This window comes from Psychrobacter sp. I-STPA6b (assembly GCF_020662265.1).
GTDB lineage: Bacteria > Pseudomonadota > Gammaproteobacteria > Pseudomonadales > Moraxellaceae > Psychrobacter.
The window spans coordinates 57,672-115,342 of sequence record NZ_VEWM01000069.1 but is presented as its reverse complement, the minus strand read 5'-3'; the positions used below and the strand labels follow the sequence as shown (position 1 = coordinate 115,342).

37 protein-coding genes (2 of these 37 cut by a window edge) are annotated in these 57,671 nt (G+C 39.6%); 16 read left to right on the top strand and 21 right to left on the bottom strand.

Annotated features, from left to right (window positions below):
- The 3 genes from FHK88_RS07750 to FHK88_RS07740 form a co-directional block, all read left to right on the top strand.
- Positions 1 to 342: the final stretch of an endonuclease/exonuclease/phosphatase family protein gene (locus tag FHK88_RS07750; protein WP_319800162.1), read on the top strand. 675 nt of this gene lie to the left of the window's left edge; the window shows 342 of its 1,017 coding nt (coding positions 676-1,017); its start codon lies beyond the left edge, outside the window; it ends in the stop codon at positions 340 to 342.
- Between the two features lie 93 nt (positions 343 to 435).
- Positions 436 to 1,242, top strand: coding sequence for a HesA/MoeB/ThiF family protein (locus tag FHK88_RS07745; protein WP_227430172.1), 807 nt, complete (start codon positions 436 to 438; stop codon positions 1,240 to 1,242).
- 122 nt (positions 1,243 to 1,364) lie between these two features.
- The gene (locus FHK88_RS07740) at positions 1,365 to 2,681 is read left to right on the top strand and encodes an ABC1 kinase family protein (protein ID WP_227430171.1); all 1,317 of its coding nucleotides are present in this window, start codon (positions 1,365 to 1,367) and stop codon (positions 2,679 to 2,681) included.
- Positions 2,682 to 2,761: 80 nt separating this feature from the next.
- Here the strand turns inward: FHK88_RS07740 and alr are convergent, their stop codons facing one another.
- Both alr and dnaB read right to left on the bottom strand, forming a co-directional pair.
- On the bottom strand, positions 2,762 to 3,925 hold the full coding sequence (gene alr, locus FHK88_RS07735) for an alanine racemase (RefSeq protein ID WP_227430170.1): 1,164 nt from the start codon (positions 3,923 to 3,925) through the stop codon (positions 2,762 to 2,764).
- A gap of 61 nt (positions 3,926 to 3,986) precedes the next feature.
- Entirely contained in the window at positions 3,987 to 5,423 is a 1,437-nt protein-coding gene (dnaB, locus tag FHK88_RS07730; RefSeq protein ID WP_227430169.1) for a replicative DNA helicase, read from the bottom strand.
- Positions 5,424 to 5,568: 145 nt separating this feature from the next.
- Between dnaB and pdxA the strand changes: the two genes are divergently transcribed.
- From pdxA to FHK88_RS07715, 3 genes are all read left to right on the top strand, one after another.
- Positions 5,569 to 6,660 (top strand): 4-hydroxythreonine-4-phosphate dehydrogenase PdxA, encoded by a 1,092-nt coding sequence (pdxA, locus tag FHK88_RS07725; RefSeq protein ID WP_227430168.1) that lies wholly within the window; start codon positions 5,569 to 5,571, stop codon positions 6,658 to 6,660.
- A 453-nt stretch (positions 6,661 to 7,113) separates the two neighbouring features.
- Complete coding sequence (gene rsmA / locus FHK88_RS07720; protein WP_227430167.1) at positions 7,114 to 7,938, top strand: 16S rRNA (adenine(1518)-N(6)/adenine(1519)-N(6))-dimethyltransferase RsmA; 825 nt, start codon at positions 7,114 to 7,116, stop codon at positions 7,936 to 7,938.
- A gap of 223 nt (positions 7,939 to 8,161) precedes the next feature.
- Positions 8,162 to 8,992, top strand: coding sequence for a symmetrical bis(5'-nucleosyl)-tetraphosphatase (locus FHK88_RS07715; RefSeq protein WP_227430166.1), 831 nt, complete (start codon positions 8,162 to 8,164; stop codon positions 8,990 to 8,992).
- A 236-nt stretch (positions 8,993 to 9,228) separates the two neighbouring features.
- Here FHK88_RS07715 and FHK88_RS07710 read toward each other — a convergent pair whose 3' ends face one another.
- The 7 genes from FHK88_RS07710 to ahcY all read right to left on the bottom strand — a co-directional run bounded on the left by FHK88_RS07710 (position 9,229) and on the right by ahcY (position 21,322).
- A complete protein-coding gene (locus FHK88_RS07710; protein ID WP_227430165.1) occupies positions 9,229 to 11,568 on the bottom strand; it encodes a site-specific recombinase in 2,340 nt (779 codons plus the stop codon).
- Between the two features lie 243 nt (positions 11,569 to 11,811).
- Positions 11,812 to 13,596 carry an acyl-CoA dehydrogenase C-terminal domain-containing protein gene (locus FHK88_RS07705; RefSeq protein WP_227430164.1) on the bottom strand — a complete coding sequence of 595 codons (1,785 nt, stop codon included), beginning with the start codon at positions 13,594 to 13,596 and terminating at the stop codon, positions 11,812 to 11,814.
- A gap of 62 nt (positions 13,597 to 13,658) precedes the next feature.
- On the bottom strand, positions 13,659 to 15,455 hold the full coding sequence (locus tag FHK88_RS07700; protein WP_227430163.1) for an acyl-CoA dehydrogenase C-terminal domain-containing protein: 1,797 nt from the start codon (positions 15,453 to 15,455) through the stop codon (positions 13,659 to 13,661).
- A gap of 535 nt (positions 15,456 to 15,990) precedes the next feature.
- A complete protein-coding gene (locus FHK88_RS07695) occupies positions 15,991 to 17,673 on the bottom strand; it encodes a bifunctional diguanylate cyclase/phosphodiesterase (protein ID WP_227430162.1) in 1,683 nt (560 codons plus the stop codon).
- Positions 17,674 to 17,860: 187 nt separating this feature from the next.
- On the bottom strand, positions 17,861 to 18,775 hold the full coding sequence (locus FHK88_RS07690) for a 16S rRNA (uracil(1498)-N(3))-methyltransferase (RefSeq protein WP_227430161.1): 915 nt from the start codon (positions 18,773 to 18,775) through the stop codon (positions 17,861 to 17,863).
- A gap of 256 nt (positions 18,776 to 19,031) precedes the next feature.
- Entirely contained in the window at positions 19,032 to 19,880 is an 849-nt protein-coding gene (gene metF / locus FHK88_RS07685; protein WP_227430160.1) for a methylenetetrahydrofolate reductase [NAD(P)H], read from the bottom strand.
- 17 nt (positions 19,881 to 19,897) lie between these two features.
- Positions 19,898 to 21,322: an adenosylhomocysteinase gene (gene ahcY, locus FHK88_RS07680; RefSeq protein WP_227430180.1), complete on the bottom strand. Its 1,425-nt coding sequence runs from the start codon at positions 21,320 to 21,322 to the stop codon at positions 19,898 to 19,900.
- 886 nt (positions 21,323 to 22,208) lie between these two features.
- Between ahcY and FHK88_RS07675 the strand changes: the two genes are divergently transcribed.
- On the top strand, positions 22,209 to 23,033 hold the full coding sequence (locus FHK88_RS07675; protein ID WP_227430159.1) for a hypothetical protein: 825 nt from the start codon (positions 22,209 to 22,211) through the stop codon (positions 23,031 to 23,033).
- A gap of 100 nt (positions 23,034 to 23,133) precedes the next feature.
- Here FHK88_RS07675 and FHK88_RS07670 read toward each other — a convergent pair whose 3' ends face one another.
- The 3 genes from FHK88_RS07670 to FHK88_RS14515 form a co-directional block, all read right to left on the bottom strand.
- Entirely contained in the window at positions 23,134 to 23,823 is a 690-nt protein-coding gene (locus FHK88_RS07670; RefSeq protein ID WP_227430158.1) for a 4'-phosphopantetheinyl transferase family protein, read from the bottom strand.
- A 242-nt stretch (positions 23,824 to 24,065) separates the two neighbouring features.
- A complete protein-coding gene (gene pal, locus FHK88_RS07665) occupies positions 24,066 to 24,584 on the bottom strand; it encodes a peptidoglycan-associated lipoprotein Pal (RefSeq protein WP_227430157.1) in 519 nt (172 codons plus the stop codon).
- Between the two features lie 402 nt (positions 24,585 to 24,986).
- Positions 24,987 to 25,811 (bottom strand): DUF6231 family protein, encoded by an 825-nt coding sequence (locus FHK88_RS14515; protein ID WP_413680466.1) that lies wholly within the window; start codon positions 25,809 to 25,811, stop codon positions 24,987 to 24,989.
- A 134-nt stretch (positions 25,812 to 25,945) separates the two neighbouring features.
- Here FHK88_RS14515 and pepN point away from each other — a divergent pair, with 134 nt between their 5' ends.
- The gene (gene pepN / locus FHK88_RS07655) at positions 25,946 to 28,615 is read left to right on the top strand and encodes an aminopeptidase N (protein ID WP_227430156.1); all 2,670 of its coding nucleotides are present in this window, start codon (positions 25,946 to 25,948) and stop codon (positions 28,613 to 28,615) included.
- 109 nt (positions 28,616 to 28,724) lie between these two features.
- Here the strand turns inward: pepN and FHK88_RS07650 are convergent, their stop codons facing one another.
- Positions 28,725 to 29,810: a 3-deoxy-7-phosphoheptulonate synthase gene (locus FHK88_RS07650; protein WP_227430155.1), complete on the bottom strand. Its 1,086-nt coding sequence runs from the start codon at positions 29,808 to 29,810 to the stop codon at positions 28,725 to 28,727.
- Positions 29,811 to 30,424: 614 nt separating this feature from the next.
- Here FHK88_RS07650 and lpxB point away from each other — a divergent pair.
- Positions 30,425 to 31,678 (top strand): lipid-A-disaccharide synthase, encoded by a 1,254-nt coding sequence (gene lpxB / locus FHK88_RS07645; protein ID WP_227430154.1) that lies wholly within the window; start codon positions 30,425 to 30,427, stop codon positions 31,676 to 31,678.
- 99 nt (positions 31,679 to 31,777) lie between these two features.
- Entirely contained in the window at positions 31,778 to 32,692 is a 915-nt protein-coding gene (locus tag FHK88_RS07640) for a ribonuclease HII (RefSeq protein WP_227430153.1), read from the top strand.
- Between the two features lie 55 nt (positions 32,693 to 32,747).
- Here the strand turns inward: FHK88_RS07640 and FHK88_RS07635 are convergent, their stop codons facing one another.
- From FHK88_RS07635 to FHK88_RS07605, 7 genes are all read right to left on the bottom strand, one after another.
- Positions 32,748 to 32,861: a DUF2474 domain-containing protein gene (locus FHK88_RS07635; RefSeq protein WP_227430152.1), complete on the bottom strand. Its 114-nt coding sequence runs from the start codon at positions 32,859 to 32,861 to the stop codon at positions 32,748 to 32,750.
- A gap of 123 nt (positions 32,862 to 32,984) precedes the next feature.
- On the bottom strand, positions 32,985 to 34,001 hold the full coding sequence (cydB, locus tag FHK88_RS07630; RefSeq protein WP_227430151.1) for a cytochrome d ubiquinol oxidase subunit II: 1,017 nt from the start codon (positions 33,999 to 34,001) through the stop codon (positions 32,985 to 32,987).
- Positions 34,001 to 35,473, bottom strand: a complete 1,473-nt coding sequence (locus FHK88_RS07625) for a cytochrome ubiquinol oxidase subunit I (RefSeq protein ID WP_227430150.1) — start codon at positions 35,471 to 35,473, stop codon at positions 34,001 to 34,003. The genes cydB and FHK88_RS07625 overlap by 1 nt, the downstream gene beginning before the upstream one ends.
- A 573-nt stretch (positions 35,474 to 36,046) precedes the next feature.
- Positions 36,047 to 38,506, bottom strand: coding sequence for an esterase/lipase family protein (locus FHK88_RS07620; RefSeq protein ID WP_227430149.1), 2,460 nt, complete (start codon positions 38,504 to 38,506; stop codon positions 36,047 to 36,049).
- A gap of 280 nt (positions 38,507 to 38,786) precedes the next feature.
- Positions 38,787 to 39,818, bottom strand: a complete 1,032-nt coding sequence (locus tag FHK88_RS07615) for a tetratricopeptide repeat protein (RefSeq protein ID WP_227430148.1) — start codon at positions 39,816 to 39,818, stop codon at positions 38,787 to 38,789.
- Positions 39,819 to 40,073: 255 nt separating this feature from the next.
- A complete protein-coding gene (coq7, locus tag FHK88_RS07610) occupies positions 40,074 to 40,718 on the bottom strand; it encodes a 2-polyprenyl-3-methyl-6-methoxy-1,4-benzoquinone monooxygenase (protein WP_227430147.1) in 645 nt (214 codons plus the stop codon).
- Positions 40,719 to 40,904: 186 nt separating this feature from the next.
- Positions 40,905 to 42,224, bottom strand: a complete 1,320-nt coding sequence (locus tag FHK88_RS07605; protein ID WP_227430146.1) for an MFS transporter — start codon at positions 42,222 to 42,224, stop codon at positions 40,905 to 40,907.
- Between the two features lie 417 nt (positions 42,225 to 42,641).
- Here FHK88_RS07605 and FHK88_RS07600 point away from each other — a divergent pair, with 417 nt between their 5' ends.
- Positions 42,642 to 45,983 carry a BamA/TamA family outer membrane protein gene (locus tag FHK88_RS07600; RefSeq protein ID WP_227430145.1) on the top strand — a complete coding sequence of 1,114 codons (3,342 nt, stop codon included), beginning with the start codon at positions 42,642 to 42,644 and terminating at the stop codon, positions 45,981 to 45,983.
- A gap of 152 nt (positions 45,984 to 46,135) precedes the next feature.
- A complete protein-coding gene (locus FHK88_RS07595) occupies positions 46,136 to 51,190 on the top strand; it encodes a translocation/assembly module TamB domain-containing protein (protein ID WP_227430144.1) in 5,055 nt (1,684 codons plus the stop codon).
- Positions 51,191 to 52,157: 967 nt separating this feature from the next.
- Here FHK88_RS07595 and hemP read toward each other — a convergent pair.
- A complete protein-coding gene (gene hemP, locus FHK88_RS07590; RefSeq protein WP_227430143.1) occupies positions 52,158 to 52,322 on the bottom strand; it encodes a hemin uptake protein HemP in 165 nt (54 codons plus the stop codon).
- Between the two features lie 260 nt (positions 52,323 to 52,582).
- On the opposite strand from hemP, the gene FHK88_RS07585 reads away from it, so the two are divergent.
- The 4 genes from FHK88_RS07585 to cgtA form a co-directional block, all read left to right on the top strand.
- On the top strand, positions 52,583 to 53,797 hold the full coding sequence (locus tag FHK88_RS07585) for an NUDIX domain-containing protein (RefSeq protein ID WP_227430142.1): 1,215 nt from the start codon (positions 52,583 to 52,585) through the stop codon (positions 53,795 to 53,797).
- Positions 53,798 to 54,044: 247 nt separating this feature from the next.
- Entirely contained in the window at positions 54,045 to 54,440 is a 396-nt protein-coding gene (locus tag FHK88_RS07580; RefSeq protein ID WP_227430141.1) for a hypothetical protein, read from the top strand.
- A gap of 198 nt (positions 54,441 to 54,638) precedes the next feature.
- On the top strand, positions 54,639 to 56,075 hold the full coding sequence (locus tag FHK88_RS07575; RefSeq protein ID WP_227430140.1) for a glyceraldehyde-3-phosphate dehydrogenase: 1,437 nt from the start codon (positions 54,639 to 54,641) through the stop codon (positions 56,073 to 56,075).
- 474 nt (positions 56,076 to 56,549) lie between these two features.
- Positions 56,550 to 57,671, top strand: the 5' portion of a protein-coding gene (gene cgtA, locus FHK88_RS07570) for an Obg family GTPase CgtA (RefSeq protein ID WP_227430139.1). It continues 87 nt past the right edge of the window; only the first 1,122 of its 1,209 coding nucleotides appear in the window; the start codon lies at positions 56,550 to 56,552; its stop codon lies beyond the right edge, outside the window.

The following is a 57,671-nucleotide window of genomic DNA, read 5'->3' as shown; positions in this document are numbered from 1 at the left end:
TTAGGTGATATGAATGATGTCACAGACAGTGTAACAACCCAGCTTATGGCTGAGAGTAGTGAAGTGATTTATGATAAAAGCATGCGTGATGTGGCGTTGTTTGATGCAGCACGTGTGCAGACCAGCTATGGCTGGACCAAAGATGTGGCATATACGCATTTATATCAAGGCATGCCAGAGGTGATTGATCAGCTATTTGTTTCTGAAGAGTTTTTACGAGACAGTAAGTTTTCACTTGGTGAGGTTTTACGGGTTGATTATTTTAATGACCATCTAAAATGGGACTATAACCAGCGTGTGACAGATCATGGTATCGTACGGGCAAAACTCAAGCTGTTGTAAATGAGACAATGCTGGCAGGTTATCAGGCTGTTCAGTGATAAAGCTATGAGGTTATAAGACAGTTAAGTTATAAAAAGAAAAGTGAGTAAAACGATGAATGAGTCAACGCTGAATGATGCTGAGTTATTGCGTTATTCACGGCAGATATTGTTAGATGGTTGGGATATTGAGGCACAGTTAGCATTAAAAAATAGCCGTATTTTAATTGTAGGTGCTGGTGGGCTGGGCTGTCCTGTGTCTGAAACGCTGGCAAGAGCTGGTGTGGGCTGGATTCATTTGCTTGATCATGACCAGATTGAGGAAAGTAATCTTCAGCGCCAGAGTTTATTTGTCAGTACAGATGTTGGTAAATATAAGGCACAAGTTGCCAGTCGGCAGTTGCGTGCAATCAATGAGCTGATTACTGTGACGCATGTGGTAGCTCGATTAGAAGAGCATAATGCGCAAAATATTCTGTCTTTACCAACGGGGGATTTTCCTGATTTGATACTCGATTGTAGTGATAATTTTGCTACTCGGGATTTGCTCAATCGGCTAAGTGTTCGTTTTGGTATTCCGCTATTATCAGCTTCTGCAATTGCGATGACAGGACAGTTAGCATTGTTTGAGCCACAACGGCAGACAGGGTGCTATCATTGTGTCTTTGGTGAGGTTGTGGATGAAATGGAAAAAGCTGAGTCAGATGCTCAAAACAGTCAAAATACTCAAAACTGTGCAAACTCAGGTGTTTTAGCCAGTACAACGGCAGTGATAGGTAATTTGCAAGCCAATGTTGCTTTGCAGTATTTAGGCTGTAAAATCAATCCTTTAGCCAGTCAGTTATTAGTATGGAATGGTAAAACCATGCGTCAGCGTTTACTTGGCTACCAAAAAGACAGTGCTTGTCCTGTTTGTTGCTAATTAAATCTGTTAGGCATCACTCCGTCTTTAATTAACTTTTAAATCACCTTTTATTTATTTGTTATTGGTTAGCCATGTATCATGGCTGACTTTTCATATTAACTTTATGAGACTTTCCTTCTATGCGTCCCAATCTGTTAAAACAAGGGTTTAATGTTCTAAATCGTGTACGCCAGACAGCGAGTGTGGCAGGCTTGTCTGCGCTTCGAGTGGCAAAAGGTGAGAAGCCTGATGCAACTTTACTTCGAGAGACTTTTGAGCAGTTGGGGGCAACGTATATTAAGATAGGACAGTTTATCGCCAGTACACCCTCATTGTTTCCACGAGAGTATGTGCTGGCATTTCAGGACTGTTTGGATCAAACCACACCTTTACCTTATCCCTATATTGAGCAGGTGTTAACACAAGAACTGGTAAAAGATGGACAGAGTTTGGAGACGCTGTTTCAGTATATTGACCCAATACCGTTGGCATCTGCTTCCATTGCCCAAGTACATGGAGCATTGTTACATGATGGTACAGAAGTTGTGCTAAAGGTACAAAAACCCAATGTTGAGACAGTGATGCAGACTGACTTGGGGGTGTTGCATACAATGACCAAAGCGCTGGAGCTGTTGATGCCATCAATGAAGTTTGCCAGTATTGCCCCAATTATTGATGAGATACGTCAGCGTATGCTGGCAGAAACAGATTTTATTGCTGAGGCAAGTAATATTCAGGATTTCCAGCAATTTTTACAATTTACACAAAATCAAAAAGTGGTTGCACCAACGGTATATCAAGAATTAACTACAAAGCGAGTGTTAACCATGAGTCGCTTGCATGGGATATCAATGATAGATGAGCAAGCCATGCGCCAATATTGTGATGACCCTGCAACGGTAATGGCAGATACTTTAAATACATGGTTTGCCAGTTTGATGCTATCAAATAGTTTCCATGCGGATTTACATGCAGGTAATCTGATGTTATTAAAAGATGGTCGCATTGGGTTTATTGATTTTGGTATTGTTGGTAAGTTAGCACCAGAGAGCTGGCAGGCTTGTATGGGTATGATGCAGGCGTTACAAGAGAGCGACTATCAGGCGATGGCTCATCATATGGTGGATATGGGTATGACTTATGAGCGCGCACAAGTTGATGTTAGTCGACTTGCACTTGACCTTGAGCGCATGATTGTTGGCTTGATGGCAGATGATAAAGCTTTGACCAGTGGCAAGCCATTTAATAGTAAAGAGCAGGCAGATGAGTTAAATAAAATGATGCTAGAAATCGTTGAGATAGGTAAGCGTCATGGTATTCATTTTCCAAGAGATTTTGCCTTGCTAACAAAACAGATGCTATATTTTGACCGCTTTATGCGCACACTGGCTCCAGATATGGATATGTTTAGTGATGCTCGAATACAGGTTTTACCATCTTCTGTAGCAGATAAATAAATAAATAGATAGCATAGCAGAGCTGTTTAGTAATGCTCTGCTATGTCAAAAAAATCTCACAACAAATTATAAAAAAACCTCTATATACGGATGCGTGTTGGGCGATTGCTTAGTCGGCATAGCAATTCATAACCAATGGTATCCGCCCAACTTGCGACATCATCGACATGAGGCACGATATGCTTTCCATGAGCATTCGTCTCATTTAGTTTTGTATCAGTATGCCCCCATAAAATAACTGAATCTCCAACTTGTGGATGAGGGACAGCACTGAGGTCAATGGCTATCATATCCATGGCAACTCGGCCAATAATGGGACAATGATACGTGTTACCATCTTGCTGTAGGGCGACCCAACCAGCCTCACTGATAACTCTGGGATAACCATCACCATAACCCACACTGATAATGCCTTTTTTTATTGGGTGTGGCGCAATAAAGCGACTACCATAACCAACAGGTGTTTGTGATGGGATATTATCAATTGCCATCAGCTCTGTACTAAAGCGCATGACTGCTTGTAATCCTAATTGTTGAGCTGATGTGCCAGTAATGGGTGAACTACCATAAAGCATGATGCCCGGACGCACCCAGTCATAATGATATTCTGGAAAATGCATAATACCCGCAGAGTTACATAGTGAGCCTTGGATATTTGCATTGATGTGTTGTTTTAGATGGCGTAGAAGCTGGTCAAAAGTGTTATATTGTTGAGCATTAAGTGGGTGGTCAACCTCATCTGCATTAGCAAAGTGGCTAGTTAGGATAATGTGATAACCAGCACAAGATAACTGCTGGGCGATGTCTGGAATCTGCTCTGGTGAAAATCCCAAACGATTCATGCCTGTATTTACTTTAAGCCAGATGGTTTGTTGCAGTTGAGGTGAGCTTTGTGACGCCTCTTGTAATGCGCTTTGCAATGCCCAGTCAAGTTGCGCTTGATGATGAATGACACAAGAGATATTCAGTTGTTGAGTTTGTTGCCATTCTGCTTGGCTAAACGCACCTTCAATCATAATAATTGGTTTTTCCCAGCCAGCTTCTCGAATCTGCAATGCCTCGGCAAAGGTTGCCACACCCAGTGCATTGGCTGTTGTGAGTGCAGGTAGGCAGGCTAATACACCATGACCATAAGCATTGGCTTTGACCATTGCCAATACTTTGGAGTGGGGAGCTTGTTTTTGGACATAGGCCAGATTGTGTACTAGGGCAGATGTATTGATGGTGATATTGGCAGTGCGCATAGATGGTTACTCAATGGTTACTCAGTTGCTTGCTAAGTTGGTTAATTAGTTATTTAAAAAGTTACTCATCATTCTCAAAGCTATTGGCATGATAAAATTCAGGTGTGAGATTGGTAAAGCGGGTGTATTGTCCTTCAAAGGCAAGACGAACGGTACCAATTGGACCATTACGCTGTTTACCAATGATAATCTCTGCAATGCCTTTTGCATCTGAGTTTTCATTATAGACTTCATCGCGATAGATAAATGTAATCAAGTCAGCATCCTGCTCAATAGCGCCTGATTCACGTAAGTCTGACATAATGGGGCGTTTATTGGGGCGGTTTTCCAAACTACGGTTGAGCTGGGAGAGAGCGACGACAGGACAATTGAGCTCACGGGCAAGTGCTTTAAGACTGCGCGAGATTTCTGAGATTTCACCAACTCGGTTGCCATCTAAGCTAGGTACTTTCATAAGTTGTAAATAGTCGACAATAATCATACCGATTTTGCCATCATGATTTTTGGCAATACGGCGACAACGTGAGCGCATCTCGGAGGGTGGTAGGGCAGTGCTGTCATCAATATATAGATATTTTTCTTGTAGGTGCGAGATGGCGCTCATTAGCTTCGCCCACTCATCTTCGTTCATTTGCCCAGAGCGTAGATGGGTTTGATGAATCATGCCCCATGAAGACAGCAAACGCATGACGATAGATTCGGCTGGCATCTCCATCGAAAATACGATAACTGGTAAGTTTTCATTAAATAGCACACCTTCGGCAAGGTTCATAGCAAAGGTTGTTTTCCCCATTGAAGGACGGGCAGCGACGATAATCAAATCACCTGCTTGTAACCCTTGAGTTTTATTATTTAACTCAGTAAAAGGTGTTTGCAGTCCAATCATACCGTCTGGGTTTGACTTGAGCGTTTGAATCTGTTCAATCACACTGGTGATGACCGAGCTGACATCTGTTGGTCCTCTCTGTTGTGCGCGTTTGTTATGTTGCTCATTGATGGCAAATATTTTGGATTCCACTTGGTCTAGGATATCGCTAATGCTTTGTCCCTTTGGGTTAAATGCCAAGCTGAGCATTTCATTGCCAGTAGTAATAAGCTGGCGTAAGGTGGACAGTTCACGTACCCGCTGTGCATAGGCAGTCAGGTTAAAGAGTGTTCCCGGACTTTGACTGAGTATGTCTGCCAGATAACCATCACCCCCAGCAGATTTTAATAGGTTTTGCTGCTCTAACCAGTCGTGTACCATGACTGTATCATAAGGCTCATTAATCATAGCAAGGTGAGTAATGGCCGCAAAGATATGCTGGTGACGCTGTGCATAAAAATCATCTTTGGTCACGATGTCAGCGATTTTGTCATAGGATTCTTCAATGCTCATCAGTGATGCTAACAAGGCTTTTTCGATGTCGATATTATGTGGTGGCTGTTGCTCTAGTAGTGCGTTTTTTTCTTTGGTTGGCTCTACTGTGTCGTTTGCGGTATTGGTGGAATCTGCCATAAAATAAAACCCAATGATAAGCCAGTTATAAGATAAAATGGATTAAAATTCTATCACATTCCATGTGTGTATTTTTGCATCGTTGTATGAATATTTGGAGAGGGTCTGTTGATAGAAAAACTTTGCTTTTTTTGGGTGATTTGTGATGAAAAATAATGATAGACCTTTAGTGATTACCACAGGTGAACCTGCGGGTATTGGTATGGATATTGTGCTACAGCTTGCCAGTACAGCGCAGTTACAACAGTGTAAGCGTCCTATTTGTGTATTGGCAGATAAAGATGCGTTATATCAGCGTGCGCAAATGTTATATGAACAAGGGGCTTTGCCACAGATACCGACATGGCAAATGCTAGAGCTAGATAGTAGTCTCAATACTGACATGATAAATGCTGATATTAATAAGGCTATCTGCACGCAATCAAATGCAAAAAATGCTGCTTTTTATTTATTGCATGTACCTTGTGCAGTTGCTGTGCAAGCAGGTCAACTAGCAGTGGCTAATGCTGATATGGTTGCTAAGCAACTACAAATAGCACATACGCTGGCATCACAAAAAATGGTCGCTGGGATTGTCACTGCACCTCTACAAAAATCTGTTTTGATTGATGCCAATATACGTTTGAAAGATGGCACGATGTTTACAGGACATACAGAATATTTTATGCAACAAAGTGGCTGTGACAAAGTGGTGATGATGCTGGCGAATGATGCCATGCGTGTGGCATTGGTGACAACACATTTACCATTACGTCAGGTGGCTGATGCCATTACAACAACGAATGTCCAGCAAACGGTCAGTATCGTTTTGGCAGATTTACAGCAAAAGTTTGCTATTGATAGACCACGGATATTGGTCTGTGGACTGAATCCACATGCAGGTGAAGGAGGACATTTGGGGCAGGAAGAAATAGAAATTATCAATCCTGTATTGACACAGTTTCAGAAGCAAGGTGTTGATATTTCATTAGCCATGCCAGCAGATACTTTGTTTACCTCGCGTCATTTACAGCATTGTGATGCAGTCATCGCCATGTATCATGACCAAGGTCTACCTGTGTTAAAGTCACATGGTTTTGGTGATACGGTCAATTTAACTTTGGGATTGCCCTATATTAGGACGTCTGTTGATCATGGTACGGCTTTAGACTTGGCTGGAACAGGGCAGGCGAGTGCAAGTAGCTTGTGGCAGGCAATTAAAACAGCCGATGAGATGGCAACAAGAAGTCAGCAATAAGGAATTATCTATAGAGAAATTGAGAGATTTTGAAATTTCCTGAACTTTCATATAAGAGTAAAATACATTTGTAACACTAATAAATATTAGTTTGATTGGGTAAATGTTCAATAGACCCTATTATGTTACAATAATTGACCTATTTTTCAGCCAGTTAGCTGGGGGCTGTTGAACATTCATCTTTATAGGAAAAGTTTAGCCAATTTTCAGATGAAAATAAAAATAGCGGTATCCCTTGTAGATACTGGCTTGATGAGGTGAAAGTTCAATAAACTCCAATAATATAGTCTGCCTAATATAAAGTTACCACGATGTTAACCTCATTCGATGTACTACTTGTACTATCTTCATTTGGTTGCTTTGTGGTGAAATTATATTAGATGAACGATATATTTTATTGTTAATAAGGCTATTAATTAAATATTAACTACTTATCACAAGATACCATCATTTATGAAACCAATTCGGCACCAGCCCCGCAAGCGCTTTGGGCAAAATTTTTTGCATGATGCTCAGATTATTCGTCAGATTGTTGAGAGTATTCGTCTAGACCGTTCCGATAACTTGGTTGAGATAGGACCAGGGATGGGGGCATTGACGGAGCCTCTTTTAGCAGAAGTAGATGCGATGAGTGTGGTCGAGCTTGACCGAGATTTGGCAGGTAGTTTACGGTTACGTATTGGTGCAAATAGCCATCCAAATTTTCATATCATAGAGGCAAATGCACTAAACTTTGATTTTAGGACATTGTATAGTGAGGAAAAAGGTAAACTGCGGATTGTGGGTAATTTACCTTATAACATCTCAACACCATTGCTGTTTCACTTACTGACTACCGCAGATGTGATTGCCGATATGCACTTTATGCTACAAAAAGAGGTGGTAGAGCGTATTACTGCAGAGGTTGGTAGTAAGATATATGGTCGCTTATCAGTGATTATGCAATATTACTGTGAGACAGAGTATTTGTTGACTGTGCCAAAAGGTGCATTTAATCCCCCTCCAAAAGTGACCAGCGCTGTTTTCCGTCTTGTGCCATATGTGGATAAACCAATTGTTGCTGATGATGAGCAACTATTTGCTATCGTTGTACGTGAGACATTTAATCATCGCCGTAAGACTTTACGGGCGATTTTTAAGAAATCGGCATTGTTACCAACGCTAGAAGAAGCAGACTTTGAAGCCATAGGTATTGATAGTAATGCCCGTCCTGAGACATTAGATGTGGCAGAGTTTGTGGCGTTAAGTAATTATATTTATCAGCATCACTCAATATAAAATGAAGAGTTATCAAAGCTTGGGTGTGTTATAACAGCAACAAACAGTAAGTAATGATTTTGAGCTTTTTGAGTGATGGTCATTTGCTTTAATAAGAACAGTTATTATTATGGTAAATATATTGATTTATATTTCATATTATATAAATAGCCATATACATAGTAATATACAAAAATAGTGAACACATATATTAAAAATACACAGTATATTCACTTGAGGGTTTATGAGTTATCGAGCACAGTATGTTATTGGCGATTTACAAGGGTGTTACGAGTCCTATCAAGCTTTATTAAAGAAGCTAAAATTTGACCCAAAGCAAGATAGATTATGGTTTGCAGGCGACTTGGTAGCACGTGGTGAGGACTCATTATCAACACTGCGCCATGTAAAAGCATTGTGTGAGAAAGGAGCGGCTGCAACCGTTTTGGGTAATCATGATCTTAATCTGATTGCTGTTTGGCGTGGTGTTGTACCTGCTAAAAAGAAAGATAAAACGTCAGATATTTTTTCTGCACCTGACTGTGATGAGTTATTAAATTGGTTGCGCAAACAGCCTCTTTTGACTTTTCCTGATAAACGTACTGTATTGGTGCATGCGGGTATTCCACCGCACTGGCGTATACGAGATGCCAGACGTTATGCAAAAGAAGTTGAAGTTCAGCTAAGTGGTAGTATGCGCCAGCTTGACCGCCTATTACCTAATTTATATAGTAAGTCTGCTGATGATTGGCATGATGACTTACATGGCTATACACGTTTAAGAGCGATTACAAATTACTTTACCCGTATGCGTTTATGCAAAAAAGATGGCACATTGGAGTTCTCTTTTAAGTCCAGTCTATCTGATAAGATGCCAGATGACTTTCGACCTTGGTTTGAGTGGCAAGTTCCGCGCAAACGCAAAATTTTATTTGGACACTGGGCTGCTTTAAAAGCAGAAGTGGATTTGCCTTATGCACGGGCATTAGATGGTGGCTGTGTGTGGGGAAATGAGTTGGTGGCTTATCGTTTATCAGATGGTAAGATTATCCGTTGTGATTCACATTGTGGTTAGTGTATTTATCTTTTAGTTAAGATGCACTAAAACTCTACTTTTGTTAATTCGTTAATTTAAATAACTGTTACGGTGTTAGGCTCGTTTGTTGTAGAACTGTACTACCTGTACTAACCTGCCTTGTACCAGTTTATAACTTCGCTGACTATAGCTTTAAAAGCTTAATAAGAAAAGGCTGGTATTTATCAATACATATGATAAGTACCAGCCCTTTTTTGATGCGGTTGAGGTTTCTACTAATCAGGCAGTTGGGGTGGCTTTTTAGGCTTAGGTAGTTGTCCCGTGCTACTCTCTTTGTCTGCCTGTACCGAAGCATTGTTTTTATGCTTAGTGCTATCATCAAGTCCATCGTCTAAGACGACCTGCTTTTGTGCTTGTTGAGGCTGTATGGCATCGGCATCTATAGGCTTTTTTGAGCCTTCTTTTGCTTGTGCTTTCTCTTCATCTAAGACGTTGACATCTGATAGGCGTCGTACCACATATTTACTGTCAATCTGCTGTCGTTTTTGTGCAATATTACTATCATCATAGATAATCTGCCCGTGACTGTCTATTTTAGCATATTGCATTGGTTCGGCTCGTGGTACTAAAAAATCTAAAGGATGGCGACGCAAATGTGCAAATAGCTGTTTTGCTAAGCGACGCCATTCAAAGAAGCGTACATTTTTAGAGCGCAATGCCACAATGAGTGCTAAAGCAAAACTTACTAAAAGGTTGACCACACCAATTAGAGCTACCCCAATCAGTGAAATCAGCACCAATGACCAGCTAAAGTCATCGGCAGGTAAGTTAAAGATGCCATGTGCAAAGTTTGCGGAGGCAAAGGCGATATGGCGAATATCTAGTGGCAAACCAAGGATATAGCCCACAGTTGCGGTACTACCTAAAAACACCCCAAATAGGAAGTTACCCATAATCGCACCAAGATTGTCCTCAACGAAGTTGCCTAACTTGTTAACCCAGCGTGTTGGCATGATTTTTAGTAGTAATGGATAGCGTTGAATACGCAGTCCGATTTTGTTATAGACTGCCAGATTATCATAATAACCAGCAATCAATCCTGATAAGAATAAAAACACACCAGCAATGGCGGCATGAGGCAGTGCCAAAGAGCGGATGGGGTTGAGGTCATCAAGCAAATGATGGGCTTCTTTGGCATCAATCATTGGTGCGCCATAGTATTGTAACCATGCCAAAGAAATCAAAAATGCCATCGGCATGGCTATCATGACATTACCCATAATGGCAACAAACTGTGTGCGTAATATATCAACGATAAGCTCAGCAAGTTTGGTCAGTTGATGGGTTTTTTTGCCTTTATTTTCAGAAATGGTAGAGGCAATGGCAGCCGCAGTCATTGCAGGTTGCTTGGTTGCCACCGTACCATGAATAATATGGATAAAGACAAAGCCCAAACCATAAATCATACTATTGACAAATGCCCGACCAATGGGTGCAAGTACTAAGTTATAAGCCAGTATCTTTGCAGTTGCCATAAAGGCAATGATAAAGCCCCCTATGGATGCTTTTTTAAACATACTGCGGTAGCCCGCTTTATCAGTACTAATATAATGCTCACCCACACGACTGGCATTTTCAGTGACTTTTTTGGATAGTAGTTTGGTATTGTTATCAATCAAATAGCTAAAGCTATAGCGCTGTTTAGAGTTTTGAATGGTTGCTTCGATTAGCTCGATGATGGCTTTATCTCGGTCAGCATGGTTGTCTGAGACCAGCTCCGTCAGAATACGGATACGATGCAAGCTCTGCTCTAAGCGCAGCATCATATTGGTTAATCGAATAGAAATCCCTGTTTTATAGATGCGTTTACGAATGGTAGTCAGTACATCTTCACATTGATCCAGCATGACTAATAAAGGTGCTGGGTCAATGTCTACTTCAGGGATAATATCAGTGTGTGTATCAAGCTGGTGACTGTTGCGGTAGCGATTGACAAATAAAACCGCTTCTTGGTTTTGTGCCACAAAGCAGGCAGAGTAGTTTAGCATTTGTGGGTAAGCAGTCATTAGGTCTGGATGTAGTCCAATACCTGATATGCGATATGACAATATAATGATTGCATTTAAGATATTGTTTTTTGTGGTAGCTACCAAATCAAGGTCTTTGCCTTGAGTATCAATCAGGCTGACTAAGGTATCCCATTTTTGCGATTCAATAGTCTCTAGCCAGCGTAGGTCATTTTTTTGGTCAAATAGATAGCCGATAAGCTCCACAACAGAGTCTGGCTCAGGTAGTAGTGGTAAAAAGCGATGACCAATCAGCCGTGATAGGCTATAGAAAAAACCATGGTCAGATAAGATACCTGTATCTGTATATAAAGTAACCTGACGATATTGACTTAAAAGCTGTAACACAAAGCTGGCAAGACCTTGCCCATATTCAGGGTGTTGTTGCAGTATGTCAATGAGCTGCTGGATGTTGTAGTTTGCCTTCTCAGGATGATTGGGTGATGTGCGTAATAAGTCAATCAAACGCTTGAGCATTTGGACATCAGGAACATCACTAACTGCAGCAATCTGCTGTAATAGGAGTGCTAACTTTCTAGATTCTGACACGTGATATCCTCAAAATAAATGGCACAAAAATATAAAGGAAATAAAAAAGCAGATTTTACGGTGATTACTCTGTTAATGGGTAGCTTTTTTGCGCTGATGCGTATTATTTTATGTGTATATTTGTTTCATTCTATGATTGATTAATATACAAAAAAGGCAACTTATCAATAAGTTACCTTTTAAGTTTTTAGAAATGAGCCTCATTTATTCATATCGTGGACAAACAAAATGAGGGAATGGTTTTTAACTAATGGCCGTTTCAAAATAGGCTAAGTCAAAGTCCATCATTGGGTCGCTACCTGCCAATACCATATCAGCATGCGCACGGATACGAGGTAGAATACGACCAATAAAGAAAGTTGCTAATTTTAGCTTATTGGCATAAAACTCACCTTCTTTATCATAAGATGCTTCGACCATCATTGCAAACATATAGGCAAAGCATAAATAGCCACAAGCGTGTAGATAGTCGACAGCACAGCCATTGATTTCATTTTTACGCTCACCAATGTTGCTTAAAACGGTATTGGTTAAGTGTTCGATGGTATCGGCTGCCTCTAAAGTTGCCTGCTTAATGCCATGCTCAGCTTTCATATTTTGTACAAAGTCACGAATCTCAGCTAAGAAATTCTGCATGTATTTGCCACCATTACGGGCGATTTTACGTCCGAGTAGGTCAAGCGCCTGAATCCCATTTGCACCTTCGTAAATCTGAGAGATACGGGTATCACGAACGATTTGCTCCATACCCCACTCACGAATGTAGCCATGTCCTCCAAAGACTTGCTGACAGTCAATGGTCGCTTCTAATGCTTTATCTGTTAAAAAAGCTTTGGCAATTGGGGTAAGTAGTGCCACACGAGCCGCTGCTGCTTGAGCAGCATCAGGATTGGTGCTGTATTTTGATTCATCTAACTGTTTGGCAACATACATGGCAAAGCAACGTGATGCTTCAGCATTAGACTTAGCATTTAGTAGCATACGGCGTACGTCTGCATGATGAATGATGCTATCTGCTGGTTTTTCAGGGCTTTGAACTTGAGTATCACTGCGTCCTTGAAGGCGCTCATTTGCATACGCAGCCGCGTTTTGGTAGGCAAGCTCAGTGCCTCCTAAGCCTTGTAGACCCATGGTGACGCGCTCATAGTTCATCATGATGAACATAGAAGCAAGTCCTGTATTTTCTGCACCAACCATCCAGCCTTTGGCATTATCAAAGTTCATAACACAGGTTGCAGAGGCTTTGATACCCATTTTATGCTCGATTGAGCCAGCAGATAGAGAGTTGCGTTCACCCAAGCTGCCATCTTCATTGACCAAAAACTTAGGCACAACAAATAAAGAGATACCTTTTGAGCCTTCAGGTGCATTTGGTGTTTTGGCTAATACAAGGTGAATGATGTTTTCAGTTAGGTCATGCTCTCCACCTGTGATAAAGATTTTTGTACCAGAAATCTGGTAGCTGCCATCATCAGCAGGGATGGCTTTGGTTTTAATGATACCTAAGTCTGTTCCAGCATGTGGCTCAGTTAGACACATTGTACCTGACCACTGACCTGAGTACATTTTTTCAAGGTAGGTCTGTTTTTGCTCTTCTGATGCTGAGGCAAGTAGACACAATGTCGCACCGACAGTTAGGTTAGGGTAGAGAGCAAACGCTTGGTTGGTGGTAAAAACCATTTCTTCGGTTAGCATGGTTACCATTTTTGGGAAGCCTTGACCACCGTATTCTGGGTCGCCACCGAGTCCAATCCAGCCTGAATCCGCATATTGCTGATAGGCTTCTTTAAAGCCAGCAGGGGTGTGTACGACACCGTCGCCCTTATACTGAGCGCCTTCTTCATCACCAGTACGGTTGATAGGAAGAAGTACGTTTTTAGACAGTTTTGCCATTTCTTCCAAAATCATGTTGACGGTATCCATGTCAACATGTGCTAGGTTTTCATTAGACTGCCAAAATTGCTCAACGTTAAAAACGTCATTGAGCATAAAGCGCATTTCATCTAGTGGGGCATTATAATTTGCCATGAGATTTCCTTTAGGTTATATATCTTGAAGTTATATCTATAATCAGTTTTTACAAGCTATCTTTAGAATGCAAACTGGTCTACTTTCATACTCATGTATGGCTCAGCACCAGAGGCGATACGGGCAACGTAGGTACGAGTGCGTGGCAATAGCTTACTAAAGTAGAATTGAGCAGTTTTCATTTTAGCATCATAGAATGCACGCTCACTATTATCTTCTTGTTGTAGTGCTTCATGCGCAACGACAGCCATACGAGCCCATAGATACGCCAGTGTCACATAACCGCTAAAGTACATGTAGTCTACCGCAGCCGCACCGACTGCATCAGGGTTTAAGGTAGCTTCCATACCGATACGAGAGGTTAAGTCGCCCCACTCTTTATTAAGTTTTGCCAGTGGGCGGATAAACTGACCAAGCTCATCTGTCTCTTTGTGCTCTTCACAGAATTTGTGAATGACTTTGGTAAAGTTAGCAAGCATTTTGCCTTGTGAGCCAAGTACTTTACGCCCTAATAAGTCTAAAGATTGAATCTCGGTTGTACCTTCATATAAGCAGGCGATACGGGTATCACGAACATTTTGCTCCATACCCCATTCACTGATATAGCCGTGTCCACCATAGACTTGGACGCCATGATTGGCTGCTTCATAGCCTGTTTCGGTCAAGAAGGCTTTCGCAATCGGTGTTAATAAAGACAGCATTTGGTCAGCAAACTTCTGCTCTTCGCCTTCACCTTTAGCAACAGTATCAGCAAATAATGCCAGATAGTAGACCAAAGCACGTCCACCTTCTGCAAAGGCTTTTTCTGTTAGTAGCATATTGCGTACAGCAGGATGTACGATGATAGGGTCGGCAACTTTATCAGGTGCTTTAACACCAGAGATAGAGCGCATTGCTAAACGCTCTTTGGCATATTCTAATGAGCCTTGGAATGCGACTTCAGAGGCAGTCAGACCCTGTACAGCAGTACCAATACGTGCAACATTCATAAAGGTAAACATACAGTTTAGACCACGATTTTCAGGGCCGATTAAATAACCTTTTGCCCCATCAAAGTTCATCACACACGTTGCTGAAGCTTTGATACCCATTTTATGTTCAATAGAGCCACAAGAGACATTATTAGCCTCACCAAGACTGCCGTCATCGTTGACCATTACTTTTGGTACGATAAATAAAGAAATCCCTTTTGTACCAGAAGGTGCGCCTGGTAGGCGAGCTAAAACAATATGGATGATATTGTCAGTCATATCATGCTCACCAGCAGAGATAAAAATCTTTTGACCAGTGATGCTAAAGCTGCCATCTTCATTTGGCTCAGCTTTTGTACGGATAATTCCTAGGTCTGAGCCAGCATGAGCTTCAGTTAGACACATTGTTCCAGACCATGCCCCTGTAACCATTTTTTCTAGATAGATGCGTTTTTGCTCATCGCTACCGTGATGTTCAATGGTTTGAATCGCACCATGAGACAGTCCTGGATACATAGAAAAAGACCAGTTAGCAGACCCCATGATTTCATTGATTGCCGTTGCTAAAGAAAACGGCATACCTTGTCCACCAAACTCTTCATCAGCAGCCATAGAAACGAAACCAAGCTCACAGTATTGCTTATAGGCTTCTTTAAATCCTTTTGGTGTTGTTACCACGCCATTTTCAAAGCGACAGCCTTCTTCATCGCCACTACGGTTTAACGGAGCTAGCTCTTTTTGTGCAAAGTTTGCCGCCGCCTCAAGGTAGCTATCAATGATATCTTCTTCAACATCAACATAGCTGGGTAATGTCTGATAGTGGGAGACGCTGCCTAGTAGCTCATGCATCACAAATTTCATATCACGAAGCGGGGCTTTATATTGCATTGGGGTTTATCCTTGTTCAATATTTGTTAAATATCAGTATTGAAAGCCATACTAAGACCTTCAAACCAGTGAAAAAATTGGTTTCCCTGCCATTAGTGGCATTGAGTATATCCATAATTATTTTGTGAATAACTGGCTAAAAGATAGGTGCTTGGCTAAAAATATACAAGGATATGCCACGCACTCATAAGTCATGGGCAGAACTTGCAATCTGTTACCATCTTATATTAGTAAACCTTTGCAGTCGTTAGGTTTAGTTGCGGGTTTCGTACGAATAAGAAAGTAAGAAAAGAGCTAGAGTGGTAGAAAGTAGAAACAAGGTGATAGAGGTCAAAATGCTGGACGGAATGAGTCTACGAGCAAATGAACACAGTTCGTTTATTAAGCATTGCTACATACTACAAGATTATGTCGATATGAGCATACGTATATTTGTGTCTGACATCTGTTGATATGACAAACTATATTATTTACAGGGGTTTTGGTGGTATAGATGGTTGTTATGGGGTGTATTCATCCTATCTCATCATAATAGCTAGGAATGTTTTTGTTGTAATAGTAGCAATGTGGCTTTTTCTGCACTCATGGGTCGTCCAAAATAATAACCTTGTCCATATTCACAGCCAGTCTCTGTTAGTAACTGAGCCTGATGGGCGTTTTCGATACCTTCGGCAATCACTTCAATATTCAGATTATTTGCTAAGGTAATAATGGCTTTGATGATATTTAGATGAATATTATCATTATCCATATCAGCAACAAAACTTTTATCAATCTTAATAAAATCAAAATGATACAATGATAAATAGCTTAATGATGCGTATCCTGTACCAAAGTCATCAAGTGCCAGCAGTATGCCTAAATCATGTAACTGGTTAAAAATTTGAATGGTTGTTTGATCTTTATTCATCAATGAAGACTCTGTGACTTCAAGATGCAACTTGTTTTTGCATTTAGGGTTGGCGGTGAGTAGATTTTTGATAAAAGGTAGAAACCCAGATTGGCGGAACTCAGAGGCATCTGCATTGATACAAACGATGACTTGGTCATCGATATTTTGCCATTCGTTAATTTGCTGAGTGACGGTTTGCAACATTTGGCAGAAAAGCTCATAGGACAGGTGGCTTTCAATAATGGTTTGTAAAAAATGCTGGGGCTCTAAGATTCCTTTTTCAGGATGTTGCCAGCGTACCAAAGCTTCAAAACCGATAAGTTTATTCGTCTGTAAGTGATATTTAGGCTGATAGTAAGCAATGAATTGTTTTTGTGCGATGGCTTGTCTGAGCTTGGTTTCAAACCGCATACTCTTTAAGACATTGGGGTTTAAATCATGAGTATACCAACATAGTCCATCACCCCCTTGACGTTTGACATATTCTAAAGCATGTTCTGCTGCCCGAACTAAAACATCAATCTGCTCACCATGCTCTCGGTAATGACTGACGCCAATGGATAAATGCAGATAGATACTCTCTGTACCAACAGTAAATGGCAACTCACATAAATGAATGATATCTTTTAGCTCTTCTCTAATACTATTGGCATCATCAACCTCAAATAACATGGCAAAGTCACTTAAACTAAAGTGAGCAAATACCTTGAGGCGAGACAGTGACAATCTATTGATTCGGTCAGTTAGTTGCTGGAGTAGACACTTGATTTGCTCATCAGATAGGGTACTATAAATAGCATCAAAGTGATCAATATTGAGCCGTACAATGACCAGCTCTTGATACGTATCTAAGATATACTCACCCAACTGTGTCATAAAGAAGCGTCTGTTGGGTAGTCCAGTATATTTATTATAATGAGACAGTTGCAATAGAGTATGTTGTGTAGACTTGCTGCTGTGTGTGTTACGCAATAGTCCAACATAATAGCAGGATTGTTGATAAGAGATTTGCCAGATGGTCATATTGGCGTCAATAAGCTGTCCATGTACACTTAGATAGCCAATATCTTGTTGAAAATAGCCATTCTCATCGAGTTGTTGATAGAGTTGGCGTAATAAAGAACTGTCTTTTAGTGGCAGCTCGGAAAGAGGATAAATGCTTAGAGGACGACCAAGGAGATAATTGCTTTGATGTCCAACTGTTTGTTCAAAGCTAGGGTTTACCCACGCATAGTGGAACTGATGATCTAAAATAAAAATACTTTCCTCGGAGTGACAACAAAGCTGGGTAAGTAGGTGTGATTGTATTTCTGGTGCTAAAACCATGATGTACTCCTAAGGGTCTTATTGACATCATACGTAAGAAAATGAATAAATGCCATGTAACTCTATTTAAAATTTATTCAAAACCTCTAAAGGCAGTTATAAGATCATGTCGTAAAATTAAAATATAATTGTAACTTCTATTAATATGAACCTAAGTAAATAAGGTTTCAATAACTTTTGATAAATTTTATTTATCAATAATGGAAAAGAGAGTTTGTAGTGTTGTTAGCGCCACAACAGGTGCTGTCTCTGTACGCAAGACACGGTTGCCTAGTTGCCAAGGAATAAAGTGTCGTTGCATGGCTAAAGTGACCTCTTGTTGACTCAGACCACCTTCTGCTCCAATTAATAAAGTAAAGTGAGCGGGTTGCTGTGATGTTTGTCTGTCTGCAAAGTGTGTAAGATGCCCAAGGATAGGTTGATGTGGTGTTGCTGCAGGTGTGGCTGGTTCGGCATCAGATGATGGCACAGCCAGTACAAGGCGTAAAGAAGGTGTTAAAGGCTCTGTATTATCACACGGAAGCTGAGGTCGAATATCTTGATAATATGGTGTATCTACAAGATGGCTTAACATCTCAGATGCCTCGCCTGATGTACCTGCTAGCCAGTCTGTGATAGAGATAGGGGAAAAAAGTAGGGGAGGACGATTTAATCCACATTGCTCACAAGCAGCGAGTATGACTTGTTGCCAATGCGCCATCTTTTTGCTAACTTGATGTGACTTTAATGTTACCTCACCATGCTGGCTACTGAGTAGCTGAATACTGCTTACGCCTAGCTCTGTTGCCTTTTGCAAGGCATAATCCATACGTTCACCCCGACTCATAACCAAAGCAATATGAACTCGATATGGATTGTCTTTATCTTCTTCTCGATAAGCAAATACTTCAACTTGTGCTGTTTTTTTCTGAATATCAGTTAGTCTGACATCATATTCACCACCATAGCCATCAAAAAATGTGGCACACTCGCCCTGTTTCGCTCTTAAAACACGGCACCAGTGATGAAAAATAGTATCTGTTACTGTTAGTGCTTGACCAAGCTGTAATGGTTTGATATCAGTTGCAGATAGAAGCTCTGGAAGGTAAAAAAAACGTCGCATATAAAACACCAACAGACCCTAAAAATAGCCAAAAAATTAAAATAATAAAAAGTGACCCATAAAATGGAACACACCTTAATTAAAATAACTAAGGTGTGTCTGTAGTATAGATAATAATATATAAATATAGGGTCTATTAAATTTCTACATCGTTAGGCTAGTATTGACATGGGATGTAGCCACTTTTTGCTTTTATGTAAAAGTAACTAAATTTTCCCTATGAAAATCCATGTTCAATAGACCCTGAGCTTGAGGACTATTGAAGCCCAAGTGCTTTAACCAACTTTCGATTTGGCTCAGTTTTATTCATCGTATAGAAATGTAGCGCTGGCACAGACTCCGCTATTAAGCGTTCACATAGTTTATATACTACCTCAAAACCAAACTCACGAATGGCTTTGCGATCATCACCAAAATCGGTCAATTGCTTACGAACATAACGAGGAATATCCGCACCACAGCTATCAGCAAAACGTACCAGACTTGATGAGCTAGTGATGGGCATGATACCAGCAATTAGAGGCTGTTTTTGTGTATCAATACCTTGTTTTTCTAGCGCATCACGCAAGTACAAATAGCTGTCTGCATTAAAGAAAAACTGAGTAATGGCTGCATTTGCACCCGCTTGATACTTATTGACTAAGTTCTGTACATCAGAGGCAAAGCTACGAGCTTGTGGGTGCATCTCAGGATAAGCTGCGACTTCAATATAAAAGGCATCGCCTGTTTGCTCACGAATAAAAGCGACCAAATCGCGAGCAAAAGGCAGCTCACCCATGCCGACCTGCCCTGAAGGCAAGTCACCACGTAATGCCACCAGACGCGAGATACCAATCGACTGATAGTATTCAAGCAGCTCAGCAATTTGTGACTTATCATCACCAATACAAGAAATATGCGGTGCAATATCGGTTGCACCATGTTTTTTAAGCATATTAATTGTATCTAGTGTACGCTCACGTGTAGAGCCACCAGCTCCATAGGTCACTGAAAAGTAACTGGGTGATAGTGCATTAAGCTCATCAAAAGTCGTCCCCAGCTTTTCCTGACCAGCAGAGGTCTTTGGGGGATAAAACTCAAAAGAAAACGTTGGCTTGGCTGTCATGATCTGCTCCAACCGGCTTAGTATTTATAGTCATCAGCTTTAAACGGACCTTCAACAGGCACACCCAAATAATCAGCTTGTTCAGCCGTCAGTTGCGTGATAGTGCCATTAAACCCAGCAACCATTGCAGCGGCTACTTCTTCGTCTAGTTTCTTGGGTAAAACTTTGACATAGAGGCTCTCTGCACGGCTATCTTTTGGCAATTCGGCAAATTTTTGCTCATAAAGGTATATCTGTGCGAGTACTTGGTTAGCAAATGAACCATCCATAACACGAGAAGGATGCCCTGTTGCGTTACCCAAATTGACCAATCGACCCTCTGCTAATAAGATTAAATAATCCTCATCTGCATCAGAGCGGAAGACTTGATGTACTTGCGGTTTAATCTCAACCCAGCGCCAGTTATCACGCATAAACTGTGTATCAATCTCTGTATCAAAATGACCAATATTACAGACGACTGCACTAGATTTTAATGCTGCTAGCATATGGCGGTCACAAACGTGATAGTTACCTGTAGTGGTTACGATTAAATCAGTATCTTGTAATAGACGAGTATTGATGCTACTGCCATCATTGGTGTTTTTACCATCAATATAAGGTGACACTACTTCATAACCATCCATACATGCCTGCATGGCACAGATAGGATCTACTTCTGAAACACGTACAATCATACCTTCTTGGCGTAAGCTTTGTGCAGAGCCTTTACCAACATCACCATAGCCAACGACCAGCGCACGACGACCAGCTAAGAGCATATCAGTGGCTCGTTTGATGGCATCATTTAAGCTGTGGCGACAGCCGTATTTGTTATCATTTTTTGACTTAGTAACCGCATCATTTACATTGATAGCAGGTACTTTTAAAGTGCCTTTATTGAGCATATCTAGTAGACGGTGTACACCAGTAGTTGTCTCCTCAGAAATACCATGAATATTGTCAAGTAACTGTGGATACTCATTGTGTACCAAAGCAGTCAAGTCACCACCATCATCTAAAATAAGATTGGCATCCCATAGCTGACCTGAAGCTTCACCGCCTGCATGGAGTTGTTGGCGTAGACACCATTCGTATTCTTCTTCGGTCTCACCTTTCCATGCGTATACAGGTATTCCAGCAGCAGCAATAGCGGCGGCAGCATGGTCTTGGGTAGAGAAAATATTACATGATGTCCAACGAACTTCTGCACCTAACGCAACCAATGTTTCAATCAGAACAGCGGTTTGGATGGTCATATGAATACAACCCAAAATTTTTGCACCAGCGAGTGGTTGCTCAGCCTGATAGCGGCGACGAATGCCCATCAATGCTGGCATTTCAGCCTCTGCTAATGAGATTTCTCGGCGACCATAATCTGCCAAGCTAATATCAGCAATCTTGTAATCAGTGAAGTCGGTGGGGGTAGTGGTTGATGAATTAGAAGATGACACTGCGTTCATCATAAACTCCTATCTAATATTGAAAGTGAATAAAGATATTAAGTGAATAAAGACCTATAACGCAGGTGTCGTTAATCTATGCCGTTATTTTCTAAACTTTCTTAAATAACTTTAAAACCATATATGTTTAGAACTATTAAAATGACAGTAGGTAACATTAACGTGGTTTGAAAGCTACTTAGAAAAACTCGATATTACTTAACAACTTAAAAATATGTAATAAGTATATAATCAAACCATATAAAATTAAGAATATAATTAGTTTAATGATACAGACTATATTACGGCACACTGAGCCTGACATAAGTAAATTTAGCTAAATCTTTTATCTGATATATGATTGATTTAAGTCAATCATAATATTATTAATGTCAATAAAAGATGATAAAGTGACTAAAAATACTGATGATGCAACACCTCTCAGTAGTCGCTATTGTAATAGATGTGTCTGGTGATGTCACGTCCGCACGATTCTCTGTTTACTATAAATAGAGTGTTTTTTATTTTTTTGAATTTAGATATTCTATAAAAATATCACCGTACTATCACATTGAAAATCACAAATATAGTGAATTGAGCATCATTTCTTATATAATAAGCAAGAACTACTTACAAGATATACTCAAAAATTACAGAACTTTAAATAAAACATGACAGCTTGGGGGTGACATTAGTGCATAAAAAAGGTTTAATATGCTCTCGTAAACAGGTGGCATATTAATAAGTTTATAAATTTATCACTATATTTCCTTTACTATAGACAATGCAGTAGATAGATATCAGTTGTATAATTTTTAGTAATATCTATAATAGTGCGTGATGACTATAGGAGAGGTAAATGACTTATTTAAGGTCACTACTATTTGTCATAATTTGAGGAGATTTTATGAAACTTATCAAACTATCTGTTATTTCAATGGCAGTATTAGGCACAACTGCAGCAATGGCAGCTGAGCCACAAGCTTATGAATACAACCCTGAAAATGGTATCGTACGCAATGCCGCTGGCGCTGTTGTTGGTACTACTAAGACATTATTTGATACAGCGACTCATCCAGCCGCTGTTAGTGCTGAAATCGGTACTCTAGGCTACGGTGCAAATATTGCATGGGGTCTAAACGAATCAACTGAGCTTCAAGCTGGTTGGTCTGGCATGAAAATCGATGGTGATATTGACCTTGATGCAAATGATTCTTGGATTAACTGGGGTAAAGCACTTGGTGAAGAATATGATGACTTTAAAGGTACTTTAGATTACCGCGTTAAATCTAGCAACCCATACCTTGGCGTACAAATGCGTCCATTGAAAAACTGGTTGACAGTTGGCGCGGGTGTTATGGTACCTCGTAATGAAATCAATGCTACATTAACACCTACTTCTGGTAAGACAGCAACTATTAGTATTGATGATGTAAACTATACTGTTCCTACTGGAACTACTGTAGAAGTTGAAGCTAAAAACAAAAATGCTTTAGCACCATATGCAACCCTTGGATTCCGTCCAAACATCAACAACCGTTGGGGTATGTTTGCTGAAGCCGGTGCTGCTTATATGGGTGATTACAAGTCAGACGTAACTGTAAAAGGTGCACCAGTTGTAGCTGATAGTGCAAATGCACGTAACTTCGAAGATGCGGCTGAAGAAAAAATCAATGACAATGAGCTAAAATGGTACCCAATCGCTAAAGTTGGTGTTACTTACCGCTTCTAATTGATTAAATAGTACTTATGAGCTTATAAAAAAACGACCTTCGGGTCGTTTTTTTTATTCTCCAAGCTTTTTGTTCTTAGAATTAAGAGAATTGTTATGACTATATGACAATGATGAGTGAAGAATAGGGTAGATAGATAATGGCTGCTAAATGCTGGTATTGTTTTGATAAGTCTTGAGCTTTGATGGATATACTATTTTGCTCTATCTTATTTGCCTCGTTTTGTCGATACTCTAAGAAACAAATGAGTTGTTGAGCAATACAGGTATGATCTCTTTGTAGATAGGTAGCCAGTTGCTTCCCATTTTCTTTTTTTAGGCAGGCTTCTGCCAACATCCAGCATAGTTTTAAATAAGTTGGCTGATATTGCGGTTCTAATTGAGTATATTTGGTTAATACCCTTTGATGAAAGAAGCGTTGAGCAATGCTATGTTTAATTATATTTTTTTCAATATCAATGCCAATAGGCAACTGCTTGTGTAAGGCGCAGCTGACCCAGTATTGTGAATGACTAAAGCAGATGTAATATTGTGTTTTGTATAATCGGTAAGGGTAGGTAGTACTATCAATCGTATCTTGGATATTAAGCTTTTCTAGAGTTTGTTTTAGTAGTTGACGTACAGCTTGGCGTTGTGCCTGATGTAGCTGTGGACGTGTTAATTTTGTGTTAGCTGTTGTCACAGAATCAAACTGTGCGATAGCAACCCATAGGCTAGCGTTCGTGTGTGAAAAAGTAGTCGGAGTAGCATCATCAGTAAATGCAATAAACTCAGTATTTATTAAGTGCATGTAGGGTTGGTAGTCATAAAATCAGATAGTGTCTTATATCATGTTGTTATTGTACTAACTGTTAAGCCGATATTTTGGAGCTTATATTATAGAAAAGACCCACTATTTATGGGTCTTTTTTAACAGCTTTATATTATTAGTCAACTCAGTTGTTTAGTGATACATTCGAAACTTGTATCAACATAACCAGATTGTAGTAAATACAATACTAACACTAGTTCTAGCTATAAGATGTTCATTTATTAATAAGATAAAACAGCACGGCGGTTTAGTGCGTAGTCTTGTTCAGTATGACCAGGTACTGCTGGGTCATCTTCACCATAACTGATGGTCTGTATACGAGAAGCAGCTACACCTTGAGTTGTCAAATAGCTTTTGACTGATTGAGCTCGACGCTCACCTAAAGCATGGTTATATTCACGGCTACCGCGCTCATCGGTATAACCAGCAACCAAAACTTGTGCGCTTGGGTTACTATTTAAAAAGCCTGCTTGTTGATCTAGTATCATACGTGCCTGTGTATCTAGTGCGCTACTGTCAAAGGCGAAGTATACAGTGCTATTAAGCTGTTCAGAACCGCTAACAATAACTGCAGAGTTTGACACCAGTCCACTACCGCTACCATAGATTGAGCCACCAGGAATACCCATTGGTGCTACAACAACTTCTGAAGTATTCGCACGTTTAGTTGCACAACCAGTGGTAATAGCAAGGACAGCTGATAGTACTGATAGGGCGGTAAGTTTGGCAATAGATTGCATATACATTTCCTCAACGTTCTCTAATAATAGTAATTAATCCGTATTTACTTCACTTCACATTGTCATCCAATCCAAGACGTATTAGTAGGATAGACTAGTCACAATACAGCTAAGTAAATATCTTTGTTTCAGTAAAACTGGTGACATCATAGTTTTGGTATGTGCCAAATCAAATATCTATTAACTGAGCGTGTGTGACGCTGGCGTAATGAATATTTATAGAATGACGACTCATATTAAACTTGATGTTAATTTTTGTAAGTAGTCTTACTGTAAACTGCTGTGTAGATAATGGCAAAGTTTGTATCTTTAGACAAGTAGTTTTGGTATATGATGGAAAAATAAATGGGTTTTAGGTGCTAAAAATACAATTTTAGCTATCTATTGGTCATATTATTTCTGTTACCAGCGATATTTATCAAAATTTTCTGGATTTGCCCAATATTTAGCATTTAGCCAGTCTGGTCGGTATTTATAGTCATATAGATTAAATTGCCATATGGATAGGTGTTGTGCCAGTGGCGTTGTTATAGGGGCTATGGCAGAGGATGTGGTGGATTTCTGCGTACTGTGATTGATATGATTACTATTAGGCTGAGCCATATTTTTTAGACGGGTAAAGCCATAAGCGAGTAAATCCAGCTCTTTATTGCTAACAATCACACTTTGGCGAGCAAATAAGTCACGTAGTCGGATGCTGATATTCGCAATTTTGTTGCGTTTTTCTGTGGTGATGCTGGGGAGTGTGGATGGTGTTTGTGGCGATGTTGTTGATAAATAGGGTTTGAGCAGATATTGAAGAATAGTAACATCAATATAACATCCAAAATCATACTGTTGATGATAGGGCATGTTTAAAAACTCTGCTTCAGTTACTATCTGTATTTGTTGCTGATGGCTTATTGTTGTCGGCACATCCGTTTGTGGCGCGATATTCAGTAGTGTATTTGCAGTTTGTTGAATATTCTGATTTCGCTGATTAGCTGTGGTACTAAAATAGGCAGATATTTGAGCATCAATAAAAGAAGTATCATCACAGATAAATAAGTAAGAAGTGGGTTGCTCTATTTCTGTTGCTATTAGCTCTGGATTATCTGTTTTGGATGAGTCAGTGTCAGTGCTTATGGTTTGAGAAGTTGAGCTATGTTGTTGCAGTATGTCTGCGACATGGCTCATGGCAAGGTATAAGATGGGTGTAATTTGTTGATTATCTTGGGAGTTTGGCATAAAGATGATATTAATTTTTTGATGAAAGGTTAGGGCTTGTATTCATGTTATGACATACCCATTATAACCTAATATGGTTGATAGCCCTTATTTATTATAAGACAAGAATCCATTTAACATAGGCAAGGTAGATTATGAGTACAGCAAATACAGTAGTAGATGAACAAGTGATTGACAGTGATGTGCCAGATGCACCTGCTCATGAGCCAACACCAACTAAAATTTATTTAAAAGATTATCAGCCTCCTGTATTTGCAGTTGAGCATATTGATTTGGATATTAAGTTATTTGATGATCATGCCTTGGTTGATAGCCAATTGGTGATGTACCGTGAGCATGAGGGTGAGTTATGGCTGGCGGGACAAGATTTACAGCTACTTAGTATCTCAATGAATGAACGCTTGCTGACAGAGGCGGATTACACGTTAGATGAGCAAGGGTTATCTATTCATCAAGCACCTGATAGGGTTACTTTAAATATTCAGGTGCGTATTGAGCCACAGAAGAATACAGCGCTTGAAGGCTTGTATTTAGCTGGAGATCAAGCAGATAAGCAAGAGGCATCAGGCGTTGATATTGAGCAAATGTATGTGACTCAATGTGAGCCTGAAGGATTTCGTAAGATTACCTTTTATCCTGACCGACCAGATGTGTTGGCAACCTTTACCACTCGTTTAGAGGCAGATAAAAAGTTCCCGACCTTGTTGGCAAATGGTAATTTGATTGATTCGGGTGCGGTGGGTGAGCATCGTCATTATGCGCTATGGGAAGACCCAACACGTAAACCAAGTTATTTATTTGCTTGTGTTTTTGCTGACTTGGATGTGATGCAGGATCATTATACGACGATAGAGGGTCGAGAGGTTTTATTAGAGTTGTATGCAAAGTCGTATGATATTGAAAAATGTCATGTCGCTATGCAAGCATTAAAAGATGCCATGGCTTGGGATGAAAAAAACTATGGTCGTGCTTATGATTTAGACCGTTATATGATTGTTGCCGTTAGCCAGTTTAATATGGGTGCTATGGAAAATAAGGGTCTTAATATCTTTAATACGGCATGTGTGCTATCTAGTCCTGAGACAACAACGGATAATCGTAGCTTTAATGTAAAAGCAGTTGTTGCTCATGAGTATTTCCATAATTGGACAGGAAATCGTATTACGTGTCGAGACTGGTTTCAGTTATGTTTAAAAGAGGGCTTTACGGTTTATCGTGACCAGTCTTTTTCAGCCGACCAGCAATCACCTGCTGTGCAACGAATAGATGATGTTGCGACATTGCGTGCGCATCAGTTTAGTGAAGATGCTGGTCCATTAGCGCATCCACCTCGTCCTGATAATTTTGTGGAGATTAATAACTTTTATACCACGACAGTCTATGAAAAAGGGGCTGAGGTTGTGCGTATGATTGCAAATACGCTTGGAAAAGAAGGCTTCCGTCGTGGTACCGATGAATACTTTAAGCGCTATGATGGACAAGCTGTGACAGTGGAAGACTTTTTATCAGCACTGAGTGTGGCTGATAAGAGAGCTGAAGACTTTTTAATTTGGTATACCCAGCCAGCCACACCACATGTATCAGGATATCATGACTATGATGCAAAAGAGCAGTGTTTAACCATTCGTTTCACTCAAAAGACTCGCCATGTTGCTGGTTATGCTGAGCCAAAATTATTGCCGATTCCCATTGCTGTTGCACTGTTTGACTCACAGTCAGGTGCTATTTTGGCTGAAGAGGTATTATTATTAACAGAGCAAGAACAGCAGTTTGCATTTACAGATATTCAGACAACAGATAATACTGCTCCGATTGTTTCTGTTTTACGTAATTTTAGTGCGCCTGTGCAGTTAAGTTATGATTATACAGATGAAGATTTAGCCTTTTTAGTGGCTCATGAAACCAATGGTTTTAATCAGTGGCAACATGCTCAAACTTTGGTCAATCGAGTGCTATTACAACATCATAAAGTGGATAGTTATCTATCAGCAATTGAGCAAGCCGTTGCACGGTTAAGCCAGACAGATGCTATGTTGACTGCACGATTATTTGATATCCCTTCTGAGCGTGAGTTAGCGACAGCCTTTAGTACAGAATATCGACCAGAACAGGTGAAGAAACAGCGTAAGCAGTTAAAAACAGCACTGGCAGAGCGTTTGAAGCCTCAGTTAAGTAAGCTGTATCAGCAGTTACCCATTCAGGAGTATGTGGATACACCAGAGGCAAATGGTCAGCGAGCATTGCGTAATGTGGTACTTGATATGGCTTTGACTGCTGGTATTGATGAAGCACCGTCATGGGCATATACACAGTATGATACAGCCAAATGTATGACAGAACGCCTTGGTGCATTACAAGCGATTATATTTTATGACTTGAGCAAAAAAGACGAGTATCTACAAGATTTTTATCAGAGGTTTGCTAATGAGGCGTTAGTCATAGACTTATGGTTTAGTGTGCAGGCTTCTAATCCAAATACCCAAGTGCAACATATTGAGTCTTTAATTGCTCATCAGAAGTTTGATTGGGGAACGCCAAATCGAATACGTGCTGTGGTAAGTAGCTTGGCGTCTCAGCCAACGTTATTATGGAGTGAGCAGGGGCTAGATTTATATACCCAAGTTGTTGCCAAATTGGATAAAACCAACCCTGTGCTGGCATCGCGTTTATTGCAAGCGCTGGCACGCTGGTATACATTAGAGCAAAGCCAGCAGGTAGTTGCAAAACGCTATTTAACAGCATTGCGCAGTAAAGTTAGCTCTAAAAATACTCTGGAAAGTCTGCAACATATTTTGACAGCTTAGCACTTAGCAGAGTTCTCTCTGCTATCTCTTTGCAAGTTAAATAAAAAGTAGACTCAATAAAAAAACTGGATAAATTATCCAGTTTTTTTATTTGTGCTATGTCGTTGGTCTAACGATTGGCAAGTTGTTCTTTAATCATATTACGTAAGTTACGTAAAGAAGCAACTGTACTGTCCCAGTCAAGGCAACCATCAGTGATTGATTTACCATATTCAAGCTTGCTTAAATCATCTGGGATATTTTGGCGTCCACCTTTTAAGTGGCTTTCAATCATCATACCCATGATAGATTTATTACCATTTTGAATCTGTTCACCAACATTTTGGATAACCATTGGTTGTAGATAAGGGTCTTTACCTGAGTTTGCGTGGCTAGAGTCTATCATGATTTTGACATTTGCTTTGCCTTTCTCTAACTCATTTTCAGCTTGTGCCACCGCAGTTTCATCATAGTTTGGTTTACCATTACCACCACGTAATACAACATGGGCATAAGGATTGCCTTTTGATTTAATGATACAAACTTGTCCATCTGAAGATAAACCCAAAAAGCTATGTCCAGATTTCACTGCATTCATGGCATTGACTGCAACAGTCATACTACCATCTGTACCATTTTTAAAGCCAACAGGGCAAGATAGTCCAGAACTCATTTCACGGTGAGTTTGGCTTTCGGTTGTTCTAGCACCGATGGCTGACCAACTGATAAGGTCTTGAATGTATTGTGGTGTATTGGGGTCTAGTGCTTCTGTGGCACAAGGTAGACCTTTTTCATTTAAGTCCAATAAAAGCTTACGAGCAGTGCGCAGTCCTTTTTCGATATCAAAGCTATCGTTCATATCTGGGTCATTAATCAGACCTTTCCAGCCTGTCGTTGTACGTGGCTTTTCAAAATATACCCGCATCACTACAAAGATACTGTCTTGCAACTCATCGGCTAACACTTTGAGTTTATCAGCATACTCATGTGCCGCTTTGACATCATGAATAGAGCAAGGACCAACGACAATAAGTAAGCGGTTATCTTTGCCGTCTAGAATATTTTGGATGGTTTTACGTCCCTCTAGTACGGTTTGATGTGCTTTTTCTGATAAGGGAAGCTCAGTTTTTAGTTGAGCAGGTGTCATTAAAGGAATGAACTGTTCGATATTCACGTCGTCGATGTCTACATTATGAGTAATGGATTGATTGGTCATAAGTTTGTGCCTGTTTATATTGGCTTGTTAAAAATTGGCTAAATAAAGCATTAACACGGTATATTCATATTCAACATACTTTTTTATTCATATAATTATATGAATAAAAAGCGATGAATATTCAAAAACAATGGTTAAACCTATCAGTTAAGCCTAATAGTGATACTAAAATGCTGAATTTTGCATGTCTATTGCTTATCTTACCACAGTAATATGACTATAGCGTCAAGAGAGCCTAGCATATTGATATTATCATCAATAGATAATATAAAATAGAAATGACAAAATTTCATAACCTTAGTACAGCAGACGATAACAGAATATGCAAAAAGCATCTAGTCTATTTTTTTAGTTATCGTACTTTTGTTATCTGATGGTTGTTTTTATTATGAGGATAAAGTAGGCAGTTGACAAGCATTAGCCCTTTGAATTGCCTTAATTTATGCCATAAGTAAAATAAATTTTTGCTATACTGGTTTGCTTTAATATGCTATTTATTTTGTATATCAGAGTAGTTTTATACTAATTTTAATGCTATCTGTATACTAGAAAATATCATAACCATCGCCCAAATCAACACAATTAAATTTGATATCTAAAGAAAGAGTACCTTGATGACTGAGCAAAAGCAGATTGAGTGGCAAAAGCGCCCGCTGGTTATTGGTATCGTTGCTGGTGAAGCTTCTGGTGATAGGCTAGGGGCTGATTTTATGCGTCAGATGAATGCTGTACGTGATGATATCATCTGGATAGGTGTGGGTGGTGAACAGATGCAAAAAGAAGGTTTAGAGCCTTTATTTGCAATGTCTCGCTTATCCGTGATGGGTCTGGTAGAGGTTCTAGGACATCTGCCAGATTTACTAAAAGCACGTAAGCAGTTGGTGCAGGCTTTTTGTGAGGCTCAGATTGACTGGTTTATTGGTATTGATGCGCCAGATTTTAATTTACGAGTGGCAAAAAAGCTAAAGCCTAAAGGCATCTTTTGTGTGCAGTATGTTAGTCCATCTATATGGGCATGGCGTGAGTCGCGCATTCATAGTATTAAGACATCAACACATCTGGTGCTATGTCTATTTCCATTTGAGTTGGAGGTTTATGAAAAGCATCAACATCCTGCTATCTGTGTTGGACATCCATTATTGCATACACTGTCACCTGAGCTGTTAACAACTGACTTTGTTGAGTTGCGTCGTCGTTTGGTATGGAGCAATCCCGAGCTGCGTCATTTCTTTTATGAGAGTCATCAGTATATCAGCAATTTAATTTGTATGATGCCTGGGTCTCGGCGGGGTGAAATTAATGCTATTTTTCCTTTGATGCTAGATGCTATTCAGCGCTTACTGCTGGTTGATAAAGATCTATGTTTTATTATTCCTACTATTGATAAGAATCATCAGTATATTGTGCAAGATTTAATTGATAGTCGTAATGAGCAGTTGCGCGAAGCAGTGGTGGTCGTTTTTGATGATACACAAAGCCATGAACATTTTAGCCAGTTGGTGATGGCTGCATCAGATTTAATCGTCTTAGCCTCAGGAACAGCAAGTTTGGAAGCCATGTTATTACGTCGCCCTATGGTAGTGGTTTATCAGCTTAATAGGCTGACATATCAGATTGCTAAGCGTATGGTTAAGGTACCCTATATATCATTGCCAAATATTTTGGCGGGTGACAAAGTCGTTCCTGAGCTTATCCAAGAGGAAGCAACGGGAGAGAATATCTGTCGTGCAGTGACAAAGCTGTTACCAGTACGTGCTTATCATGAACAGCAAAGTCAACTTGATGATATCAGTGCCAAACTACGGTTACAAAGTAATCAGTCACCTGCACATGCTGTAATAGAAGCATGGGCAAAGTATCCATTATAGAGCAGTGCAGATTGAGTCTGCTCTGACAAGTATTAAAAACTAATATCTGAAAAGCTAAGATATTAAAAACCAAGGTATTAAAACATAGAGAGGCTGTGTGTGTTCACCCTAAATCAGGCATTAAATTCAGTTGCATTTTGGGATAAGAATGATGGTTGGATAGACATCAATCTACCGCAGGCGATACAAATCACAGGTCAACTATCCACACAGCGTTTATATGATGACGTGATGCTTTCGATGAGCAAAGATACAGCACATCATACACCTGCTCATACAGTCACCATTGGTATTGATGAGGTTGGTCGTGGTCCTTTATATGGTAGTGTGGTGGTCGCTGGTGCAATATTGCCAGATGCTTGGTCGGATGAGATTAGTCAAGCACCTTTAACTGATACAGCCTTATCTGGATTGACGGACTCAAAAAAAATATCTGAAAAAAAGCGTGAGATGTTGTTTCCATTGATACAGCAATACAGTATTGGTTATGTATTAGTGGAGATACCTGCCAGCGTGATTGATACGCTCAATATTTTTCAAGCAACAATGACTGCCATGCGTCTATGTGCGGAGACACTGATTACTGCATTGGTTACAGTGTCTAAACAAGATGGACAGGGTAATATCGGTGCGGTTAATTCTAACAAAATAGCAGATAAGTTGCCGTTGAAATGTCAGTTACTGATTGATGGTAATAAGCTACCAGAGTTTGATTGGTTGAGATTAGGCCGGCAAGTAGATTTATCTGAGATACAAATAATGGCTGAGGCATGGGTTAAAGGTGATGGTCGTCACAGTAGTATGGCGGCAGCAAGTGTTTTAGCTAAAGTGGCAAGAGATAGACAAGTGGTTGCGGATGCACAGATGTATCCACAATATCAATTAGAAAAGCACAAAGGTTATCCTACAAAGGCACATCTAGCTGCCATTGCTGAGCATGGTGTGTTGCCACAACATCGGCGTAGTTTTGCTCCTGTCAAAAATGCCTTGGATATGTTGGGAGCAGTGGATTGAATAAATCTGCAAACTGGTCATTCGCCAAGCAAAGTTTTAGGATGTTTTGTGCAACTTAAATCCCCATTGCTAGTTTTATAAGTTGTGCCATCAGAGTCACAACAAGTAGACCACCAAGATAAAGTCCAATAAACCATGCCCATTGGGACTGTTTTTTTGAAAGTTTCATCTGTTACTCACTTACTTTATTCTCCGTTTGTTTTAGAGGTAGTGCAGGTGTTATTGACATGGGTATATGGTCAATCTCAATATACCCATGTCCCAGTTGCTTTATTTTATATTAGTGAGTGCATTAATACATATGTTCATGTGTGGTTTTACCTTTAAAGACATAGTAAGCATATGCAGTGTAACTTAAAATAATTGGCAACATGATACCAGCACCAATTAGCATAAATGATAAAGAAGTATCATCAGCAGCCGCTTCATGTAAAGTCATCGCATAAGGCACAATATGTGGGTAAAATGCTAAGCATAACCCAATATATCCCATAAAGAACATACCTACAGTTAATAGGAAAGGACGATATTCACGTTTTCCTTTTAGGTCATGGCTCATGATATATGCCAAGATTGCTACAATAATTGGCATTGGTGCTAAGTAAAATACCGTTGGGAAAGTTAACCATTTCTCAGTTGCCTCAACATTCACAAATATCATAGCAACAGAGACCAATACCATAGAGATAAGAAAGAGGATTAATATTTTCTGGGCTATTTTTCTTGCCCATTGCTGCAGTTGATCTTCAGACTTAATAATGACCCATGTCGCACCTAATAGTGCATAGCCAATAATAAGTGCAATACCACATAATATTGAAAATGGTGTTAGCCAGTCAAACGTTCCACCAGCGTATAGGCGGTCTTTAACCTCTAGACCATGTACCAATGCGCCGAGCATGATACCTTGCATGAGAGCTGCAACAACAGAGCCAACATGAAAGCAAGTATCCCATACAATACGACGTTGTTTGGACTTAAATCGAAATTCGAAGGCAACGCCACGTAAAATCAAGCCAAACAGCATAAAGGTTACTGGTAAATATAGTCCAGTCATGATAATGCCATATGCAACAGGAAAGGCAGCAAATAAACCACCACCACCAAGTACCAGCCACGTTTCATTACCATCCCAAAAGGGTGCAATAGAGTTCATGATACGACTGCGGTTTTTGTCTGAGCCAGCAAAAGGAAATAAAATCCCGCAGCCTAAGTCGAAGCCATCTAGCAAAACATAAATTAGTACTGCTAAGGCAATCAGCCCACCCCAGATGAGGGGCAAATCTAATACATCACCAAAGTTAAACATTAGCGTTGTCCTCCATCTAGCTCATCATCGTCAATGTCCTCTTGCATATCTTTTACAGGAGACTTATCACCACTGAGAGTGAGACCCTGTCCTTCTGTGACAGAGTGTTCAAAGTAATTATCTTCTTTAGGATCTTCAAATTCTTGAGGTCCTTTTGCAATTAGGCGTAGAATATAAATGGTAGCAGCACCAAAAATAAAGGTATATACGATTATAAATCCTGCCAGAGTTGTCGCTACTTGCGAAGAAATCAAAGGTGAAGCACTTTCAGACGTACGAATAACTTCATAGACTGTCCAAGGTTGTCTGCCTGTCTCAGTAACAAACCAGCCTGCTAATAAAGCAAGAAATCCTAAAGGTGTCATGAGCATCCATGTGTAGTGGAAGCGTTTATTATTCACATCAAAATGACGTTTTTTATGGTAAGTATACGCACTATATATGCCAACGAGTATCATCAGCACTCCAATACCAACCATGATACGAAATGCAAAAAAGACGATAATCACAGGAGGTTGGTCTTCAGGCGCCCAGTTTTTTAGACCTTTGACTTCCTTATCAAATGAATGAGTTAAAATCAGTCCTGATAAATAAGGAATCTCAATGGCATAATGATTGGTTTGCTCATCTTGATCAGGAATTGCAAAGACTCGTAGTGCCGCGCCTCGCTCATCATCCCAGATACCTTCCATTGCTGCTACTTTGGCGGGTTGATGCTCTAAGGTATTTAACCCATGCGCATCACCAATAAATGCTTGTAGAGGAGCAACAAATACTGCCATTAACATCGCCATACCTAACATGACTTTACCATGCTCATGGTGTGCTTGGTGCTTTTTAGATTGTAAATAATAAGCCCCAACTCCACCAACCACAAATGCAGTCGTTAAAAAGGCTGCTGTAATCATATGTGCAAAGCGATAATGGAAAGATGGATTAAAAATAATCTCAATCCAGTCTTTTGGGTTTAGCCGTCCATCAGCACCAATAAAGAAGCCCTGTGGTGTTTGCATAAAGCTATTGGCGGACAAAATCCAGAATCCTGAAATCAAAGTTCCCACAGCGACAAATGCAGTAGCAGTAAAGTGCATTCTTTTACTGACTCGTCCCCAGCCAAAGAGCATAATACCCAAAAATGAAGCTTCAAGGAAAAATGCTGTTAATACTTCATAAGCTAACAGAGGTCCTAAAACGTTACCCACTCGGTCAGAAAATACTGCCCAGTTAGTACCGAACTGATAAGACATGACCACACCAGATACCACGCCCATACCAAATACAACGGCGAATATTTTTGACCAGTGTTTATAGACTTCAGCATAAATGGGGTTGCCTGTACGCAACCATCTAAATTCTAAAACAGTTAACCAAGATGCCAGTCCAATACTAAACGCAGGGAAAACGATATGAAAGGAGACGACAAAAGCAAATTGGATACGAGCAAGTAAAACGGGGTCGAGCTGTTCAATCATAGTGGCTACCCTTAGAGTTTATTGATCGTTCATCTCAAATAAATAGGAGTCAGTTATTCGCTATTTTTTAAATAGCCGATAGCTGTTTTTATATCCATATTACTTGAGCTTGAGTTAGTATGAATGACAGTAAGTTATTATAATTCAGTCATTGAAGATTAATGTATTAGGTTCTGTGAAAGGTTTATCTTAGCTAGTATTGCCCATTTAGTTAATAATTACTCATATTCATTAAATATTGGTTCACCATGCAAAGTGAATAAATATTAATATATCCAGAATTGAGTATAGTAAAAATAATAAATAATATTACTGTATATTGTTAGCTTAATATAAAACAGTGACATTATTAGCTTGCTAGCAGAGTACCACAGAATATATGTTGTGCATTGCCTAGCTTGCCCATAGTAGTATCATCTTGAATCAAAACTATCTTGAACCAAATATATCAAATCATTACGCGATTAATTATACGCTTAAATAGCAGTGAGCTAAACTGCTAATTTGATGAGATGTGCTGATAGTAAATATTGAAATATCATAATTGTTTGTTATGCAAGGTCTTATCTATATTTATTGATTTTGGTTGTGAGCAGGAGGTGTATTTAAGTGGGTGTGCAGTATTTTGCGTAACGTCAATACTGCCTGTGGGCTTTCTTGAATACTATGCCCACCTGTAATCAGTGTCTCGGTTTCTGCACCAGCCAGATGTGCACTTTGATAAGGCACAATACCATCAGATAGATTTTTAGATACTTTGTCATCCAGTGGCTCTTGGACTTCAAGCATGGTGACGACTGTCTTATCTGCTGGCTCTATAGACACCTCTGGTGTAGCAGTAGCAGTTTTCTCTGTAGATACAGGTTTAGATAAATCAACGACAGTTTGATTTGGCTCAAGGTTGGCTAATCCTTCGGTAATATCTGTGTCTTGATTGGCTATGATTGAGTGATAAGTGATGCCTTTTGCAATGCTGATATCTTTGGTAAGACGCATAAATGAAGACTTATCGCTCAGCTGACTGGCGCCATTTTGCAGGTATAGCGCACCTAATGGATTGTTTGCCAGTTCACCTTGTGTTGCGATACTGGTTAAGTTCCCTGTAATGGTCTGTATAAAGCCAAGAGGTAATTGAATAATGCGTCTTAATGTTCGAGTAAACCATTTGTCAGCATAATTTGTACCTTTAAATGGTGCAGAAATAAAGACTGCACGATCTATTTGCGGTTGCTGTGATAAGGTAAAACGGCTATTAAAGTTTTGGTTATTAAAGCTTTGTAGAATCAGTCCATTGAGTTGGTGGTTTTGCTGGTCAGCATTTAGCTCATTTAGTTTTGGCATTAAGTCATCATTAGAAAGTAACATCCGTCCAATTACCGCACCCATACTGTGCCCAACGAGGATACCATGATGACTGGCAGGGTGACTACCATTGGGGTCGACCTGTGCAAATGTACTATCTAGCAGTTGCTTGATTTGATAGCGATTTTCTAGGATTGGTAGATTTGTTGGATAAAAGACCTGCCAGACCTGATAGTTGTCGCGTAGGGCTGGGTCATTAAAAATATCATTGGTAATACTGACCCATGTTGCCGGACTTGATGCTAAGCCATGTAGCATAATGATGACCCGTTTATTTGGGTCATATGGCTCTAGCATAAATAACTGGGGTAGCACTAGCTTTTGCTGGCGTGCAAGCAAGTTGAGATAGCCGACGCCACTGAGTTGGTTTTCAGCCAGCCATAATCCATAGCTTGCCGAAAAGTTCGCTCCCAACGCATACTTTTCACCTAGAATATTAATAGCATGAGTACGATAAGGGTTATAAAGGTTGATGTTAATTTTTTGACTATTAATGACTTCTTCGATGCTATTTCCTGAGACAATAACCACACCGGTCAATAATAAATTACCAGTTCGATGAATTCGGCTCTCTGGTGTACTATCTGCATTCATTACTTGACTGTTAGGTAATAAGTCTTTTAAAGAAGTAGTATGACGGTTTGTTAGTTGCGTGACATAGCTGACACCTAGCCCCTCTCGTTTACTAATGGAGTTTAATCCTGAAAAGCTCATTTCATAGCTGGAATACAGAGTATTAATGGGGTCTGTGCCAGTCGCTTCTATAGAAGGTTGCGACTTATCTGATGTGGACGTGGCTGATACAGTTGGTACGGTAAAGTACTCCGTATCATTGGGTAAGTATAGGCTAAGCTGTGTAGGTGACTGTTTGGGCATGTCCTGATTGATAATATTAAACTGCATTTGCTCCTTGAGTATTGATGTGGTTGAGCTTTTATCAGTAGGTACATAGTGCATATCAATGAACTGAAAGCCACGCTGACGTTCAGCGAATAGATGTTTGATTAAGTCATTAGTCGCTGTGTTATAGATATCTCTGGTTTGAATATCCAAGTCGCTGGATAAGAATCGGACAGAATCTTGTGTATCCTCTTCATTATTTCCTGTTTGCAATGACGTATAAAACAAATAAGCATAGCTATAGCGAAGGGCATAAAGTAGGCTTTGGGTATACGCATTGACACAGTTTCGAGTTTGCTCATCTTTTTGTGTTTGCTCATCTACAGACAATGGTGCATTGGCATAGTAAGGGTCGATTGGTGGACGTTGTAGTGAAACTTCGCACGCCGTTGTATTAGCATATACCTTTGACTTGGCATAATACAGCTCAGCTAGTAATGCCAGTTTTTCGCGTTCATTGACTGATAAGGCACTGCTTTGAATTTGTTGCACACATAAAGAAAACTGAGACAAACAGGCTTGATCATCAATTCCTAGTGACAGTAAGGTCGTATTGGTTTGAGAGCTAAGCTGTTTGTCTGTAATGATATTGCTACGTTGCTTGTCGATGGTCTGCTTGACAGTTTTTTCAGTGACAGATACCACGCTACAGCTTGTTAAAATGCTGACACAGGTCAATGCACATAAGCACTGCCGAGTATGGCGAGATGGTACTATGATAGGTAACAGTGTTGTTAGCTTTTGCAAAAATGTCATAGTTGTCATACTCATGATGTTGATGTATCTGTGGGAAGAAATAGTCTAAGAGCTACTATATAGCTATGGTATAGCCCTTATGTATATATAACCATACTATCTTTACTTGGCTGTTTTGTATCTATTTTAGCCTTCTTCGACTATAGTCTAGGGATTACAGTACGATAGTCATGCTACTTTGTATAGAGTAAATACTCTATAGTCAAAGAAAGGTTGGTTTGAGCGTCATAATAAAAACCCCCTATCAAAGTATATGAGATAGAGGGCTTTATAGTAAGAAAGTAGGGATAGAAAATTAGTTGTCTTGAGACAAGTCCCAAATATAATATTTGCCATTTTCTACCAGTGCAATTTGTTGCTGGATCTGACGATTATTTGGCTGTTGTTGCTGTAATCTTTTAAGGCGTGCTAGTGCATCACCACGACGGTCAGATAATAAGTCCGCTTGAGCTAAGCTTTGCTCAGCTTCTATATATCCTTGAGCAGCAGCTTTGTTAAGATACTTTTTACTTTCATTAAATCCACCACCTTCACTTAGCATCATTCCATATAGGAAGTTTGCTTCGGCACTATCTGGTTGTTGAGTCAATGCACGGGAAACATAGGTGCTGGCACGTATTGTAAAATCTGACCCTAAATCAAGATTACGCCCCATACCATTTAGCTTTGCTGCACGTAGTAGTACGTCATAAGAGGCGTTGGGTGCATCAGCATAAGGTCTTAGCCACTCTTCTAACTCTTTAAGCTTGAGCTTTGAGTAATAGCGTTGGGATACATTATTAAAATTAGGGGGGTAATGGCGTGCATGTGGACTGATTTCTGCAATAAAATCATCAATTAAACTAACGTCCAGCTGCTCTGAGCCATACTGAGTTTGAGGAATCTTGATGGTGGGTACATAGGTAATATCACTAACTGATAGCTTAGGTGTTGGAATCTGTGGTAACTGTCCACTTAATAAATCAATCCCTTGAGCCCCCGCCTTATTATAGACCGGTCTAATGACATGAGTTTTTGGTTCTTGTGGCTGAGCTGCTTGAGCTTGAGCAGTAGAGGTGGTTGCTACAGGGCGGTTTGAAGTGCGAACGGGAGTGATACGTTGTGTGCTTCTAATACGCGCACTGGGTGCTGCTACTGTGCTAGCAGTATTGGTATTTGCCTGATTAGTGTTTACTTGGTTTTGATAGAGATCTATGTAAGGAGAACTGGCGTTGGTATCTGCCTGAGCAGTTGTTGCAATGGCAAAAGCCCCAAGACAGCTGATATATAAGCTACGTTTTATTAATTGTGATATTAATGAGGTATGCAAAAAACTGGGTACAGTCATAAAAATTTCCCTTAACTGGAATATTGATGAGGCATGCTTGAAGTGGACTCGATTATCAAAATAGCGAAATGAAAACTGCCTCTAGTTAAATTCAAACTTGTTTATTGTCGATCTATATAACTTAAGATAATCTATATAATAACGACCATTACGGCATACACTAACAAAAAAGTATCTATCAACACAGTCGTTCGATTGTTACGGTTGTTACAATTTTATAAGTAGCAACTCTATCAACATTAATACATGGGCAAGTTATAAATGATAAGCAACTGCTTTCATTTGATTTGCCATCCAGCGCATCGTTGTGCGTACAGGAGCAGCAAGAGGTGTTCCACCGTGCTCAATGGCAGCAGCGCGATGTTGCAGCTCCTCGATATCCATCTGTTGTAATATCTCTTTACTGCGAATGTCGTTTTCTGGTAGTTGCTGGATATGATCTTGTAAATGTTCACTGACTTGAGCCTCAGTCTCAGCAACAAACCCTAAACTAAACTCATTTGAAATGAGACCAGCGGCAGCACCTAAACCAAAAGATAGTCCATACCATACAGGTGTAAAAACACTGGGATGACTACTTAGCTCTTGCAAGCGAGTCTCACACCATACCAGATGATCAATTTCCTCTTCTGCAGAGTGGTGCATGGCCTCTCTAACCATATCATTTTTTGCTGTCAGAGCTTGTCCATGGTATAGACCTTGAGCACAGACTTCGCCTGTGTGATTAATTCGCATGAGTCCAGCTACATGGCGAGCCTCATCAATGGATAGTTCGGGTAAATGGTCGCTACTCACCGGAAGTGGGCGAGTGCTGGGGTTTGAGTGTGGAATAACAGCACGTAATGCCTTATCGAACCCAATAATGGCTTTATCAACGATAGAAAATGGCTGTGAACGCATATGACCTCTTGTTATTTTTCATCATTTTAATGTTTGGTCGCATTATGTATCCAGTCACTTGGTTATCTGATTCTATATTGACTCAACACCAAATGGTTAGCTATAGTTGGTATGGATTATCATGCGACCTTATCTTTATATGAGCTAATTATGTGCATAAATTGACGGCTTTATCAACTGGATTTTTTAGCTCTCTGTAGAAATTGGTAAACTGCCACGATACTTCTTAAGCTTCATATATAAAAATATACCAACGAAGATATTAATAATACCTGTGACTAAAAAGAGCTGTGGGAGTGTTAAGGCAAATAGATTGAGGATTGCAATAGAAAATACTGCTGAAAACACCATTAAAATTGCATTAAATATATTGTTTGCACCGATGATACGAGCGCGATGACTGATAGGAGCATATGCTTGCATCGAAGCATACAGTGGCACAATATATATCCCACCACTAAAACCAAGAAAAAATAAATCTGCAAAGACACGCCAGTTCTCGATATTTGTCCAAAGACTCTGAATGCCTAGTAGTGGCTCAGTAAGAGCTGTGGGTGTGAAGTTAGATAAGGATAAATAAAGATCAAAAGCAAAGAGGCTCAGCCCAGCAATTCCAAATGGTAACAGGTGCAAGCTAACCTTGTTTTTTGTAAGAGTCTTACATAATAATGAGCCAATAGATACTCCCACAGAAAACAAAGTAAGTAAAAATATCACAACAGACTCATTACCATGTAAAATGACTTTACTAAACTCCGGTGTCTGGGTTAAAAAGGTCGCACCATAAAACCAAAACCAACTATTACCAAGAATAATAAAGAATAATAATGGTAATGAGTAAGCATATTTAATAATATCAATACTGGTAGTAAAAATATTCCAGTTCACTTTGAGATTAGGTTGCATGGCAGCTGTTTTGGGAATGAATATCGATGCGACAAGTCCTAAAATAGCAATCAATATAACAATGGCACTAATCCAATACAGCGAATTATTGAGTTGCGTCAGTACGCCAGCAAGTATCATACCTAGCAAAATTGCTAAGGAAGTACCCATCTGGAATACACCATTGGCACCAACTAACTCATCACGATGCATGGCTTGAGGTAGATAGGCATATTTAATGGGACCAAAAAAGGTTGAATGTGTTCCCATCAAAAATAGAGCAATAAATAATAATCTATAAAGCTCAAATACAAAGCCAATTGCAGCGATAAGCATAATGACGATTTCAAGGATTTTGATATTACGAGTCAGCCATGACTTCTCATATTTATCTGCTAATTGTCCAGCGACTGCAGAAAATAAAAAATACGGTAAAATAAACAACATAGCCGCTAAGTTGTTGAGAATGCTAACAGATGTATCTAGTTGGCTGGCAGCTGTATAGGTTAGCACTAGAATAAGCGCCTGTTTAAAGACATTGTCGTTAAATGCCCCCAAAAATTGCGTGAAGAACATGGCGGTAAATCGACGATGACGAAATAAGCTAAATTGTGTTGCCATGTGGCTTCCTTAAAGTGCGCTAATAAACGATAGCAGGTTAGATTCAGTAGAAATGGTTATATCAATAACACTCTATCATAACAAAACTGATTCAGAAATAATGCGAGGATGTGCTGAATCGTCATCATCATATGATTGTCACTCATACAAATTTGCTCATGGAAATAGTTATCTATCTCTCATAAATCACTCACACGTTTCATGCACTATTTGTACTCAGTTGTCTTGTGGTCATTTTATTTTAAGCTGACTGTATGAGATTGAACTAACTATAGTAATCAACGATTTGCTATCATAAAAAAGGTTTTCTAGATTTACTAGGTTTTCTACTAGGTTTTTTATAACTCTCACGGTATGATAGCAACGAATTCGGTGCTGTGTTTTACAATAAACAATAAATATTGAAAGGTAGTAAAATTGAAAAAAAATCAGCTATTAATATTTCGTTTATCACCATTAGTTGCCAGTATAACCTGCATTCTATCTACCATTAGTGTGGTAGGGCATACGGGGGAAGTGGTTGCTCAACAGGCTGATCGTAACGACCTTACCACTGCTAGCACTACAAGCTCAGCATCGACAGTAGTAGCGCCAAAGAATACAGTAGTGGATTCTGCTAGTGAGCAGATTGCTCCCATCATCAGTGCTGAAGATAAAGAAAAAGAACAGCTGAATCAGGCATTAATTGCATTGCGCCTAAAGCAAGCAGTAGAGCAAGGGAATATTGATCCACAGGTTTTAGAAGACTACCAAAAACATACTATCGAGCAAAATTCCTATGTGCCACCTATCACTTTGACACCATCTACAGCACAGCCAGTGGATAGTGCCTTCGAGCATCCAGAGCAGATAAGCCCAGATGTTTCTCAGTCACCTCAGCAGAAGGTGGGAGTTGAGACAGAAGCGATACCAGCTGATGATAAAGGTAGGTTTTCTTTATCGATGGCATCACCACAACAAATTGAACAATCTTTGGCTGAAATCACCAGCCAGCAAGCAATGCAGTTCCATGAGCCAGTGGCAACCTTATCTGGGAGAAATGTACCAATAGGATATGATACGGTTTTAGATAATGCGTCGTTGCCAGTACCATCAAATCGTGAAACACTGGGGCTACAAACTACGAATGTGTCAGATAGTATTGAGAATAATAATGTACAAGATGGTACGGACGTACCTCAGGGAAAGACGGATACATCCACACTTTCTGCTCATTCTAAAGACACGGCAAGTAGTGCTTCTCAACAGCATGAGGTAGTGACGACTGGACAGGCTGAAAACACACAAGATACTCAGGTTAATGACAGTGAGGGTATCGACCCCAATGACTATCTGCCAGAGTATCATGCAGATGATACAGAGCAAGCACAAACTACTCAAAATACAGTGAGTGAGGATGCAGGAACGACCTCATTGATACGTAGTGGTGAGAATATAGTTAAGCGTATTTATAATCGTGTGTTCAATGATGGTTATGGCGCTCTACCAAGAATTCATGCAGACATATATTTACAACAAAATGATCCTGCGGATTCTAGTCAAACACCTACATTGGTAAAAGCCGATACAGATAATCAACCTGCTAAAAATATTAAGGCGGCCTTAGAAGAGATTACTGCACAAGCCATTTCTGATTTTAATGCAGTTTTACCACGGTTGCGTGAAGAAGCTGTAAATGCAGCTGAGGCAGTGGGTTATTATGATACTCGACTTCGCTTTGTAAAGCGGAGTGGAGATACGGTAGACGTAATTATTGAGCAGTTAGGTGAACCCGTAGAAGTCGCTACTCGGGTGGTTGATATACGTGGAGAAGGTGCAAGCTTACCAGAATTTGAGAAGATTCAAAAAAATGCACCACCTATGGTTGGTGAAATATTTAATCAAGGCGTCTATAAAAATACAAAGTCTGAGATAGAGTCAGTCAGTGGTCAGCATGGTTTCTTTGATGCGTCTTGGTTGAACAAGTCGGCTGATATTATTTTGCCAGATAACACAGCAGATGTAGACCTTATCTATAGTACAGGAGATCGGTATCAATTTGGTGAAGTAGTATTTTTTACTCTGGATAAGGAGACTGGCAAACTGACAACAGACCCTGATAAATTGCCAGTGAAGCCTGAGTTATTGCGTCAGCTATATGTATTTAAGCAAGGTGATAAGTATTATCAGCCTTTCATTACTCAGTTTAGAAATGACTTATCTGCAACGCGTTATTTTAATACTTTAAATGTTGATGTGGTATTGCCAGCTCAAGCATCAGATAATGACTCTGTATTACAGTTTGATAATAATAGTGCAGGCAGTTCATCGACAGTATCTGATAGTACTGGACAACAAGACGCTGTAGAAGCAGAAAATAATTCATTATCTGCAAGTTTGGGTGATGCTGAGTCATCGACCATAGCAGATTCTACTGGTGTGGATGAAGAGATTACGCCTATTGAGTTTGCAGTGGATGAAGAAACATCTGATAAACTACAAGCTATTAAGAGGAAAGCAGAAAGGCTGATGCTATTACCAGATAACAGGGTGCTTGATGAAACACCACATGAAGCACAAGGTGTACTTGGACGGCTAAGTAATGGCATTAGTGCATTGGCGAAAAAAATACTACCTGATGAAGAAGAGTCGTTAAATAGTATAGACAATTTACCAGAAGAGCAACCTACATTAGCAGGACGTAAAACACCTCAAGAAGTGAAAGAAGATAAATCTATTCCATTATATGTCTTTGTGATGGCAGATAAGCCCAGAGATGCACAGATGGGTATCGGTTATGGTACAGATACGGGGATGCGTATTGTGGGTCGTTTGGATAATAACTTGATTAATCGAGATGGTTATCAGGCAGGTGTTAGTGCCAGTTGGTCAAAAGTTAATCAGCTGGTAAAAGTATACGCCAGTCGTCCTTGGAAACATCCATTAAATGATGTGTTGTCAGGGAATCTGAGCTATGAGCAAAAGAAAATTGATCAAGGTAAGGGAACATTTGATTTGGCTACCCGCTCTATTCAAGCGGGGGTAGCACGCAATATTAGTAAAGAGTCTGGGTGGAATCGAAGCTACTCATTACGCTACCGTCTTGACCAGCTTGATAGTGGCATTGAAGGTCCTAATCGTGAAAATTTACCTGTTCCTTTTAACCGTAGTGATTCTAGTTTTTATCAACAAGCATTATTATTGGGTTATGCACTGAATAAAACCTCGACTAATAATTTAACAAATCCCACTCATGGTATACATCAGTATTATTCATTAGAAGCAGGAGCAAAAGGATTGCTGACTGAGACGAATATGGGTATCATTCGTGCCGGTGCAAGTGGTATCCACAGTTTTGGTGAATCAAATAAACATCAAGTTTTAGGTCGGTTTGATACAGGCTATATTTGGGCAGACAATTTTAATGAAGTACCCTATAATCTACGCTTCTTTGTTGGTGGAGACCGCAGTATTCGAGGTTATGATTATGACAGTCTATCAGCAAAAAACAGTAAAGGTTATCTAGTTGGTGGACAAGTCTTAGCAGTGGGTAGTGCTGAGTATAATTACGAGTTTAAGCCAGGATTCCGTGCGGCAGTGTTTGCAGATGCAGGGAATGCCTATGATAGAGACTTTAAAACCGATACAAAACTTGGTGTGGGTGTTGGGCTTCGTTGGGCATCACCAGTGGGTGTGGTACGATTGGATGTGGCAGCAGGGGTGTTAGAAGATAATATCCCTGTCCGATTGCATTTCTTTATCGGCTCACCATTGCAGTAATTAGTAGTATATGGGTAGCTGAGTATAAATTACTGAGCCATTTCCCCTAGTGAAACTTTCGCAGTGTTGATAGTGTACAGATACAATGCAGTTCTTGGTTGTAAAGCCATATTGCAAAGCCATTTTGAATCTACGAGTATATAGTTTTTATCATGACACAGACCCCCAAGCCTCCTAAGTCTTCTAAGCCATCATCTCAAGATTCTAAGCAAGAGGTATCTGCGCAGCCAGAGCTTGATGCTGCAGAAAAAGATGCCATTGCTGTTCAGCGCTGGTATCCGTTGTCATTTCTACTCAAATTATTGTTAACCGTATTATGCTTATTTGTTGTGGTATGTTTGACCTTTTATATCATGGCAGGTACAGAAGGAGGCAGTAAGTTTCTGGTTGATAAGCTGGCAGGTGAAACAGGGGTAACGCTTAAGTATGGTGAGGGCAACTTACGAGATGGTTTGAGTGTGACTGACATAGTACTCAAGCCCAGTGAGGATATGGATATTTATGTCAATTCAGCCTCGGTTAAAATAGGGTGGCGTGCTATATTTGTAAAACAGGTACATTTGCGAGATGCCACCATTGACCAATTAAAAATTATTGACCACCAGCCACCCAGTGGCAAGCCTTTTGATTATCGTACTTTAGATTTACCAGTTAATCTACGCCTAGACTCTGCCAAGATTAACCGCATCTCCTATGAACAGGCAACCAAAGAGCCGGTGATTGTCACTGATGTTTCTGCGCAAGATCTAAGCTGGATAGGAACAACGGTGCATGTTGCTCAGGGAAACCTGCAATATGCTGATATTGTTAATATTGCAGGATTATCTGGTGAGATAGACTTACAAGGTGATTATCCTTTAGATGCCAAAGCAGTTTTAACAGTCAATAGTTTAGAAAAAATCTATGTTTCACCCTTAAATGTAATGGCTACAGGTACACTAAAACGTACCGTAGGCAAGGTGCGTAGCCGTTACAATGACAGTGACGTATATGGAGAATTTTCTGTTCAAGGACTAGATGACAATGCCCCATTTGAAGCAAAACTAATGTGGGATGATGTCACTTTGCCATATGCAGAATCACAAAATATTCGCTTACAACAAGGCTTATTGACAGCATCAGGGGTGTTGTCTGATATAGATCTGCGTATTAATAGTGAGTTAAGTGCAGAAAATATTCCCAGTGGACATTATCAGGGGCGAGCAAAAGTCGTTGATAGCCAAATGTTGATAGATAGACTGGTTGCTGTGACTGCAAATGGGCAGCTATTAGCAAAAGGTGTGTTGGATTGGGAAAAGGCATTTACTGCAAAAGCCATGGTGACCAGTGATGGTTATCGGTTAAATGATATCTTGCCAGAAGAAGTCATTGCTTATGCACCAGAGAAACTGGCAGGTCAGCTTGCAGTGGTCTTTAATAATGCCAATGCTGATGGTGACATGCAGATTAATGCAGATTTGCGTCAAAAAGATGGTGAGCATATCCATGCAAAAATCATCGAAACAGATGTATCTGATAATCCAAGGCATGAGCCACTATGGCGTATATCTGCACAATGGAATCACTTAATCCGTAAAAATGTACCTGATATTGGGACAATAAATAGCCCCAATGGCAGTGCGATAGTCGATATGCGCGGTAGCCGTTTGAATGTAAATGCAAAGGCACAAGTCGTAGAGTTAAATGCGGCACCAAAGGGTGATTATGACGTACGTGTTAATAAAATAGGTAATCGTATCGTCATTCCTTCACTACTATACAATGGTGTGGTGGGAAATTTAGCAGGGCATGGAGAGATTCGCTTAGCAGAAAACAATCATCCATTACGCTGGAAAATTGATGCCAAAACAACCGGACTGTTACCAAAAGAATATGATGCTGACTTGCCCGTATCAAACCTAGTAGGCAATATCGTCGCATCTGGAGAGATGCAAGATATTCAAAAATCAGTCGTGAAGCAATATGGCAATACTCGACGCCGTCAATTGCAAAAAGGTCAGCGCCATCGTGTCAACATCTTATCATCAGATTTAAAAGCGGTGTTAGATAGTACAGTCAATACACAAAATCAAGAAGAACCAGAGTATCGTTACGTTACTGTCAATGGTACTGGAGCTGGTGAGTTCGAATTATTAGCAGGAAACTTAAGTCATTTTGATACCCAGTTTGATGGAAATTTACAGACTCAGGGTCTACCAGATGGTACTTTGGCTATTGATGTGAACGGTACGGCAGAACAGATTCATATTAAAAACTTTAAACATGAGGGTTCAGCGGGTCATCTATTAGCATCAGGTGATGTGGACTTGCGTCAAGGTATTGGTTGGGATATTAATGCCACAGCACAAAACCTGAATATTGGTGCTTTTGCACCACAAACACAAGGCATCGTATCAGGTGACTTAGTCTCGCAAGGACACTGGAAGAATGATGGCAGTCAGTTTGGTAATCTATCAGCCTTTGACGTATCTTTTAATGGTAGCTTGGACACACCAGATTTACCAAAAGGACAGTTGGTCATAGATGCTGGCGGTACTGCACAGACCATCCATATTCGCCAGTTTAGTCACATAGGAGATGCAGGCAGTATCGTTGCCACAGGAGACGTTGATGTCAGTCAGGGTGTTCGTTGGGATATTACAACGAACATGAATGACTTTAATGTAGGATATTTTGTTACAGATATGCCCAGTGCAATTTCTGGAAAAATTGCAACTACAGGTAGTTGGCAAGATGATGTGCAAAAGATTCATATCAGTGATATGAATGTACAAGGTCAGCTTAAAGGTCAGCCATTGGTAGCGACGGGTGGTTTGGATGCAACTTTGCACTTACCTAAAGATATGCAAAGTTATCTGGCAAAATTACAAAAAGGTGATGCAGAAAATCAAGTTTCTCAAGTTAAGGCAATTGCACCTGAGTTAAATGTACGTGACCTTGCTATCCGTTGGGCTGATAATGAAATTGTGGCAAATGGTACTGCACAACAGCTACAAGCTCAGGTTAACATTAATAGTTTGCATCAGCTATCTGAGCAACTGGCAGGTCAGCTTCAAGGAGGCTTGACTTGGATACAAACAGAAGATTCTGCGCTACCGACCATTTATGTGGACTTAACTGGCGCACGTATGGCACTGTCAAACTTTATACTGACTCAAGGACAAGTAAAAGGTAAGATTGTCAATCTGGGTAAAAGTCCTAGTCAACTGGCTCTGAGTGCAAAAGGCTTGCAGTTGGCTGATAGAAAGTTTGAACAGCTTAATGTGGTGTTTGATGGTACAGAGCAACAACATAGCTTAACACTTGCACTGACTGATCCACAAGCCACAGTGAAGGCGTTGATTAAAGGTGGACTAAATCGTCAAGATATGCAGTGGAAAGGGGTGATTGGTCAAGGCGAGATATCCTCAAAATATGCTACCTTACAACAAAAACAACCTGCTGAAATGCTGGTGGATATAGATGCACAAAGTTTACAGTTAGCAGCACATTGCTGGGAAGCAACAAACCAATCAGGTAAGCTGTGCCTTAGAAAAAACCTACTGGTTTCAAAGGACAGGGGTCAAGTAGATGTTGCCATACAAAAGCTCAATACTTCTTTATTTTCACCATTTTTGCCTAGCGATATTGACTGGAAGGCACAAATTAATGGTAAGGCATTATTAAGCTGGCAGCAAGGAAGACAACCAGATATTAATGCAACATTATATACAGATAATGGACGTATAGGTCTGATTCAAGATGGTGATAGTGACCCAGTCTCCATTCCATATGAGCGCGTTTCACTCATTGCTAAGACGACTGAAAAAGGGTTAAATCTACGGACAGATATTAATACTGGACAAGGGGCAAGGGGTTATGCCGATGTGTTGGTAGACCCTTATCAACCAAATAAACCAATCTCTGGTGCTTTGGTACTCAATGAGCTGAACTTAGCCATATTTAAGCCTTTCTTCCCCGGTATGCGAGTATTAGAAGGGAATGCAACCATGGCAGGCGGTTTGGGTGGTACATTAACCAAACCTGTATTTTATGGTGATGTCAATTTGCAAAATGGACGCATTGCCATGCTGGACTTGCCAGTAAATTTAAGTAACATCAATGCAAAAGCAAAAGTGCGTGGACAGACAGCCGTTATTGAAGGCTCATTTAATAGTGGTGATACAGGTAAAGGTACCTTATCTGGTACAGTTGACTGGCAACAAGAGTTACAAGCGAAGCTTAGTATTGCTGGAGAGCATTTGATTATTGCACAACCACCATTGTTGTATGCAGAAATTAACCCAGACTTGGATATTATCATTCGTCCAAATCAGCGATATGTCAACATTGAAGGCGCAGTGTTAATACCAGAGGCAACCATTAGACCACCAGAAGCAAGTAATGATGTGGTTACCAAGTCAGAAGACGTGGTAGTTTTGGATAGACGTTTGATTGGTAATATTAATGAAGTGTTAGCAGTATCTAAGCCTTGGTCTATTAATGCTGATATTGGTATTGACCTTGGTAAAGATGTCAGTTTCCGTGGCTTTGGTGCAACACTACCTTTAGCGGGTGCAATTAATGTTACACAAAAAGGTCAAGGTGTTATGCAGGCGTTGGGTGTTATACAGGTATCCCGCCGCAGTAAAATTGATGCATTTGGGCAGAATCTTGATTTGAATTATGGGCAGATTCGCTTTAATGGTGATGTGCGTGACCCTGCACTAAGTATTGAAGCAATCAAAGAAATTGAAGGACAGACTGTTGGTCTTAGGGTAACAGGCAATGTTTCAAAACCAAATATTACCGTCTTTAATAATGCTGGTTTGACACAAGAGCAAGCGATGAATGCCCTAGTAACAGGACGTTTAACAAATACGAGTGGCACCCAAATCAGTGAAGAAGGCTTTAAATCAGAAGTAACTAACAATTTGGCAGCAGCAGGTCTAAGCTTTGGATTAAGTGGAACTCGTAGCTTGACAAATTCGATTGGTAAAGCCTTTGGCTTAGAGAGTCTGACTTTAGATGCTTCTGGTTCGGGTAATGATACTAGCGTTAATGTGACAGGATATATTACACCAGATTTATATATTCGTTATGGTGTTGGTGTGTTTAATGCTCAAAGTAGCCTATCATTACGTTATCAGTTAACCAGACGCGTCTATATTGAAGCAACAACAGCAGCTGAAAAAACAGTTGATGTGATTTATAGTTGGCAGTTTTAAGATAAGTAGTTTGTTGAATGGGATGATATTTGTAATATATGTCTAGGGTCTGTTGAACATTCATCTTCATAGGAAAAATTGAGATACTGATTTTAATAAACAGTGACTTAGTCAAGGCAATGAACGCAGGTAATATCTGGATATTAACCAGTTCATTAACGCAGAATAAGGCAAATTTAGCCAATTTTTACATGAAAGTAAAAAATAGCTGTATTCCTTGTAGGTATTAGCCTAACGGGGTGAATGTTCAACAGACCCTAGTCGATTCAATACAAAACTGTTACGTCGTCAAGCTCGCTCGCAGTACTTTGTATGCCTTCGCTCGTTTTTCTGGTAACAGTATTAGTTTGAATTGAATATAGTCTGCCAAGTATGACTTCATCAAAGGCAACTAAAGGTAGATAGTGCATGTAGTACATTGAGCATAATTAATGTGGTGAAATCATATTAGATTGATGACTATAGTATTTCTGATTATCTGAAATTGAGACTATAAAAACAGCTAAATGATGAGAGCGTATCTAATCATTTAGCTGTGTTGAGAGTCTACTATGCTGTGTTGTTGTTATTATATTATTGGTCTGTTTTTCTTATTTATAGTTATATTTCAGTTTATTATTATGCCTTCCCTATTTTTTGGTGGCATGTTCTTTTCTACATCACCACCACCTCAAAATTTTTATAATTATTTTTTATTTAACCATTTAAATTAATAAATATTCCATTATACATTTTATTTATAGTTGTTTAATAAATAAGAATTTGGTATCAATTAATAACGTGCACAATAAATGCTATATTCAAGGTTAATAAATCTTAAGTCTAATAAATATGTTAAACAATTAAGTATGTATAGTGGAAAAGAAATGATAAAGCCAAAGATAATATAAAAGTTAAATCTTTAAATTATGTATTGAATATATCAATTCAATTCCACTATAAGTACTCAAGTATCATAAATGTACCATTATTTAGTTAAAATCAGACGATTGTTACGTGTTAGACGTAAGCGGTACTCTTCGCCTTCATGTTGAATACGTACTTCTTTGGTTAGTGCAAACAAGTGTTGTGATTGCAACATTGGAAGTTGGTTGTCACGTAAGTGTAGTGAGCGAGAGATGATATTGTTCATGGCTAGTTCCTTTTAAGTTTCACTCTAATGCAGTTAGTGCATTGTATGAGTGGTAAGTTTGGCAGATGAAAAATCCATAGTTTAAAATGATGGTCACTATCAAGTCAGTCGTTTGGTTTTGTTGATAATGATTATCATTTGAGTTAATTATTAAACATATCCCGTATAATTGCAAGCACTTTTTGAGAAAAAATGCTATTTAATTTACTAGATAGTTGTTATTTATTAAATAATTCTTTATAAAACATAGGTTTATACCAATGAATGCAAGAAAAAGTTCAAGTCAGGCTGTTGCTACTTCTTATATTGATGTTGCTGTTGCTGTGATTCAGTATCAGAATCAGTATTTATTAGGCTATCGTCATGCTCAGCAACATCAGGGTGATTGCTATGAATTTGTTGGTGGTAAAGTAGAAAATCAGGAAAATCCCATATCAGCATTAAAACGTGAGGTGGCAGAGGAGATAGGGCTACAGTTAGACATGGTAGAGCCTGAAATGTATATCAATGCGTTAGGGGTTATTAGCCATGATTATGGTGATAAGGTTGTGCGCTTGCATGTTTATCGAGTGAATTTGTCATCTAGACAATACACCATGATGCAAAATAAAAAAATAGGTGAAGAGGGACAACCTTTATTATGGGTAAGCCATACTGATTTATTAGCAGGCAAGTATCCACTACCACAGGCAAATCGAGTAATTTTGGATTGGTTGCGCTTACCTGAGAGGATATGTATTACTCAACCCGTACAAGAGTTTGCAAGTGTGCAATACTGGTTAGCACATTATTGTCAGAGCTTGCCTGATGGTGCATGTGTGTATGTACGTCATCATCTTGATAGAAAAAATCAAGATGTTAATGTCACTCTTGCAGTAACTGATAAAAAAGTAGATTGTGAGCCACACGATAAACAGATTTTAGCATTGCTGAGTGGCTTAGCAACTCAACGTCCAGATTTAAAGTGGATAGTATCTGTGACAGATATTCAGCGCATACTAGATAATGAGCAGGATGCACTGTTAAAGTATGTCATGGCTCAGCATATGCCAGCATATGTGCTAAAACAATATGATGATGAGTGTGACCACTATATTAAAAAAGAATCTTTTAATCAGGTATCTTCTTTGACTCATTTATCATTGGTGGCAGATTTTCCTGTGACCATGAGCTGTCATGATGCGTTGAGTATACTCTCTGCTAATCAGTTAGCAAGACAGCGTATCGCAGAGGGCTTGCCAGCTGTTGTTGCTATGTTTGTATCACCAGTATTGGCAACACAAACGCATCCAGATGTTTTGCCATTGGGGTGGCAGGGTTTTTCTAAGTTGGCAGATCAGGCAGAAGTTCCTGTCATTGCCTTGGGTGGCTTATCACCTGATGATTTAGCATTAGCACGTCAATATGGGGCAGACAAAGTAGCTGGTATTCGTCAGTTTTGTAAAAACTCAACACAGCGTGATAATGAAAAATAAAATATTAAAAAACGTAGCAGAGGTTTACAAACCGTTGCGTTTTTACACATAGTTTATATAGCGTCGTATAACAGAATATTCTAGACTGTATTTATTGCAATAATGAGAGTTTATCTAAATGAGCAAGATAAGTCAGTTTAGAAAATACAAATTTAATGATTTGTATTTATATTTTGATTTATATTGTTAATTGCATTGACAAGGTAGACATAAATTTGAATATATTACCCAAAATAAATTTGATGCTATGAAGAACACTGACAACAGTCATACTTATCGTCGTTCTCATAATTGTCATAACCATAACAATGATGAAGGACGAAATACACAAACCTTTACAGATACGGATAATAGCTCTGATTCTGAAAAGGTATATCAGCCCCAACAAGGTCGCCGTCCTCCTGATTTTAATAAACCAGACATGTCTGCGTTAAAATCTGAACTACCTCAGCGCTATTTTATGAATAGCTTACTCAAGCATACAGCGATTGCATTGGCAATCATTATCCCCTTAGCGGCATATAGTGCTTTTGCTAATCCTTCTACAGCAGATAATTATAACTCTCAAATGTCTCATGACACTTATGTTACTCACACACTAGGTGTTCCCATCTATCATGATGAGGTGCAAGATAATAAATGATAAATAATAAATGAAAGCATGATTCATTATCCTATGTTAAGAAGAGTTAAGCTATATTGAGAAATTGGTGTATTTTATAAGTATTATTTTTAATTGCATTATCAAGTTTTGTATACTGGTAACTGAGCAAATTATGCTATAAAATTACAGACCAATTAGGTTTGTATTCCTTCTTTTCACACTACTTTATATATAAGGATGCTTATTGTGAGTAACGCTACTGCATTACGCCAACGCCATCAGGATTATCTAAACAACTACAAAAATCAAGAGAAGCAAGTTCATGAGTTGACTGGCTTATTAAACCAATTAAATGATGAAAAAGATGTGCAAGTTACCTTGTTTGGTGAAGCATTAACCAATATCCCAACCAGTAACCAATTGGCACTCATTACAAACACAAAAAATCGTCAAGTAACACTAACTGTTGATGAGGTGCTAAAAGCAGTACAAACACTGGCACAACAAGAGAAGTTAGTACAGGCTCAGGTTGATGTTGGTCAGCTTTTGGCAAATGAGTTAGACATTGCTGAGCAGGTGGCGAAGACAGCAGAGCAACAAAGTGCAAAAAACCAAGCTTCTGATGTTGTTTTATATGGTTTTGGTCGTATTGGTCGAATCTTAACCAGACTATTATTAGAGCAGATGGCATCTGATAAAGGATTACAGTTAAAAGCCATCGTGGTTCGTCCTGGCGCCGACAATGACTTGGAAAAACGTGCTTCTTTATTAGAGCGTGACTCTATTCATGGTCATTTCCAAGGTGCTGTTGTGGTGGATGAGCAAAATAACGGCATCATTATTAATGGTCGCTTTATCCAAGTTATTTATGCTAATGATCCAAGCGAGATTGACTATACTGCCTATGGTATTGAAGATGCCTTAATTATTGACAATACTGGTAAGTGGAAAGATGAAGCAGGTTTATCTAAGCACTTACAAGCCAAAGGTGCAAAAAAAGTTTTATTAACTGCTCCTGCCAAAGGCAATATTAAAAATGTGGTTTATGGTGTCAATCATGAAAGCATTGGTGATGATGCAGTGGTTAGTGCAGCTAGCTGTACAACTAATGCCATTACGCCAACATTAAAAGTGCTAAATGACAAATACGGCGTAGAAAATGGTCATGTAGAAACCATTCATTCATTTACCAATGACCAAAACTTGATTGATAACTATCATAAATCTGACCGCCGTGGTCGCAGTGCTGTGTTAAATATGGTGATTACTAGCACAGGAGCGGCAAAGGCAGTGGGTAAAGCATTGCCAGAGCTGGAAGGCAAACTGACTGGTAACGCAATTCGTGTTCCAACTCCAAATGTCAGTCTTGCAATCTTAAATCTAAACTTAAAAACAGCACCAGCAGATGTGGCTGAGTTAAATCAGTTTTTAGAGCAAACAGCGCATAGCCATCAATGGCAAGCACAGATTGATTATTCAGACTCTACAGAAGCGGTATCTACAGATTTTGTTGGTACTAAAAAAGTAGGTATTGTTGATGCACAAGCGACAATTGTGACTGACAATCATGCGACGGTATATATTTGGTATGACAATGAAGTTGGCTATAGCACTCAGGTATTGCGTGTAGCGGCACAGATGGCAGGTATTCACTATAAACAAATTCCTGCTTAATTTTAATGATGAGTTGGACTGTCTCTATTTAGACTGTTAACAGTCATTTTATCGTACCATCATCATAGTAAAGCTGGGCTACAATTGTTTGATGCCATGACGTCATGGTACGAATGGTCTAAGTTTACATAAAACCTATCGTCATTTATTGTTATAATGCCCGATAATCACTAGGATTTCGGGCATTCTTTATTAGTAACTCATACTAGGGTCTGTTGAACTTTCACCCCGTTAGGCTAATATTTACAAGGAATACAGCTGTTTTATACTTTTATATAAAAATTGGCTAAATTTTTCCTATGAAGATGAATGTTCAATAAACCCTATATTGACCTACTTTTACTTAGGTAAGCCCAAGTAATTAGGGTAGGGATATATATGCTAATGTATGTTCACAAAAAGACACCCCAAGAATTTTATATATTTATTTTATACATTTTGAGTTTATTATGATAACAACTGGAGTAACAACCGATGCGATTTATTGATGAAGCCGTGGTAACTGTCAAGGCAGGTGATGGTGGCAATGGTATTGTCAGTTTTCGCCGTGAAAAATATGTGCCAAGAGGCGGTCCAGACGGTGGTGATGGTGGTAAGGGTGGCGATGTGATTGTCGTTGCTGATGATAACACCAACACACTGGTTGATTACCGTTATACTCGTCGCCATGAAGCTAAGCGTGGTGAAAATGGGCATAGTAAAAACTGCTCTGGGAAAGGTTCAGATAATATCTATTTGCCAGTACCCATTGGTACAACGATTATTGATACTGAAACGGGTGATATTATTGGTGACTTGACAGAGCAGGGTCAGGAAGTTTTGGTTGCAAAAGGTGGTGATGGTGGCTTGGGTAATACCCATTTTAAAAGCTCAACCAATCAAGCGCCACGTAAGGCAACTAAAGGCTTTGAGGGTGAGTTAAAGAAAATCAAGCTAGAGCTAAAAGTCGTTGCTGATGTTGGTTTAATTGGCTTGCCAAATGCAGGGAAGTCTACCTTTATTCGCCAAGTATCTTCTGCTAAGCCTAAAGTAGCAGACTATCCATTTACTACATTAGTACCTAATCTTGGGGTGGTGGATATTGGACAGCATCGCTCTTTTGTGATGGCAGACATTCCAGGATTAATTGAAGGAGCATCAGAAGGTGCAGGTCTAGGGATTCGTTTTTTAAAGCATGTGGCACGAACCCGTCGTTTGCTACATTTGGTTGATGTTATGCCTATTGATGGTAGTGACCCAGTAGAAAATGCCCGTGTTATTTTAAATGAGTTGGAGCGTTTTTCTCCTGAGCTGGCTCAACTACCACAAATTTTAGTATTAAATAAAATAGACCAAGTAGCACAGGTTGATGGTACAGAGCTAAATGAGCTATGTACACATATTGTTGCAGAGCTTGGCTGGACAGGCATGGTCTTTCGTACCTCAACACTGACAGGTGAAGGTGTTGATGCTGTCAAATATCATTTAATGAATGAGATTGAGCGTGAGCGTGAGCGTGAAGAGGAAGATCCTATCTTTGCTGAAGCGCAACGTGAGCGTTTTGCACGACTTGAAGCAGAAGTTCGATTTAATACTGAAGCACAAAAAGAAGCATAC

What these genes read in the sequence shown, in the direction of transcription:
- pdxA (WP_227430168.1), top strand. Translation starts at nt 5,569, where the DNA reads ATGAAAAATAATGATAGACCTTTAGTGATTACCACAGGTGAACCTGCG.
- FHK88_RS07690 (WP_227430161.1), bottom strand. Translation starts at nt 18,775, where the DNA reads ATGCGACGTTTTTTTTACCTTCCAGAGCTTCTATCTGCAACTGATATC.
- lpxB (WP_227430154.1), top strand. Translation starts at nt 30,425, where the DNA reads ATGACTGAGCAAAAGCAGATTGAGTGGCAAAAGCGCCCGCTGGTTATT.
- FHK88_RS07605 (WP_227430146.1), bottom strand. Translation starts at nt 42,224, where the DNA reads ATGGCAACACAATTTAGCTTATTTCGTCATCGTCGATTTACCGCCATG.
- FHK88_RS07585 (WP_227430142.1), top strand. Translation starts at nt 52,583, where the DNA reads ATGAATGCAAGAAAAAGTTCAAGTCAGGCTGTTGCTACTTCTTATATT.
- FHK88_RS07625 (WP_227430150.1), bottom strand. Translation starts at nt 35,473, where the DNA reads ATGATTGAACAGCTCGACCCCGTTTTACTTGCTCGTATCCAATTTGCT.
- FHK88_RS07650 (WP_227430155.1), bottom strand. Translation starts at nt 29,810, where the DNA reads ATGACCAATCAATCCATTACTCATAATGTAGACATCGACGACGTGAAT.
- FHK88_RS07615 (WP_227430148.1), bottom strand. Translation starts at nt 39,818, where the DNA reads ATGACTGTACCCAGTTTTTTGCATACCTCATTAATATCACAATTAATA.
- FHK88_RS07740 (WP_227430171.1), top strand. Translation starts at nt 1,365, where the DNA reads ATGCGTCCCAATCTGTTAAAACAAGGGTTTAATGTTCTAAATCGTGTA.
- FHK88_RS07705 (WP_227430164.1), bottom strand. Translation starts at nt 13,596, where the DNA reads ATGGCAAATTATAATGCCCCACTAGATGAAATGCGCTTTATGCTCAAT.
- dnaB (WP_227430169.1), bottom strand. Translation starts at nt 5,423, where the DNA reads ATGGCAGATTCCACCAATACCGCAAACGACACAGTAGAGCCAACCAAA.
- FHK88_RS07695 (WP_227430162.1), bottom strand. Translation starts at nt 17,673, where the DNA reads ATGGTTTTAGCACCAGAAATACAATCACACCTACTTACCCAGCTTTGT.
- metF (WP_227430160.1), bottom strand. Translation starts at nt 19,880, where the DNA reads ATGACAGCCAAGCCAACGTTTTCTTTTGAGTTTTATCCCCCAAAGACC.
- FHK88_RS07670 (WP_227430158.1), bottom strand. Translation starts at nt 23,823, where the DNA reads ATGCACTTAATAAATACTGAGTTTATTGCATTTACTGATGATGCTACT.
- FHK88_RS07620 (WP_227430149.1), bottom strand. Translation starts at nt 38,506, where the DNA reads ATGAGTATGACAACTATGACATTTTTGCAAAAGCTAACAACACTGTTA.
- FHK88_RS07675 (WP_227430159.1), top strand. Translation starts at nt 22,209, where the DNA reads ATGAAACTTATCAAACTATCTGTTATTTCAATGGCAGTATTAGGCACA.
- rsmA (WP_227430167.1), top strand. Translation starts at nt 7,114, where the DNA reads ATGAAACCAATTCGGCACCAGCCCCGCAAGCGCTTTGGGCAAAATTTT.
- cydB (WP_227430151.1), bottom strand. Translation starts at nt 34,001, where the DNA reads ATGTTTAACTTTGGTGATGTATTAGATTTGCCCCTCATCTGGGGTGGG.
- FHK88_RS07575 (WP_227430140.1), top strand. Translation starts at nt 54,639, where the DNA reads ATGCTTATTGTGAGTAACGCTACTGCATTACGCCAACGCCATCAGGAT.
- coq7 (WP_227430147.1), bottom strand. Translation starts at nt 40,718, where the DNA reads ATGCGTTCACAGCCATTTTCTATCGTTGATAAAGCCATTATTGGGTTC.
- FHK88_RS07595 (WP_227430144.1), top strand. Translation starts at nt 46,136, where the DNA reads ATGACACAGACCCCCAAGCCTCCTAAGTCTTCTAAGCCATCATCTCAA.
- alr (WP_227430170.1), bottom strand. Translation starts at nt 3,925, where the DNA reads ATGCGCACTGCCAATATCACCATCAATACATCTGCCCTAGTACACAAT.
- FHK88_RS07715 (WP_227430166.1), top strand. Translation starts at nt 8,162, where the DNA reads ATGAGTTATCGAGCACAGTATGTTATTGGCGATTTACAAGGGTGTTAC.
- FHK88_RS07580 (WP_227430141.1), top strand. Translation starts at nt 54,045, where the DNA reads ATGAAGAACACTGACAACAGTCATACTTATCGTCGTTCTCATAATTGT.
- FHK88_RS07635 (WP_227430152.1), bottom strand. Translation starts at nt 32,861, where the DNA reads ATGAAACTTTCAAAAAAACAGTCCCAATGGGCATGGTTTATTGGACTT.
- pepN (WP_227430156.1), top strand. Translation starts at nt 25,946, where the DNA reads ATGAGTACAGCAAATACAGTAGTAGATGAACAAGTGATTGACAGTGAT.
- FHK88_RS07745 (WP_227430172.1), top strand. Translation starts at nt 436, where the DNA reads ATGAATGAGTCAACGCTGAATGATGCTGAGTTATTGCGTTATTCACGG.
- FHK88_RS14515 (WP_413680466.1), bottom strand. Translation starts at nt 25,811, where the DNA reads ATGCCAAACTCCCAAGATAATCAACAAATTACACCCATCTTATACCTT.
- pal (WP_227430157.1), bottom strand. Translation starts at nt 24,584, where the DNA reads ATGCAATCTATTGCCAAACTTACCGCCCTATCAGTACTATCAGCTGTC.
- FHK88_RS07700 (WP_227430163.1), bottom strand. Translation starts at nt 15,455, where the DNA reads ATGCAATATAAAGCCCCGCTTCGTGATATGAAATTTGTGATGCATGAG.
- hemP (WP_227430143.1), bottom strand. Translation starts at nt 52,322, where the DNA reads ATGAACAATATCATCTCTCGCTCACTACACTTACGTGACAACCAACTT.
- ahcY (WP_227430180.1), bottom strand. Translation starts at nt 21,322, where the DNA reads ATGAACGCAGTGTCATCTTCTAATTCATCAACCACTACCCCCACCGAC.